The organism is Pseudomonas sp. B16(2017) (assembly GCF_002113205.1).
Taxonomy (GTDB): Bacteria; Pseudomonadota; Gammaproteobacteria; order Pseudomonadales; family Pseudomonadaceae; genus Aquipseudomonas; species Aquipseudomonas pharyngis.
In genome coordinates, this window is record NZ_NEKA01000015.1 from 112283 (window position 1) to 169953 (window position 57671).

The window sequence follows — 57671 nt, forward strand, 5'->3', positions numbered from 1 at the left end:
GAAGATGCCAACGGCGTCGACCTGACTCAGTTCAAGCGCTGGTACAGCCAGGCCGGCACACCGCGTCTGGCGGTGAGCGAGTCTTACGACGCCTCCGCGAAAACCTACAGCCTGACCTTCCGCCAGAGCTGCCCGGAAACCCCGGACAAGGTTGAAAAGCTGCCGTTCGTGATTCCGGTCGAACTGGGCCTGCTCGACAGCCAGGGCAACGAGATTGCCCTGCGTCTGGCCGGCGAAGACTCGGCTCAAGGCACCACCCGGGTGATTTCGGTGACCGAAGCCGAGCAGACCTTCACCTTCGTCGACATCGCCGAACAACCGCTGCCGTCCTTGCTGCGTGGCTTCTCGGCGCCGGTGAAACTGAGCTTCCCGTACAATCGCGATCAGCTGATGTTCCTGATGCAGCACGACACCGATGGGTTCAATCGTTGGGATGCCGGCCAGCAACTGTCGGTGCAGGTGCTGCAAGAGTTGATCGGCCAGCAGCAGAAGGGCGAAAGCCTGGTGCTCGACCCACGTCTGGTTTCCGCTTTGCGCACCGTGCTGTCGGACGAAACGCTGGATCAGGCGATGGTCGCGGAAATGCTCTCGCTGCCAAGTGAGGCGTACCTGACCGAAATCAGCGAAATCGCCGACGTCGACGCGATCCACACTGCCCGTGAATTCGCCCGTCAGCATCTGGCGGACAACCTGTTCGAGGCGCTGTGGCTGCGTTATCAGGCCAACCGCGACCTGTCGAAGCAAACCCCTTACGTGGCCGAAGCCGAGCATTTCGCCCGTCGCGCGTTGCAGAACATCGCGCTGTCGTACCTGATGCTCAGCGGCAAGCCGGAAGTGCTGGCGGCAACGCTGGAACAGTTCGACACCTGCGACAACATGACCGAACGCCTGACCGCGCTGGCGGTGCTGGTCAACTCGCCGTTCGACGAGCAGAAAGCCACCGCACTGGCCAGTTTCGCCGAGCACTTCAAGGACAATCCGCTGGTCATGGATCAGTGGTTCAGCGTGCAGGCCGGCAGCACATTGCCGGGCGGTCTGGAGCGTGTGAAGGCACTGATGCAGCACCCGGCGTTCAACATCAAGAACCCGAACAAGGTGCGCGCGCTGGTCGGTGCGTTCGCCGGGCAGAACCTGATCAACTTCCACGCGGCGGATGGCTCTGGTTATCGCTTCCTCGCCGATTTGGTGATTGAGCTGAACGGCTTCAACCCGCAAATCGCTTCGCGTCAATTGGCGCCGCTGACCCGCTGGCGCAAGTATGACGGCGCTCGTCAGGCGCTGATGAAGGCGGAACTGGAGCGGATTTTGGCTTCGGGGCAGCTGTCCAGTGATGTGTATGAGGTGGTTAGCAAAAGCCTTGCCTGACGCTGGTTCAGGGCAATAAAAAACGCCGCTCGATGAGCGGCGTTTTTTGTGGCTGGATGAAAAGCCCTTATTGGCGCAAATCAAACCGATCCAGATCCATCACCTTCGCCCACGCAGCAACGAAGTCGTTGACGAACTTTTCCTTCGCATCGGAGCTGGCATACACCTCGGCCAACGCCCGCAGTATCGCGTTGGAACCGAATACCAGATCGACCCGGGTCGCCGTCCATTTCACGCTGCCGGTTTTACGGTCGCGGCCTTCGAACTCGGTTTTCGACGTCGGTTTCCATTCCACACCCATGTCCAGCAGGTTGCGGAAGAAGTCGTTTGTGAGGGAGCCGGGTTTGTCGGTGAACACCCCGTGTTTCGTCTTGCCGACGTTGGTGTCCAGCACCCGCAGACCGCCGATCAGCACGGTCATTTCCGGGGCGGAAAGGGTCAGCAGTTGTGCCTTGTCGATCAGCAACGCTTCGGCCGGCACGCGATAGGTGTTGGCGGCGTAGTTGCGGAAGCCGTCGGTGTGCGGTTCGAGGAAGCCGAATGACTCGACATCGGTTTGCTCCTGAGTCGCATCGGTGCGCCCCGGATTGAACGGCACAGTCACCGTATGCCCGGCGTTTTGCGCCGCTTGCTCGACACCGGCGTTACCGGCCAGCACGATCAGGTCCGCCAGCGAGACTTGCTTGCCTGTCGCTCCAGTGTTGAACTCGTTTTGAATGCCCTCGAGGACTTTCAGCACCTTGTCCAGTTGCTCAGGCTGGTTGGCCTGCCAGAATTTCTGCGGTGCCAGACGCAGACGCCCGCCATTGGCGCCGCCGCGCTTGTCCGAACCCCGGAAGGTCGATGCGGCCGCCCAGGCGGTGGAAACCAGTTCCGAAACGGACAGCCCCGACGCCAGTATTTTGCCTTTCAGCGCCCTGATATCGCTGTCGTCCACCAGTGGATGCGTGGTCTCGGGAATCGGGTCTTGCCACAGCAGTTCTTCCTGCGGCAATTCCGGGCCGAGATAGCGTGACAGCGGGCCCATGTCGCGGTGAATCAGTTTGTACCAGGCGCGGGCGAAGGCATCGGCCAGTTGATCGGGATTGGCCAGGAAGCGCCGCGAAATCTTCTCGTAGGCCGGGTCGAAACGCAGGGCCAGGTCGGAGGTGAGCATGGTCGGGTCGATGCGTTTGTTCGGGTCGTGGGCGTGGGGAATGGTGCCGGCCCCGGCGCCGTTTTTCGGTTTCCACTGATGGGCGCCGGCGGGGCTCTTGGTCAGTTCCCACTCGAAGCCGAACAGGTTTTCCAGGTAGTTGTTGCTCCACTTGGTCGGGGTGGTGGTCCAGGTCACTTCCAGGCCGCTGGTAATGGTGTCGGCGCCCTTGCCGGTGCCGAAGCTGTTCTTCCAGCCCAGGCCTTGTTCTTCGAGGCCGGCGGCTTCCGGTTCCGGGCCAACGTTGTCGGCGGGGCCTGCGCCGTGGGTCTTGCCGAAGGCGTGACCACCGGCGATCAGGGCGACGGTTTCTTCGTCGTTCATGGCCATGCGGCCGAAGGTTTCGCGGATGTCCTTGGCCGAGGCCACCGGGTCGGGATTGCCTTCGGGGCCTTCCGGGTTCACGTAGATCAGGCCCATCTGCACCGCGGCCAGCGGGTTCTCGAGGTTGCGTTCGCCCTGATTGGTGCGGCTCTCTTCATTGCCGTGCTCGGCGGGTTCGGCCACCAGCGTGCCTTCGCCCGGCGGCTGCATGGATTCCGGATCCTTGCCGTAGCGGTTATCGCCGCCCAGCCATTTGTTTTCCGAGCCCCAGTACACGTCTTCGTCCGGTTCCCAGACATCCGCGCGGCCACCGGAGAAACCGAAGGTCTTGAAGCCCATCGATTCCAGCGCGACGTTGCCGGTGAGCACGATCAGGTCGGCCCAGGAAATGTTGCGGCCATACTTTTGCTTGATCGGCCACAGCAGGCGGCGGGCCTTGTCGAGGCTGACGTTGTCCGGCCAGCTGTTGAGCGGGGCGAAGCGTTGCTGGCCGGAGCCTGCGCCGCCACGGCCGTCAGCGGTGCGATAGGTGCCGGCGCTGTGCCAGGCCATGCGGATGAAGAGCGGGCCGTAGTGGCCGAAGTCCGCTGGCCACCACTCCTGGGAGTCGGTCATCAGCGCCGTCAGATCGCGTTTGAGGGCCTGGAAATCCAGGCTCTTGAAAGCCTTGGCATAGTCGAAGTCCTTGCCCATCGGATCGGATGCGGGCGAGTGCTGACTCAGGATTTTCAGGTTCAGTTGATTCGGCCACCAATCGCGGTTCGTCGTGCCACCGCCGGCGGCGTGATTGAACGGGCATTTCGATTCATTTGCCATGTTCGGGATCCTTATCAGGTCTTCTGCGGCCGGCTCGTGCCGACTTCGGACTAGTAAGGCTAGACCCGACTTGGCAAGTCAGCTAATAGGCCGACTATTGGTGCCTGATAGGCGCAGTCTCTTATGCGAAGTGCAGGAAACCTGCAGGGCAGGGCGCTGAAATGCCCGTGCTTGAGCGCTGGTTTGCATGTGTCTGGGCGAAACGGGATAGTCATTGGAAATGTTATTGTATAACATAAAAATGATTTCATCTGATCGGTGCCGGTAATACACCCTGTGTAGCGCTGGCATTGATCCTCAATTTTCTGCCTGACGGATTCCTGAAATGCCTTCCCGCTTCCACACCTTCCAACCCCGCCTGACGCTCATGGCCTCGGCGCTGCTGATCGCTTCGCCCGCATTCGCCGCCGACCCGCTGGAACTGCAACCGCAAGTCATCACCGGCAATCCGCTGGGCAGTCAGACCCTGGCCTCGCCCTCGACCGTGTTGAGCGGCGATGACCTGACGCTGCAGCAAAAGGGCAGCCTCGGCGAAACCCTGAACAAGCAGCCGGGCGTGTCGTCGTCCTACTTCGGCCCGGGTGCCAGTCGGCCGATCATTCGCGGGCAGGACGGCGATCGCATTCGCATCCTGCGCAACGGCGTCGGCGCGCTGGACGCCTCGTCGTTGTCCTACGATCACGCAGTGCCGCTGGACCCGGTCAATGTCGAGCGCATCGAAATCGTCCGTGGCCCGGCGGCCTTGCTGTACGGCGGCAGCGCCATCGGCGGGGTGGTCAACACCTTCGACAACCGCATCCCGACCGAAGCCATCGACGGCATCCACGGTGCCGGCGAGTTGCGCTATGGCGGCGCCGACACCACCCGCAGCAGCGCCGGCAAGCTTGAAGCCGGTAACGGCCAGTTCGCCTTGCACCTGGACGCCAGCGCCCGCGAGTTCAATGACCTGAAAATCCCCGGCTACGCCAAAACCGGCCGTGAACGGGCGAATGACGATGGCGATTCGAAAAAGCATCGGCTGGCCAACAGCAACGGTCGTCAGGACGGCGGTGCGGTGGGCGGGTCGTACACCTGGGATGACGGTTACGCGGGGCTGTCGTACAGCAATTACGATTCGAACTACGGCTCGCCGGCCGAAGACGATGTGCGCATCCGCATGGAGCAGGAGCACTACGCGTTCGCCTCGGAAATCCGCAACCTCGACGGCCCGTTCAGCTCGGTGAAACTCGACGCTGGCTACACCGATTACCAGCACCGGGAAATCGAGGGCGGCGAAGTCGGCACCACGTTCAAGAACAAGGGCTACGAGGCGCGGGTCGAGGCCCGGCATCAGCCACTGGGGCCGTTCAACGGGGTGATTGGCGCGCAAGTCAGTCGCAACGAATTCTCGGCGCTGGGCGAAGAAGCCTTCGTGCCGCACACCGATACCGATGCCGGTGCACTGTTCATTCTCGAAGAGCTGCAAGCCACGGATCGTCTGCTGTTCACCCTCGGCGGACGCCTCGAACACACCACGGTCGACCCGGATGGCAAAGGCAACGAGCGTTTCGCCAATGCCGATCGCTCCAGCAGTTTCACCGCCGGCAGCCTGTCATCCGGTGCGGTGTACACGCTGACGCCGATCTGGTCGGTCGCCGCCACGCTGGGCTACACCGAGCGTGCGCCGACGTTCTATGAGCTTTACGCCAATGGCGCCCACGTCGCCACCGGCACTTATGAAGTCGGGGACGCGGGACTGTCGAAAGAAAAAGCCGTCTCCAGCGACCTCGCCCTGCGTTTCGACAACGGTACGCACAAGGGCAGCGTCGGCGTGTTCTATAGCCATTTCTCCAACTACATTGGTCTGCTCGGGACCGGGCGCACGCTCAACGACGAAGGCGAGGAAGACGCCGATGGCATTCCTGAATACACCTACTCCGGCGTACGGGCGCGCTTCAGCGGTATCGAAGCGCAGGATCGCTGGACCCTTGGCGAAAACGCCTACGGCAAGTTTGCGCTGGAGCTGTCGGGCGACTACACCCGGGCCAAGAACCTCGACAATGGCCAGGACCTGCCGCGCATCGCGCCGCTGCGGTTGAACACCGGTCTGTTGTGGGAGCTGGATCGCTGGCAGGCGCGGATCGATGTGGAACACGCCAGTTCCCAGCACCGGGTGCCGGACAACGAAAGCAGCACCGACGGCTACACCACGCTGGGGGCGAATGTGGGTTATCACTTTGATGTTGGTCAGAGCAAGTGGCTGGCCTTCGTCAATGCCGAGAACCTGACCAACCAGACCGTGCGTTACGCCAGCTCAATCCTGCGGGATATTGCGCCGGCAGAAGGGCGCAGCATTCAGGTAGGGCTACGCACCACGTTCTGATCGGTCACATCGGACAGGCGCCAGCGTCGTTGCGACGCTGGCGTCGACCTCAACTCGATTGAGCGGTGTCTTCCTCCGGGATCTCGTCCAGCAGATCCTGTTGCCCCGGCAGTTCGGTGATCACGCTGAAATCACTGACTTCCACGGCGCCCAGCCCATACCCCAACAAGTGAAACGAGAACGCCTTGCGCGGTTGCGGGTTGTCGAAACTGAAATCCATCTCCAGCGGCTGATCCGCCGTGGCGACCATCTCGGTCGGCAGGCCCAGTTGCACGTCCTGTTCGAACTCCTTGGCCTTGAGCTGAATGTACGCTGCCTGCTGCGGATCGACCGAACGCACAGTCAGGCGCACGCGGGTGTGGGAGCCCTTGGGCATTTCCAGATACTGCGCGCCGATCAGGTTGTCGGCCCAGTCGTCCTTGATCTGCGCTTGCAGCGGGATGACGTTGGCGCTGCCGAACTGATAGCGCTGGTTGAGCGGAGTGCGCAGCAGCGACAGATCCAGGGCCGAGGCGCGGGCGGCGATGTCCCGGGCATTCTGGCTACTGGCATTGCCTTTGAATGTGGCGCTTTCGGCGATGAAACCTTGGCTTGCGTAATTGCGGCAACGGCGCGGCATGTCGCATTCGGTCAGCAGGCCGCGACCGTCGTGGTAACGCAGCTTGCCGTTGGTGAACGACATGATTTCGCGGCCCGAATCGTAATCGCGAAACAACGAGCGACCGCTGAGGGCGGAGGGCACCGGAAAGTCGAAGTAATCCAGAATCGACGCGCTCAGATCGACGTGACCATAGACCCCGGCGTTCAGGCGCGGCAGTTGCGCCTGTTCCGGCGCGAGGGTCAGGTTGAAGCCCCAGGACGACGCGAGGCGTACGCCGTCGATGCCGTGGGATTCGTCCGAGGTGATCACCACCAGCGTGTCTTTCAGCACGCCCTGGCGTTCGAGGCCGCTGAGAAACTGTTCCAGTGCATCGTCCAGATAACCGACGGCGGCCTGCTTGGGCGTGTCGTAGCGTTGCAGGTAATCCTCCGGCGCGGAGTAGGGCTGGTGGGTGCCGACGGTCAGCAGCGTGAGCATCCACGGCTGTTTCTGCTTCTTCAGTTCGCCGACGTATTTCAGTGCGCCTTCGAAAAACGCCTTGTCATCCTTGCCCCACGGGAATTCCAGGTAGTTGGCGTTGGTGAACCATTCCAGGCCATGGGTCGCATCGAACCCGATGTGCGGCATGATCTTGTCTTTGGCCATGAACCGCAGCCCTGCGCCTTGCAGGTAGTGCGTGGCAAAACCGTGCTGACGCAATTGGGCCGGCAGGCACGCCTGATTGCGCTCGTGCTGGGTCAGCATTTCCACGCCTTTGGGCGTGCCGTTGTCGAGTTTGTCGTAATCGCCGCAGAGCATGGCGTACAGACCGCGAATGGTCTGATGGGTGTGCAGCACGTAATCCGGGGTGTTCATGCCGCGCTCGGCCCAGCGGCTGAGGTTGGGCATCAGGTCTTCCTGATAATGGCTGCCGATGGCCTGGCGATTGGCGCCGATGTAGGCGCCGGGAATGCCTTCGAGGGCAACGATCAGCACATTGCGCGCCTGGCCCTTGGCCGGCAGCAACGGGTGACCGTTCAGATCGACATCGGTGAGCCCGGCCATCGGTGGGGGAGCGAATTGAGTATCGCCGTCCAGCCATTCTTCGGCCTGCATCTGCACGTCGGCGACCTGCGCGGCCAGCAACTGGTGCGGCAGATTGTACAGACGCCACGGATCGGCATCGCTCGGGTTCAGGTGTTGCGCGCCCCAGTATGCGGAGAACAGCAGTACCGGCGTCGCCCAGGCTGCGCGGGGCAGAGCGGGGGTGGTTGTTGCGCGTCGAGCCCAATGACTCAGCAACCACAAGGCCAGAGCCACCAGCAGCGCGACCGCCACACCGGGATGGGCGAAGCCGCCACCGGTGGAGTTTTCCACGAACTGCGGGTCGATCAGATAATGCAGGTCCGCCACGGTCGGCAGGCGGCCGACCGCGCTGACCAGTTCCGCGGTCGCCACCGCCAGCAATCCCCAGAACAGCAGCACCGGCAGCGCCAGCCACCAGGGGCGGCGGTGCAACACCACCACCAGCAGACTGCCGATGGCCAGATCCGACAGGTAACCGAACAGGCTCGACCAGCCGAGCGCCGCGCGAAGGCACACCGGCACGATCAGTACCAGAAAAACCAGAGAGAGAAGGCGGGCATCCAGGCACCGCAGCCGTTGAAAAAGAGCGCTCACAAAAAAAGACCTTCCAGCCATTAAACCGTCATAAAAGTGTGGGCGATGATACCAAGCGTCGGCAGTCTGATCGCCTTTTTAAACGGCTGGATGACCCGGTCCCGAAGATCGCTGTGATCCATCCGCAAGGGGCGGGACCTTGATCGGCGTACGTCCTGGCGGTTTTCCGACCTGAGCGAGGCGCCGGTTTTATTGTTTCAGGCTGTTTAACCGGCCTTTGATCCGTTCGTGCTGCATTTGCGAACCAGTGCGATTTACAATGCGCGACCCCTGATGGAGTCGGTCGTCGTGGATTTACTCACGCAACTTCATGCGCAGCTCAGCCGCTGGGTGATCGATCCGGTCACCGAGCGGTTCCTTGGCCTGTTCGATCTGAACGGTCGCCTAGGTGTGGTGTTTCTGCTCACATCCTACGGCGTGGCATACGGCCTTTATCGCCACCGAAAATCCCGGCACCTGACGCAAGCCCGATCCTTCTGGCAATTTGTCGGCGGCGGTCGTGTTCACGGGCATCGTTCGGCCTGGCTGGATTACCGTTATTACTTCATCAAGGCGATTCTTCGGGTGACGCTGGTGTTGCCCTTGGTCGGCCTGGTCGACCCGCATATTCTGCGTTCGGGCGACTACGCACAGTTTTTCACTCAGCTGTGGGGCGCGCGCGAGCAAGTGCCGGAACACCCGTTGATCGCGTTGTTCTACGGACTGGGTGTGTTCCTGTTCAGGGATTTTCTGCATTACTGGATTCACCGTGCCTTCCATTCCCGATATCTGTGGGAATTTCACAGGGTCCATCATTCGGCGCCGGTGCTGGTGCCGGCCACCGCCAGCCGCATTCACATTGTCGAATCGATCGTTGAGCGAATCGTCATCACCGCCGGCCTCGGCGCGTTTGCCGGGGCGGTCTGGTATGCCTGCGGCGGCGAGGTCAGCCGCTACACGCTGTTCGGCGTGACCTGGCTGGTGCTGATCATCAACAGCCTGGGCTCCAATCTGCGCCACAGCCATGTCTGGCTGTCGTTCGGGGCGGCAGTCGAGCATGTGCTCAGCAGCCCGGCCCAGCACCAGATTCATCACAGCGACGCACCGCGCCATTTCAACAAGAATTTCGCGATCAATCTGTCACTGTGGGACTGGCTGTTCGGCACGTTGTACGTAACCACTTCAAAGCCCGAAGACTTGCGCTTCGGCACGGGCGAGCAGGACCGCACGCGTTATCTGACGCTGTACAGCCTGATCGTTACGCCGTTCGTGGACATCGCGAAGCGCCTGTCCACGAACGCCGACGGGCTCAGAACCCGGTTCAACCAGCGTACGCCTTGAACGTCGGTATCAGCCTGTTCATCAGTTTTTCGAAGCTGGTTTTCCAGTGATATCAATATGCGATAACGGTATTTAAATTTCGTTTTTTATAGCGATAGAGTCCGGCCTCACAGATTTCCCGGTAAATCACTGCGAGGTTGTCATGGCCCTACCGTTCAAACGTTCTGCACTGACGCTGCTGGCGGCTTCGCTGGCTGGTGCGCTACTCGGCAACACTGCTCAAGCCGAAGGCAAGATCAGCATCGCCCAGCAATTCGGCATCGGTTATCTGATTCTGGATGTGGTGCGCGATCAGCAATTGATCGAGAAACACGGCAAGGCCCAGGGGCTGGACATCAAGGTCGACTGGAACAGCATTTCCGGCGCCACCGCCATGAATGAAGCGCTGCTCACCGGATCGCTGGACGTGGTCTCGGCGGGCGTGCCGCCGATGCTTACCGTGTGGGATCGCACCAAAGGCAAACAGAACGTCAAGGCCATCGCTTCGCTGGGCTCGATGCCCAACTACCTGTTGACCAATAACTCGAACGTCAAAACCCTCAAGGACTTCAGCGACAAGGATCGCATCGCCGTGCCGGCAGCGGGTGTGGGCTTCCAGTCACGCACGCTGCAGATCGAAACGGCCAAGGAATTCGGCAATGACCAGTACAAGAAATTCGACGACATCTCCGTCAGCCTGCCGCACCCGGATGCCACGGCTGCACTGATCGCTGGCGGCTCGGAAATCAACGCGCATTTCTCCAGCCCACCGTTCCAGTATCAGGCGCTGCAGAATCCCAACGTGCACAAAGTGCTGAGTTCCTACGACGTGCTCGGTGGCCAGGCCACGTTCAACGTGCTGTACACCACGGAAAAATTCCACGACGAAAACCCGAAAACCTACAAGGCGTTCTACGACGCCCTGGCCGAGGCCGAGAAGATCATCAAGGCCGACAAGCCTGCGGCGGCCCAAGCCTACATTCGTGTCGAGCAGTCGAAGTTGCCGCTGGCGCTGGTGGAGAAAATCGTCACCGATCCGGAAATCGATTTCACCGTGGTGCCGCAACGCACCTTTATCTATGCAGAGAAATTGCAGGAACTGGGTGTGCTGAAAAACAAGGCGGACAGCTGGAAGGATTATTTCTTTGAAGAGGCGCATGGTGGGGCGGGGAGTTGAACGGCCGTCATTTCTGAACAACCCGTACGTCCATTGCCCGAGTGAGCGACAAACCCGCGTCTATAGTGAGAGGGCTGTGTGAAACGGGTGGCGCACCTCAAGCTGCGACGGGAGGCGCCGAGTGAACAGTCTGCTGTTTTCCATTCAGGAGATCGCCATGAGTCAGATCGAAAAAGTGCTCTACACCGCGAAAACCCACACCACCGGCGGACGTGACGGCGCCTCGCGCAGTTCCGACGGGATCCTCGATGTAAAACTGTCGTCGCCCGGTTCCAGTGGCGGCGGGACCAATCCGGAACAATTGTTCGCCGCAGGCTGGTCGGCATGTTTCATCGGCGCGATGAAAGCGGTGGCGGGGCAGCAGAAAATCAGCCTGCCAGCGGACCTCGCGGTGGATGCCGAAGTGGACCTGGGTACCAACTCGGGAGGGTATCTGTTGCAGGCGCGACTGAATGTAAGCCTGCCGGGCATGGAGCGCGGCGCGGCGCAGCAGCTGGTGGATGCGGCGCATCAGGTGTGCCCGTACTCCAAGGCCACGCGCAACAATATCGAGGTCGAATTGAAACTGGTCTGATATCCAGATGCAAAAGGGGCGGCATGATCGTCGATCATGCCGCCCCTTTTGTTTTTTTGAAGGCGTAAATCTGTCAGTCAGCGATCAATGCATCTTGCTGTGATCGTGGCCTTCCATGGTCAGCGCCTTGACCGGCGCTTTCACTTCCACGGTTTCCTTTTCGCCCTTGGCGTTTTCGACGGTCAGGGTCAGCGGCACGCTGTCGCCTTCCTTCAGTTGAGCGGTCAGGCCCATCAGCATCACGTGGTAGCCATTCGGATCGAAGTTGACGGCTTTCCCCGCCGGCAGGTCGACCGACTTCACCGGGCCCATGCTCATCACGTCGTTCTTCATGCTCATCTCATGAATCTGCACGTCCTTGGCCGCCGGCGAAGCAACGCTGAGCAGCTTGCTGTCGCTGTCGGCGGTGACGCTCATGAACGCGCCGCTGGCCGACTGGTTCGGCACGGTCGCACGCACCCAGGCGTCGTCGACCCTGGTCTGCGCCGATACCTGGAACGCCAGGCCCAGCAGGGACAGGCCCAGTGCGGCACGTTTGATGTTGTTCAGAAAAGGGTTCATCAGCAGACCTCCATGACGGTAAGCAAATCTTCCGTGCACTCTTGTGCAGAAAGCGATTGAGACAGACCCACGCGCAACGTGCCCCGGGTGTCGTAGACATAGCTGGTGGCGGTGTGGGAAAGGGTATAGGTGTCGCCGGCCGGGACTTTTTCGTAGAACACGTCGAATTCCTTGGCGGTGGCCTTGGTTTCTTCGAGGGTGCCGTACAGCGCGACGAAGCTTGGATCGAAGGTCTTGACGTAGGCGTCGAGGATTTCCGGGGTGTCGCGTTCCGGGTCGAGGGTGATGAACACCACTTGCAGGATGTCGCCGTCCTTGCCCATCAGCTTCTTGATTTTCGCGGCGCGGGCCAGCGTCGTCGGGCAGATCGCCGGGCACTGGGTGAAACCGAAGAAGATCATCGGCATCAGGCCGCGAAAGCTCGACAGCGTCACGGTGTTGCCTTCGGTGTCCTTGAGCTTGAAGGTGCGTCCGAGGATCTTGTCGCTCAGATCCTTGCCGTACTTGTACGACAGTTCGCCGCGGGTGTCGCAGCCGGCGAGCAGGCCGAGACCGAGTACGCCCATTCCCGCAAGCACCTTGCGGCGAGTCAACAAAGCCGTCATTTCATACCGCCCTTTGGAGCCCGCCGGTCGGCAGGACAGGCGGGCGGGTTAACCGTAAAAGCGGCGCATGATACCAAAATGATCCGCTGCGCCGGTTTTCGATCGCCGGGCAATGTGGGATCTGGCGACAAAAGGTGTAAGAAAACATGACTCAAGGTGCTGGCGGTGGCGACTCGACCGGGCTCCAGCCGCCGCCCAGCGCGGTGTACAGATTCACTTGCGCCACCAGCTGCGCCAACCGATCGGTAATCAGCCCTTGCTGAGAACTGAACAACGAACGCTGGGCATCGAGGAACGTCAGGCTGCTGTCGACGCCGCTGCGATAGCGATGCTGCGCCATGTCGTAATAATCCTGGGTCGCCTGCACCAGATCGCGCTGAGCCTGGAGCTGTTGTTCGTAGGTCTGGCGCGCCGCGAGGCCGTCGGACACTTCCTGAAATGCCGTCTGAATGGTCTTTTCGTACTCGGCGACGCTGATGTCTTTTTGCAGCTTCGCGTAGTCCAGGCTGGCGCGCAGACTGCCGGCGTTGAAGATCGGCAGGTTGATCTGCGGCTGGAACGTCCAGGCCCCGGAGCCGCCCTTGAACAGCCCGGACAGGTCGCGGCTGGACGTCCCGGCATTGGCGGTCAGGCTGACACTCGGGAAAAACGCCGCCCGCGCCGCGCCGATGTTGGCATTGGCAGCGCGCAGCTTGTATTCGGCCTGGAGAATGTCCGGCCGACGTTGCAGCAGATCGGACGGCAACCCGGCCGGCACGGATGCCACCAGATCACTGTCCAGCGGACGCGCCGGCAGATGCTCGGGCACCGGCGCGCCCACCAGCAGCGTCAGGCTGTTCAAGTCCTGGGCGACCTGACGCTGATAACGAGCGAGGCTTGCGCGGGTGCTGTCGACGCTGGTCTGCGCCTGAATCTGGTCCAGCGCCGAGGACTTGCCGGCCTCGCGGTTGCGGGTGGTCAGGTGCAGGCTTCGTTCGTCGGCGGCCAGCGTCTCCCGGGCCAGCGCCAGCAACTCCTGATCGGCGCGCCAGGTCAGGTAAGCGTTGGCGACGTTGGCCACCAGACTCAATTGCGCACTGCGCCGGGCCTCTTCGGTGGACAGCCAGGTCAGCAATGCCTGCTCGCTGAGGCTGCGCACCCGGCCGAAGAAATCCAGTTCATAGGCGCTGATGCCCAGACTCACCGAGTAGGTCGAGGTGATCGCCGCTTGGGTGCGGGTCACGCGGGACGGCACCCGCTGACGCAGTTCGTTGGCGTTGGCCGACACCGCCGGCAGCAGATCGGCGCGCTGGATGCGGTATTGCGCCTGAAACGCCTCGACATTCAGCGCGGCCACCCGCAGATCGCGGTTGTTGACCAGCGCGCTTTCAATCAATTGCTGCAACGCCGGGTCATTAAACAGCGCACGCCAGTCCTCGGCGCGGGGTGTGACCGAGGACGGCGCAGCATACGCCGGACCTTGCGGATACTGCGCGGCACTCGGCGATGCCGGTCGCTGGTAATCGGGAATCAACGAACAACCGCCCAGCAGTATCACGGCGGACAGCAGGGAAATCGGCAATCTGAACATCAAACAGCCTCGTTCACGAATGAGGGCGGACGCCGGGCGCCCGGAATGAGAAAAATGCCGGATCAGGCCCCGGCCATCCATTTCGCCAGACCGTGTCGCCCGCTGACCCCAAGCTTGGCGGCCGCACGTTTGAGGTAGGTCTCGATCGAGCTGTTCTTGACCCGCAACTTTTCCGCCATCTGCGGCACGGTGCCGCCGGTCAGCAGGCCCAGGCAGACTTCTTTCTCGCGCACCGACAAGGTGATGTCGCCCAACGCCAGGCGTTCGTCGAACACCTGTTGCAACGGCGTCTGGGGGTGATCGGCTTGTGGCGCGCGGAGTTGACGGGCGGTGACTTGGCGACTGATGTGCGCGTGGCGCTCGATCAATGGCAACAAGGTGTCGGACAGGCGCTTGAGGAACGACAGTTCCGGCAGGGAAAACACCCGATGCGTGTGGGGGCGGTAAAACGAGATGACGCAACGGCGGTTGGACGTGCGCGATACCAGATTGCATTGGTGAACGCTGTGGTGCGGGTGTCGATGCTGGAGCGAGGCTTTCAATTGAATCAGTAGCGAGTCGTTCATCTCGATCATCTTTTGCAGCAGCGGGTGGTCGTCCGGGTGCTGCAACGGGGCCGGGGGCGGGAAGGTGTCCGGCAAACCGGCGCTGCCCAACGCCTTGATCTCGACCACGCTGGATTCCCGTTCGTCCAGGGTCCACTCACTGAGATCGACGCGATTGACCGGAACGAGGTTGTCGACCAGCTGGAACATGTTGGTGGCAAAACGCTCGTTGCCGGTGCTGGCGATCAGTTCACCCAGTTGCCAGTAAAAGTGCGGATTTTCCATGTTGCGAAGACTGCCGGTCAGATTCATATCCTTGTCATCCTTGATTTAGAGCCATTGCCGAATCGTCTGCCGTGCATGCACCCGTGAAACGCCCACCCAGTTGTTTCTCCTGAAAATCGATCTGGAACGGGATTTAAGCCTATGCATTTGTCCTACGTCTGTAGGGGAAAACAGGGACACAAAGTGCCACCATTTCCGAAAAAATGGCGTCACGTTTCTGTCAGATCAATGTGTAAGGACTCGTAGTTTGTGACTGTACGATCTAGTACGAACCCCGGATTCCGGGGTTCGGACCCCGGTGCCGCGCCATTGCGGGGCGCTAGCGGGTAGTCGAGTGTGGCGATTGTCCTACAGGATTTTCAGTCATTTCTTTCCGAACTTTTAGGGGATTAGCTGACTTCTCAGGCCCTGTTGGTTCGCACAACTGTACAAAGTGGGGAGTGTTGTCCGGGTTTTACGTGTCACGCGGGTTTCGGGGCCGATGCTTGAATACGCGCCAAATCACGTGAGATGGATCTTATGAACCAATTTGCTGCCGACGCGGCGGACGGTCTGTCCGCGATTTCCGAGGCCTTCCCGCTGACCGCTGCGCAGCGCGACATCTGGCTCGATCAATTGCGTCAGGGAAATTCGCCGATGTACAACATCGGTGGCTATGTCGAACTGACCGGGCCGCTGGATCCGGTGCTGATGCAGGCGGCGCTTGAAGGTCTCGTGGCCCGGCATGACGCGATGCGCACCAGCCTGCTGCCGGGGGCCGGCGAGGATGGGCTGCCGTTGCAGCGTTTTGCCCGTTCCATGCCGGTGCCGATGCCGGTGCACGATTTACGCAGCCAACCCGATCCATACGCCGCAGCGCGTCAACTGACGCAGGAAAACATCGAGCAACTGTTTACGCTGGATGGCGGGCCGTTGTTCCGGTTTCGTCTGCTCTGGCTCGATGACAACTGCCATTGGCTGTCACTCCAGGCCCACCACCTGATCGTCGATGGCTGGGGTTTCGGCGAGATGCTCAAATCCCTCGACGAGATCTACAACGCGCTGGCGCTCGGGCAATTGCCGCCCGATTCGGCGCCGTCCTATGTCGATTTCATCCGTGACGATGCGCGGTATTTTCAGTCCGACCGCTACGCCCGCGACCGGGCGTATTGGCTGGACAAATACCAGCATCGTCCCGAACCGCTGTTGCTGCCGCGCTATCAGGAACGCTTTGCCGGCGCTGCGGCACCGACGCGGATTTTCTCGCAGGTGTTTCCGGCTCGCTTGCACGAACGCATGAAACAGGTGGCCCGGGAGTACGGCGCATCGGCGTTTCATGTGCTGCTGGCAGCGATCCATGTGTATTTCAGCCGCAGCGCCCAGCGTGACGAATGGGTGGTGGGCGTGCCGCTGCTCAACCGCTCCGGCGCCCGGTTCAAATCGACCCTGGGGCTGTTCACCCAGGTCAGCGCGGTGCGCATGGGGTTTGGCCGCGAGTTGTCATTCAAGACGCTGGTCAAGGCGATTCACGACGAGTTGAAAAAAGACTTTCGCCATCAGCGTTTTCCCTTGAGCGAAATGAACCGTGCCCTCAGCTTGCTGCGCGAGGATCGCTCGCAGTTGTTCGAAGTGACCGTGTCCTATGAGCGCGATGCACATGAATACCGCTACGGCGAGGCGCAGGGACGGGTGGTCAAAGTGTCGAACCACGAAGAGGGCACGCCGTTGTCGGTGCACCTGCTGAGCAGCCGTGGTGACTACGAGGACAGTTTGTACATGGTGTACAACGAGGCCTGCTTTGACGCCGATGAAATCGCGGCGCTGAGCGGCCGCTTGCTGTGGGTGCTGGAGCAGGGGCTTGAAGACCCGGCGCTGATGGTGGGTGATTTCAGCCTGAGCCTGCCGGCCGAATCGGCGCTCTTGCAGCAGTGGAACGACACACGCGCGCAATACCCTCAAAACCTGACCATCCACCAGCGCATCGAAGCGCAAGTGGCGATACGCCCGGATGCGGTAGCGGTCGAACTTCAGGGACAGCGGCTGACCTATGCCGAGCTGAACCGACAGGCCAACGCCCTGGCCCATCATTTGATCGGGCTCGGCGTACGACCCGACGCCCGCGTGGCGCTGGTCGCGCGCCGAGGGCTGGACACGCTGGTCGCGCTGCTGGCGATTCTCAAGTCCGGCGCCGGTTATGTGCCGGTCGATCCGGCTCATCCTGCGGAACGGCTGAGCTATTTATTGCGCGACAGTGCTCCGGCCGTGGTCCTGACCCGGCACGATCTGCGCGAACGTTTGCCGGTGTTCGACGTGCCGGTGATTGAAATCGACACGCGCGGCTGGCCGATCAACGATCTCAACCCCGACGTTTCGGGTCTGACCACTGCACATCTGGCCTACGTGATCTACACCTCTGGCTCCACCGGCCAGCCCAAGGGCGTGATGGTCGAGCATCACACGTTATCGAATCTGGTCGACTGGCATTGCGCGGCCTTCGATCTGTGTGCCGGTCGCCACACTTCGAGCCTCGCGGGATTTGGGTTCGACGCCATGGCCTGGGAAGTCTGGCCCGCGCTGTGTGCCGGCGCGACCCTGCACCTGGCGCCATCCCGTGACGGCGGCGAAGACATCGACGCGCTGCTCGACTGGTGGCGCGCGCAGCCGCTGGACGTGAGTTTCCTGCCGACCCCGATTGCCGAGTACGCCTTCAGCCGCCACCTCGAACACCCGACCTTGCGCACACTGCTGATCGGCGGCGATCGCCTGCGCCAGTTCAATCGCCAGCAGACGTTCGCGGTGGTCAACAACTATGGCCCGACCGAAGCGACAGTGGTCGCCACCTCGGGCCGAATCGAACCGGGCCGGACGCTGCACATCGGCAAACCCGTGAGCAATGCCACGGCCTATCTGCTGGATGACCGACAACGCCCGGTGCCGATTGGCGTGGCCGGTGAACTGTACGTCGGAGGCGCCGGGGTGGCGCGGGGTTACTTCAACCGTCCGGAGCTGACCGCCGAACGCTTTCTCGACGATCCTTTCAGCCGCCAGCCCAACGCCCGGATGTACCGCACCGGCGACCTCGCACGCTGGCGCCCGGACGGCACCCTCGAGTACCTGGGCCGCAACGACGATCAGGTGAAAATCCGTGGCGTGCGCATCGAGCCCGGTGAAATCGAAGCCGCGTTGAGCAGCCACGAATCGGTGCGCGATGCGGTGGTGCAGGTGCGCGACGGGCAGTTGCTGGCCTGGTTCACCGAACGCCAGCCGCTGGATATCACACAGCTGCATGCTCACCTCAAGACCCGTCTGCCCAGCGCGATGCTGCCATCGGCCTATGTGCGTTTGACGGCGTTGCCGCTGACGGCCAACGGCAAGCTGGATCGCCAGGCGTTGCCGGCGCCGGGGCCGGAGGCGTTGATCCGCCGTGAATATGAACCCCCGCAAGGCGATGTCGAAATTCTCCTGGCGCAGATCTGGGCCGAGGTGCTGCAAGTCGAGCGGGTAGGGCGTCACGATCACTTCTTCGAGCTGGGCGGGCACTCGTTGCTGGCGGTCAACCTGATCGAACGCATGCGTCAGTTGGGGATGAGCAGCGATGTGCGCGTGCTGTTTGGCCAGCCGACCCTGGCGGCACTGGCCGCATCGGTGGGCACTGGTCGCGAGGTCGAAGTGCCGGCCAACCGCATTCCGCCAGGTTGCAAGCAGATCACCCCGGACCTGTTGCCGTTGGCAGAACTGGATCAGGCTACCCTCGACCGGATCATCGCCACGGTGCCGGGTGGGGCAGCCAACGTGCACGACATTTATCCGCTGGCGCCGTTGCAGGAAGGCATCCTTTATCACCACATCACCGCTGCCCAGGGTGATCCGTATCTGCTGCAGTCGCAGCTGGCGTTCGACAGCGTCGAGCGGGTCGAGGCCTATGCGGCGGCGCTGCGTCAGGTCATGGCGCGCCACGATATTCTGCGCACTGCGGTGGTCTGGGAAGGTTTGACCACTCCGGTGCAGGTGGTCTGGCGCGAAGCCGAGTTGCCGGTGCAGGAAATCACCCTCGATCCGGCCGAGGGCGATGTCCTCGCGCAACTGCATGAGCGCTTCGATGCCCGGCGGTATTGCATCGACGTCAGTCAGGCGCCGCTGATCCGGCTGATGTATGCGCGCGACCCGGCCCAGGGGCGGATCGTGGCGATTCTGTTGTTTCATCACCTGGCGCTGGATCACATCGCGCTGGAAGTCCTGCGTCATGAAATGCGCGCCAACCTGCTGGGGCTGGATAAACCGCTGCCGCCAGCGGTGCCGTATCGCAATTACGTGGCCCAGACCCGATTCGGTGTCAGCGAGCAGGAACACGAAGCGTTCTTCCGCGAGATGCTCGCCGATATCGACGAGCCGACTTTGCCGTTCGGCTTGCAGGACGTGCAGGGCGACGGTCGCGGCATCGATGAAGCCGTACGCACGCTTGCGCCGGAACTGGATCGGCGCTTGCGTCTTCAGGCGCGGCAGGCCGGCGTCAGCGTGGCCAGCCTGATTCACCTGGCCTGGGCCCAGGTGCTGGCGGCGACCTCGGGGCAGGAACACGTGGTGTTCGGCAGCGTTTTCATGGGCCGGATGCAGGGCGGCGAGGGCGCGGACCGGGCGCTGGGGGTGTTCATCAATACCTTGCCATTGCGGGTGGACATGGACCGGGGCGCGCGCGATGCGGTGCTGCTCACCCACGCCCGATTGACCGACTTGCTCGGGCACGAACATGCGTCGCTGGCGCTGGCTCAGCGTTGCAGCGGGGTTGCGTCACCGGCGCCGCTGTTCAGTGCGTTGCTCAACTATCGGCACACCGAACTTGAGGCGCAGGAATCGGCGTCGGACCCAGCCTGGCAAGGCATTCAGACCCTGGAGAACGAAGAGCGCACCAATTACCCGCTGACCCTGAGCGTCGATGATTTGGGCAGCGCCTTACAGATCACCACGCGGACCCTGATGAGCATCGGTGCTCAGCGTATCGGCGACTACGTGCGAACCGCGTTGCAGACGCTGGTGGATGCGCTGGAGCAAACCCCGCAACAGCCGCTGAATCGCTTGTCGATCCTGCCGACGGCGGAGCTTGAGCAACTGCTGGTCGAGTTCAATGCCAGCGAAGTCGATTGTCCGCTCGATCAGCCGCTTCAGGTGTTGTTCGAGCAACAAGTACAGCGCAGACCCGACGCCATCGCATTGCAGGCTGGCGAGCAACAACTGACCTATCGCCAGCTGAACGAACAGGCCAACCGTCTGGCGCATCATCTACGCGAGCACGGCGTGCAACCCGATTTGCGGGTGGCGATCTGTGTCGAACGCAGCCTGGATCTGGTGATCGGCTTGCTCGGTATTCTCAAAGCGGGCGGTGCGTATGTGCCACTGGACCCGGACTATCCGCTGGATCGCCTGCATTACATGTTGCAGGACAGCGCGCCGGTTGCGGTGCTGGTGCATGACGCCACCCGCAATCTGTTGGGCGATCCGGGTGTGCCGGTCATCGATTTCGACCGCTGCACCTGGCAGGGCGCATCGACTGAAAACCTGCAAATACCGGGTTTGAGCGCTTCAAACCTGGCCTACATGATCTACACCTCGGGCTCCACCGGCACGCCGAAAGGCGTGATGATCGAGCACCGAAGCGCCTGCAACATGGTGCACTGGGGCTCGCAGATCAGCCCGCCGACCGAGCACGGCGCGCTGCTGCAGAAGGCGCCGTTCAGCTTCGACAGTTCGGTGTGGGAGATTTTCTGGCCGCTGTGTTGCGGCCTGCGGCTGGTGCTGGCGCGTCCCGATGGCAATCGCGATTCGGCCTATGTGACCCAGGTGATTCGCGAACGGCAGATCACCGTGGTCAAGTTCGTGCCGGCGCTGCTGCAACAGTTCATCGAACAGGACGATGTCAGCCAGTGCACCAGCCTGACCGACGTGCTCAACGGTGGCGGTGAGCTGACCGCCGCACTGGCCCGGCGCGTCCGCGAGCGCCTGCCGTGGGTGCGTCTGCACAATGTCTATGGCCCGACCGAAACCACCGTCGACAGCACCGGCTGGACGCTGGAGCCGGGTCAACCGGTGCCGGAGGCCGTGGTGCCAATCGGCAAGGCTTTGAGTAACACTCGGCTCTACGTTTTGGACGCCCACGATCAACCGGTGCCATTCGGTGTCAGCGGCCACCTGCACATCGGCGGGGTCGGGGTCGCGCGGGGTTATCTGGGACTGCCGGACATGCAGGCCGAGCGCTTCATCGACAGCCCGTTCGTGGCCGGTGATCGCCTGTATCGCACTGGAGACCTGGTGCGCTACCGCGCGGACGGCAACCTCGAATTCCTCGGCCGCAACGACTTCCAGATCAAGCTGCGCGGCCTGCGTCTGGAACCGGGGGAAATCGAAGCACGGCTGATCGAGCATCCAGCGGTGCGTGAAGCGGTGGTGCTGGTGCGGGACGAGCGGCTGGTGGCGTATTTCACCGTGCGCGAAGGCTTTGCTGCACCAGCTATCGAAACCTTGCGTGCCCATGTGCTCGAGCGTTTGCCGGAGTACATGGCGCCGGGCGCCTACGTAAAACTCGACGCATTACCCCTGACCCCGAACGACAAGGTCGACCGCAAAGCCTTGCCGGCACCTGGGGCTGAGGCGGTGCTCAGTCGCCGCTACGAGGCGCCCGAGGGCGAAGTCGAAATCCGGCTGGCGCAGATCTGGGCCGAAGTGCTGCAACTGGAGCAGGTCGGGCGCAACGATCACTTCTTTGAGCTGGGTGGGCATTCGTTGCTGGCGGTCAGTCTGGTGGCGCGCATGCGTCAGGCCGGGCTACACGTCGATGCGCGAACGCTGTTCAGCCAGCCGACTCTGGCCGCGCTGGCGGCGCAAACCTCGGACCAGGCAAAACAGGTGGAAGTCCCACCAACCACCATACCGACGCTCAACCGCAAACGCCGGCTCTGAGCCGACACCGGCGTCGATTCGCGGTTCCCGCGGATCGACGCCATGACTGGCCGGTCACGGGTCTTGTCCCCGCTTCCCATGTCAGACACCCAGGCCCCGATGTTTTAGCTTTTCCAGGCTGCGCGCCGCCGTACGGACTCGCCGCTGCGCGCTCCTTTTTTCCGAATTTACAGCAGGTTACCCCCATGCAATTTCGCGAGCTGATGGCTGTTATTTCCACCCATGCGATCCGCCTTCAACAGGACGATGAAGACCTGGTCATTCTGGGCGATGACGACGCACTGGACGATGCGTTGTGGGACAGCCTCGCCAAACACAAGGCGCAGTTGCTGGAACTGGTGGCGAGCCACGGCGGCGACTGGTCGAGCCCGGCGTTGCGCATCACCCCGGACATGCTGCCGCTGGTGCAACTGGATCAGCCGGCTATCGACCGCATCGTCGCCACCGTGCCGGGCGGCGTGGCGAATGTGCAGGACATCTATCCGCTGGCGCCGCTGCAGGAGGGGCTGCTTTATCACCATCTCTCCGCGCCGGAGGGGGATCCCTATGTGTCGCAGGCGCGGTTCACGTTCGACAGTCGCGAACGGCTGGAGGCATTCACCGAAGCGTTGCGTCGGGTGATCGAGCGCCACGACATTTTGCGCACCTCCATCCTCTGGGAGCATCTGGACGAACCTGTGCAGGTGGTCTGGCGTGAAGCCCCGCTGGTCTGTGAGGAAGTCGATCTGAATGACCGTGAGGATGTACTCGCGCAATTGCTGGCACGCCACGACCCACAATATTTCCGCCTCGACCTGCAACAGGCCCCGTTGCTGCGGCTGGTGTTCGCCGAGGATCCGGTCAACGACCGGGTGGTCGCATTGTTGCTGTTCCATCACATGATCATGGATCACGTCGCGCTCGATGTGGTGCGCCGGGAAATTCAGGCCTACCTGTCCGGCCGCGATGCCGAAGTCGCGAGGGCGGTGCCGTTTCGCGACCACCTGGCGAGGGCACGTCTGGGGTCGGATGAGCAAGCGCATCAAGACTTTTTCCGCGAGATGCTCGGCGAAATCGACGAGCCGACACTGCCCGGTGGCTTGCACGATGTACAAGGTGACGGGCAGGGCATCGAGGAAGTCTCGTGCATGCTCGACAGCGATCTGAGCCAGCGCCTGCGTACCCACGCGCGACAATCGGGGGTGAGCGTGGCGAGCCTGATGCACCTGGCGATGGCGCGGGTGCTGGGTCAGCTGTGCGGGCGCTCGGCGGTGGTGTTCGGCACCGTTCTGCTGGGACGGATGAACGCGGCTGACGGTGTCGAACAGGCCTTGGGGATGTTCATCAATACCTTGCCTTTGCGGGTGGATGTCGGCGCGTCGAGCGTTCATGACGGCGTGCTGACGACGCACCGGCGCCTGACCGCGCTGCTCGCCCATGAGCAGGCGTCCCTGGCACTGGCCCAGCGTTGCAGCGCCGTGGCAGTCCCGACGCCGCTGTTCAGCGCCATGCTCAACTACCGCCACAGCAGCGTGGAGGAAGTTGCCGAGGTGATCGAGCTGTCACCGGGGGTGCACGTGTTGGGCGCCCGCGAGCGCACCAATTACCCGCTGACCGTCAACATCGATGACCTCGGTCAGGACTTGCGCATCACGGTGCTGGCCGATGTGACGCTTGGCGCCTCACGCATCGCCGGTTACCTGCGCACGGCACTGGACAGTCTCGTCGATGCGTTGCGGAACAACCCGCAAGCCGCATTGCACAGCCTCAACATCCTGCCGCCCGCCGAGCGTGAGCACTGGCTGTATGGCGTCAATTCACCGAGGGCGACGTTTCCCGACACGCCTTTGATCCATCAGCAGTTCGAAGCGCATGCGCACACCCGGCCCGAGGCGGTCGCGTTGCTGTTCGAGGGGCGTACTTACAGCTATGGAGCACTCAACCGACAGGCCAACCAGGTGGCCCATCGTTTGCTCGCCCTTGGCATCCGTCCGGATGACCGGGTAGCGATCTGCGTCGAGCGCGGCCCGCAAATGATCGCCGGCCTGCTCGGCGTGCTCAAGGCGGGTGCCGGATATGTGCCGATCGATCCGGCTTATCCGCTGGAGCGCATCACCTTCACCCTGCAAGACAGTGCGCCGGTGGCGGTGCTGATGCAGGCCGCGACTCTGGATCGGATTGCCGGGCTATCCGTGCAGCAGATCGATCTCGACGACCACGGATTGCACACCGAACCAGCGTTCAACCCGCAGATCCCGGACTTGAATCCGGCGCATCTGGCCTACGTGATCTACACCTCTGGCTCCACCGGGCTGCCCAAAGGCGTGATGGTCGAGCACCGCAACGTGGCACGCCTGTTTGGCGCGACCCACGATTGGTTCCGGTTCAACGGGCAAGACGTCTGGGCGTTGTTCCACTCGTTTGCCTTTGATTTCTCGGTCTGGGAAATCTGGGGCGCGCTGGCGTACGGCGGACAGTTGCTGGTGGTGCCGCAACACATCAGTCGCTCGCCGGACGAGTGTTACGCGTTGCTCTGCCGCTCGGGCGTCACCGTCCTCAACCAGACGCCAAGCGCGTTCCGGCAGTTGGTCGCCGCCCAGGGCCGCAGCCCGTTGCAGCATTCGCTGCGCGAAGTGATTTTTGGCGGTGAGGCGCTGGAGCCGGGATCGCTCAAGCCCTGGTATGCGCGGGTCGGCAACGCCGGCACCCGGCTGGTGAATATGTACGGCATCACCGAAACCACGGTGCATGTGACCTATCGCCCGCTGGTGGTGGCAGACGCGCAACTGACCGCCAGCAGCCCGATCGGCGTGCGCATTCCCGACCTGCAGCTGTACGTCCTCGATGCCCGGCGGGAACCCGTACCGGCCGGAGTGACCGGGGAGTTGTATGTGGGTGGCGCCGGGGTTGCCCGTGGGTATCTGAATCGTGAGGCGTTGACCGCCGAGCGCTTCATCGCCGACCCGTTCAGTGGGCATGCCGAAGCGCGTTTGTACAAGACCGGCGATCTGGCACGCTGGACGGTGGAGGGCGAACTCGAATACCTGGGACGCAACGACGATCAGGTGAAAATCCGTGGTTTCCGTATCGAACTTGGCGAGATCCAGGCACGTCTTGCCTCCTGCGACGGCGTGCGCGATGCGCTGGTGATCGCCCGCGAGGACAGCCCCGGCGACACGCGTCTGGTGGCCTACTGGCTGGCCGCCGAAGGTGTCGAACCGAGCGTTGCGCAATTGCGCGATCACCTGCTGGCATCGCTGGCCGAGCATATGGTGCCGGGCGCGTTCGTGCGCCTCGATGCCTTCCCGCTGACGGCCAACGGCAAACTCGATCGCCGGGCGTTGCCGCAGCCGGACAACGAAGCCTTCGCCCGGCGGGCATTTGAAGCACCGCTTGGCGAAATCGAAACCCGCATCGCTGTGATCTGGCAGACCTTGCTCGGACTGGACCGGGTGGGCAGACATGACAATTTCTTCGAGCTGGGCGGTCATTCGCTGCTGGCGGTGAAGCTGATCGAACGCATGCGTCAGCAAAACATGCAGTGCGACGTCCGCGTGCTGTTCGGCCAGCCGAGCGTGGCGGCACTCGCGGCGACGCTCGGTGGGGTCTCCACGGTCAGCGTGCCGGCCAATCGCATCGAATCCGGTTGCACCCGCATCACCCCGGACATGCTGCCGCTGGCCACGCTGGATCAAGCGGCCATCGACCGTATCGTCGAGACCGTCGAGGGCGGTATCGACAACGTGCAGGACATCTACGCCCTGGCACCGTTGCAGTCAGGAATCCTCTATCACCATCTGGCCATTGCCGACGGTGACCCCTACGTGTTGCAAGCGCAGTTCGCCTTCGACGGACTGGCGCAGATCAAGGCGTTCGTTCGCGCGTTGAACAGTGTCATCGCCCGGCACGACATCCTGCGTACCAGTGTGGTCAGGGAAAACCTCGACGAGCCGGTGCAAGTGGTGTGGCGTTCGGCGCCGCTGGCACTGGAGCGGGTGGATGCCGATCCGCAGGACGGTGATGTGTTGCAGCAAATGCAGGCGCGTTTCGATCCGCGACACTATCGCCTGGACTTGCAACGTGCGCCGTTGATGCGCTTTGCCTACACCGAGGACCCTTTGCAAAACCGCTGGGTCGGGATCCTGCTGTTGCACCATATCGTGCTCGATCACACCGCGCTTGAGGTGTTGGTGGCCGAGATGAGCGACGCACTTGACGGGCAAGTCGGCGTGCTGCCGCCGCCCGTGCAATACCGCAACTATGTTGCTCAGGCCCGTCTCGGTTCGAATGCCGAGGCCCATGAAGCATTCTTTCGCGAGATGCTCGGCGACATCGCTGAACCGACCCTGGCGTTCGGCCTGCGGGACGTACTTGGCGATGGCACAAATATCGTGGACAGCGAGCTGGCACTGGATGAGCGTCTTGCCGGGCGCCTGCGCAAACAGGCCCGCACGCTGGGCATCAGCGTTGCGAGTCTGGTGCATCAGGCCTGGGGCCAGGTACTTGCCCAGGTCTGCGGGCGCGAGGAAGTGGTATTCGGCACGGTGTTGCTGGGGCGCATGCAGGGGGGAGAGGGCGCCGATCGTTCGTTGGGCATGTTCATCAACACCCTGCCGCTGCGGGTCCATGTCGGGGCAACGACGGTGGAGGCGGGTGTCAGGGCGACCCACGAGCGTCTGGCGCAACTGCTGGTGCATGAGCAAGCGCCGCTGATGCTCGCTCAACGTTGCAGTGGCGTGACGGGTTCGCAACCGCTGTTCAATACCTTGCTCAACTATCGCCACAGCGCGCAACAGACGGCGACGCCGGGCTGGGAAGGCATCCGGATTCTCGATTCTCGTGAGCGCAGCAACTATCCGCTGGTGGTCAGCGTCGACGACCTTGGACAGGGCTTCCGGCTTTCTGTCCAGGCAGTGCCCGAAGTGGATGGCGCGCGGGTCTGCGATTACCTGCAAACGGCATTGCACAATTTGCTGAGCGCGCTGGAACAGGATCGCCATGCGCCATTGAATCAGGTGTCGATTCTGTCGGCGGCCGAACGCCAGCGCGTGCTGGTCGGTTTCAATGTCACCGGTCGCGACTTTGCCCACGGCCATGTTGTGCACCGATTGTTTGAAGCGCGAGCGGCGACCCAACCCGACGCTGTGGCAGTGGTGCAGGGCGGGCAAAGCCTGAGCTACGACGGCTTGAATCGCCGCGCCAACCGCCTGGCCCATCACCTGATCGGCCTCGGTGTGCAACCGGACGACCGCGTCGCGCTCTGTGTGCAGCGGGGTCCGCAGATGCTGATCGGGCTGCTGGCGATCCTCAAGGCTGGCGCCGGTTATGTCCCGGTCGATCCGGCACATCCGGCAGAACGGATCACTTATCTGTTGCAGGACAGCGATCCGGTGGCGGTGCTGGCACAGACGGCCACTCGCGACCTGCTGGGTGCCGTGCCGGTGATCAATCTTGACAGCGACGCCTGGCAGCATCTGCCGGACAGCAATCCACAGTTGCCGGACCTGACCCCCGAGCATCTGGCCTACGTGATCTACACCTCGGGCTCCACCGGCCAGCCAAAAGGCGTGATGGTCGAACACGCGACCCTGGAAAACCTTGTGCACTGGCACGCCGAAGCCTTCGACCTGCACGCCGGCAGCCACACCGCCAGCGTGGCCGGGTTCGGTTTCGATGCGATGGCCTGGGAAGTCTGGCCGGCGCTGTGCGTCGGCGCGACCTTGCACCTGCCGCCGGAAACGGTGAGCAACGAGCATCTGGACGAACTGCTCGACTGGTGGCGGGCGCAGCCGTTGCAGGTCAGCTTCCTGCCAACTCCAGTGGCCGAATATGCCTTCAGTCGCGGGCTGCAACACCCGACCTTGCGTACCTTGCTGATCGGCGGCGACAAGCTGCGGCAGTTCAACCGCGAACAGACTTTCGCGGTCATCAACAACTACGGCCCGACCGAAGCCACGGTGGTCGCCACCTCGGGTCCTGTCGAAGTCGGGCAAACGCTGCACATCGGTCGGCCGATGGCCAACGCCAGGGTTTACATTCTGGATGACCAGCAACGTCCGCTGCCGGTGGGCGTCACCGGCGAGTTGTACGTCGCCGGCGCCGGTGTCGCACGGGGTTACTTGAACCGTCCCGATCTGACCGCCGAACGCTTCCTGAATGATCCGTTCAACGAAGGGCGCATGTACCGCACCGGCGACCTTGCGCGCTGGCTGGCGGACGGCAATGTCGAGTACCTGGGCCGCAACGACGATCAGGTCAAACTGCGCGGCGTACGGGTTGAACTGGGGGAAATCGAAGCGGCGCTGGCCAGCCATCCGGCGGTGCAGGACGCGGTGGCGCTGGTGCGCGACGGCCAGTTGCTGGTGTGGTTCACCGAGCATGCGCCGACCGATATCGAAGCCCTGCGCAATCATCTGCAAACCCGTTTGCCGCAAGCCCTGATCCCGGCGGCTTACGTGCGCCTCGATGCCTTGCCGCTGACCGCCAACGGCAAACTCGACCGCAAGACCTTGCCGGAGCCGGATCAGAACGCCTGGCTCAGCCGCGAATACGAAGCCCCGCAAGGCCCGGTGGAAACCGCGCTGGCGCAGATCTGGGCCGACGTGTTGAAACTGGAGCAGGTCGGACGTCACGACAACTTCTTCGAACTGGGTGGTCACTCGTTGCTTGCCGTCAGCCTGATCGAACGCCTGCGCCAGATCGGCCTGAACACCGACGTGCGCGTGCTGTTCAGCCAGCCGACCCTGGCAGCCCTGGCGGCTGCGGTGGGCAGCGGTCGCGAAATCGAAGTGCCGGCCAATCGCATTTCTGCCGACTGCGCCCACATCACCCCGGAGCTGCTGAGCCTGACCGAACTGGATCAGGCCAGCATCGATGGGATCGTGGCCAGCGTGCCGGGTGGCGCCGCCAACGTGCAGGACATTTATCCGCTGGCGCCGTTGCAGGAGGGCATTCTTTATCACCATTTGAGCGCGGAGCAGGGCGACCCGTACCTGCTGCAATCATGTCTGGCCTTTGCCAGCGTCGAGCGCTTGCACGCTTTTGCCAACGCCTTGCAAAAGGTGATTGCGCGTCACGACATCCTGCGCACCAGTCTGGTGTGGGAAGGATTGCCGAGCCCGCAGCAAGTGGTATGGCGAGAGGCCGAGCTGGCGGTGCAATCGGTCGATTTGAGTCCGCTGGATGGCGATATCCTCCATCAGTTGCGCGCACGGTTCGATGCCCGGGATTATCGCCTCGACCTCGGTCAGGCACCGCTGATCCGTCTGGTATATGCCGAAGATCCGCTGCGTGACCGGGTGGCAGGTGTGCTGTTGTTCCATCACGTCGTGCTGGATCACACCGCACTGGAGGTGGTTCGCCGGGAAATGCAGTTGTATCTGCCGGGGCAGGTTGAGTCTTTGCCGCCCGCCGCCCCCTACCGCAACTACGTCCATCAGGCCCGCCAAGGCATCAGCGAGGACGAACACGAAACCTTCTTTCGCGAAATGCTCGGCGACATCGACGAACCGACCCTGCCATTCGACTTGCAGGACGTACAGGGCGACGGCCGCAACATCGAGGAGCACTCGCTGGCGCTGCCGGTGGAATTGAATCGGCACCTGCGCCGCCAGGCGCGGCAATACGGGGTCAGCGTCGCGAGCCTGTTTCATCTCGCCTGGGCGCGGGTGCTGGCGGCGACTTCCGGACGCCGGGACGTGGTGTTCGGTACCGTGCTGCTGGGGCGCATGCAAGGCGGCGAGGGCGCGGATCGGGCTTTGGGGATGTTCATCAACACCTTGCCGCTGCGCGTGGAGGTTGACGGGCAGAGTGTGAGCGAAGCGGTTCGCACGGTTCATGAGCGGCTGGCGGCTTTACTGGGACACGAACATGCGTCGCTGGCACTGGCTCAGCGTTGCAGCGCCGTGGCCGCGCCTTTGCCGCTGTTCAGCGCGGTACTCAACTATCGACACAGCGGCCACGACGTTGCGCGAGAGCCTGTGGATCCGGTCTGGCAAGGCATCGAATTCCTGGCCCAGGACGGGCGCACGAATTATCCGTTGACCTTGAGCATCAACGACCGGGGCGATGGCTTCAATCTGTCGGTGCTGACCCCGGATCATGTGGGGGCGCAGCGGGTCTGCGAGCTGATGCACACCGCTCTCACGGAGCTGGCGACAGCGTTGGCTGACAACCCCGGACAGGCCTTTGAACGTCTCAACGTCCTGTCAGCGGCGGCGCGCGAGCCGCTGCTTGGCGACTTCAATGCGAGCTCCGCCGTTTACCCGTCAGCGCAAGGTGTTCATCGTCTGTTCGAAGCGCAGGTTGCGCGCACGCCGGAGGCCGTGGCGGTTCAGGCGGGCACGCAGCGCCTGACGTTCAGGCAATTGAACCAGCGCGCCAATCGCCTGGCCCATCATCTGCGGGGGCTGGGGGTCACTACCGAGACACGAGTGGCGATCTGTCTCAAACGCAGCCCGGACATGCTGGTCGGCTTGCTGGCGATCCTCAAGGCCGGCGCCGCTTATGTACCGGTCGACCCGGCTTATCCGCCCGAGCGAATCGCTTACATGCTGGCCGACAGTGCGCCGAGGGTGGTACTGGTTCGCGATGTAGCTTTGCCGAATCAGGCTGGCATACCGGTGATTGATCTTGCCCATGAGACCTGGCAAGACCTGTCGGTTGCTGATCCGCAGGTTGCCGAGTTTACGCCGGACGACCTGGCCTACGTGATCTACACATCAGGCTCCACCGGCCAGCCGAAAGGCGTGATGGTCGAACACGCGACCCTGGAAAACCTTGTGCACTGGCACGCCGAAGCCTTCGACCTGCACGCCGGCAGTCACACCGCCAGCGTGGCCGGGTTCGGCTTCGATGCGATGGCCTGGGAAGTCTGGCCGGCGCTGTGCGTCGGCGCGACCCTGCACCTGCCGCCGGAAACGGTGAGCAATGAGCACCTGGACGAACTGCTCGACTGGTGGCGGGCGCAGCCGTTGCAGGTCAGCTTCCTGCCGACGCCGGTGGCCGAATATGCCTTCAGCCGCGAACTGCAACATCCGACCCTGCGCACCTTGCTGATCGGCGGCGACAAGCTGCGTCAGTTCAATCGTGAGCAGAGCTTTGCGGTGATCAACAACTATGGCCCGACCGAAGCCACGGTGGTCGCGACGTCCGGCCGGGTCGAAGTCGGCCAGCCGCTGCACATCGGCCGGCCGATGGCCAACGCTCGCATCTATCTGCTCGATGCCCAGCAACGCCCGGTGCCAGTAGGTGTGACGGGGGAGTTATACGTCGCCGGCGCCGGTGTCGCACGGGGCTACCTGAACCGTCCCGATCTGACCGCCGAGCGCTTCCTGAATGATCCGTTCAACGAAGGGCGCATGTACCGCACCGGCGACCTCGCACGCTGGTTGGCGGACGGCAATATCGAATACCTGGGCCGCAACGACGATCAGGTCAAACTGCGCGGCGTGCGGGTCGAACTGGGGGAAATCGAAGCGGCGCTGGCCAGTCATCCGGCGGTGCAGGACGCAGTGGCGCTGGTGCGCGACGGGCAATTGCTGGTGTGGTTCACCGAGCGAGCCCCGACCGATATCGAAGCCCTGCGCAATCATCTGCAAACGCGTCTACCGCAAGCGCTGATCCCGGCGGCTTACGTGCGCCTCGACGCCTTGCCGCTGACCGCCAACGGCAAACTCGACCGCAAGGCCTTGCCGGAGCCGGATCAGAACGCCTGGCTCAGCCGCGAATACGAAGCCCCGCAAGGCCCGGTGGAAACCGCGCTGGCGCAGATCTGGGCTGACGTTTTGAAACTGGAGCAGGTCGGACGCCACGACAACTTCTTCGAACTGGGTGGCCACTCGTTGCTGGCCGTAAGTCTGATCGAACGCCTGCGCCAGATCGGCCTCAACACCGACGTGCGCGTGCTGTTCAGCCAGCCGACCCTGGCCGCCCTGGCGGCTGCGGTGGGCAGCGGTCGCGAGATCGAAGTGCCGGCCAACCGCATTCCGGCTGATTGCACCCACATCACCCCGGAGCTGCTGAGCCTGACCGAACTGGATCAGGCCAGCATCGATGGGATCGTGGCCAGCGTGCCGGGTGGCGCCGCCAACGTGCAGGACATTTATCCGCTGGCGCCGTTGCAGGAAGGCATCCTTTATCACCATTTGAGCGCGGAGCAGGGCGACCCGTACCTGCTGCAATCGCGGCTGACCTTCGACAGCCTCGAGCGTGTGGAAGCGTTCGCGGCAGCGCTGCGTCAGGTGATTGCGCGCCACGACATCCTGCGCACGGCGGTGATCTGGCAGAAGCTGGCCGAGCCGATGCAAGTGGTCTGGCGTCACGCAGACTTGCCGGTGCAGGAGATGGTGCTCGATCCGGCGGATGGCGACATCCTTGAGCAGTTGCACGAGCGTTTCGATGCCCGGCACTACCGCCTCGACATCAGTCAGGCACCGTTGCTGCGTCTGGTGTATGCCCGTGATCCGGCCCACGACCGGGTGGTTGCGATGTTGCTCTTCCACCATGTCGTGCTCGATCACACCGCGCTGGACGTGGTGCAGCAAGAAATGCTCGCCTGCCTGCAAGGGCATGAAGCTTCGTTGGGCGCGGCCGTGCCTTACCGTAACTACGTGGCACAGGCGCGGCTGGGTGTCAGCGAGCAGGAGCACGAGGCGTTCTTCCGCGACATGCTCGGCGACATCGACGAGCCGACCCTGCCGTTCGGCTTGCAGGATGTGCAAGGTAACGGTAGTGGCATTGAGGAAACACAACAGACCCTGAACGCAGACACCGGCCAGCGTCTACGCAGCCTCGCGCGGCAACTGGGCATCAGCGTGGCCAGCCTGTTCCACCTTGCGTGGACGCAGGTGCTGGCCGCGACATCCGGGCAGGAGCGGGTGGTGTTCGGCACGGTGCTGATGGGCCGGATGCAGGGCGGCGACGGGGCCGATCGGGCGCTGGGGATGTTCATCAACACCTTGCCGCTGCGGGTCGATCTGGGGGCAACCCCGGTGCGCGAAGGGGCTCGGGCGACGCATGCGCGGCTCAGTGCGCTGCTCGGTCATGAACACGCTTCGCTGGCACTGGCCCAGCGTTGCAGCGGTGTGGCCGCGCCGTCACCGCTGTTCAGTTCGATGCTCAACTACCGGCATAGCGCCGACGCGGCGCAACAGCAAAAGTTGCGTCAGGCCTGGCAAGGCATCGAGACCCTGAGCAGCGAAGAACGCACCAACTATCCGCTGAATCTGGGGGTCGATGATCTGGGCAGCGGGTTCGTGCTCACCGCCATGACCCCGGCGAGCATCGGCTCGCAGCGGATCTGCGACTACATGCAGACCGCGCTGGAGCAACTGGCGGATGCTCTGGAGCAGGCTCCGGATCAGCCGCTGAACCGCTTGCCGATCCTTGACGGCGCAGAACGTCAGCGGGTGCTTTACGACCTTAACGTCACCGGCACCGCCGACGATCTGGAGCAAACCGTTCACGCCATGTTCGAGGCGCAAGTGCAACGCACGCCGCAAGCCATCGCGTTGCAGGCCGGTGAGCAGCGGCTGACCTACGCCGAACTCAACGCACAGGCCAATCGCCTGGCCCATTACCTGCGTGAGCTGGGCGTGGGGCCGGATTCGCGGGTGGCAATCTGCGTCGAGCGCGGGCTGGGGCTGATCGTCGGACTGCTCGGCATTCTCAAGGCGGGTGGTGCCTATGTGCCGCTGGACCCGGCGTACCCGGCGGAACGTCTGGATTACATGCTCAAGGACAGCGCGCCGGTAGCGGTGCTGGTGCATGGGGCGACTCGCGCCTTGCTCGACGAGAGCACTGCGCGGGTGATCGATCTGGATCAGGCGCAATGGACATCCAACCCGGAGGACAACCCGCAAGTACCGGGCCTGAGCGCTTCGAACCTGGCTTACGTGATCTACACCTCCGGTTCGACCGGTGCGCCGAAAGGCGTGATGGTCGAGCATCGCGGCGTCGGCAATTTGCTGCACTGGAGTTCGCAGCTGTGTCCCGTCGTGACGGACGGCGCCCTGTTGCAGAAGACCCCGTTCAGTTTCGACGCCTCGGTCTGGGAGCTGTTCTGGCCGTTGAGTGCCGGGTTGCGTCTGGTGCTGGCGCGTCCCGACGGACACCGTGAACCGGCGTATCTGGCGCGGGTGATTCGCGAACAGCGGATCAGCGTGATCCAGTTCGTGCCGGTGCTGTTGCAACAGTTCCTCGAGCAGGACGATGTCAGCCAGTGCAGCAGCCTTACCGACGTGTTCTGTGGCGGCGGCGACCTGACGCCGGCGCTGGCTCGCCGCGTGCGCGAGCGTTTGCCGCAAGTGCGCTTGCATAACGTTTACGGCCCGACCGAAGCCACGGTCGACAGCACGGCGTGGACGCTGGAACCGTCGATGCCGGTGCCGGACAGCGCGTTGCCGATCGGACGGCCGATCAACAACACCCGTCTATATGTCCTCGATGCCGCTCAGCGGCCGGTGCCGATGGGCGTGATCGGTCAGTTGTTCATTGGTGGTGCCGGGGTTGCGCGGGGTTATCTGGGCCTGCCGCAATTGATGGCCGAACGGTTTATCCCGAGCCCGTTTGTGGCCGGCGACCGGTTGTACGCCACGGGCGACCTTGTGCGCTACCGCGCCGATGGCCAGCTCGAATTCATCGGGCGCAACGACTTCCAGGTCAAGCTGCGTGGCCTGCGTCTGGAACCGGGTGAGATCGAAGCGCAACTGCTCAGCCATCCAGCGCTGCGCGAAGCCGTGGTGCTGGTGCGTGAGGAGCGTCTGGTGGCGTACTTCACCCGGCACGCCGAAGTCGGGCAACCGGGGATCGAGGCGTTGCGCGAACACTTGCTGGCACGCTTGCCCGATTACATGGTGCCGTCGGCATTCGTCGCGCTCGACAGCCTGCCGCTGAGCCCCAACGGCAAGGTCGATCGCAAGGCGCTGCCCGCACCGGATTCGGCTGCAGTCAGCATTCGCGAATACGAAGCGCCGGTCGGCGAGATGGAAGTCCTCCTTGCGCGCCTGTGGTGCGAATTGCTCAAGGTCGAGCGCGTCGGACGGCAAGACCATTTCTTTGAGCTGGGTGGGCATTCGTTGCTGGCGGTCAGTCTGATCGGGCGCCTGCAACAGGCAGGTATCGAAGCCGATGTCCGGACGTTGTTCGAGCAACCGACTCTGGCTGGTTACGCAGCTATCACGGAAAGAATGGAGATCGTCCTGTGAGCCTGAATGAACTGTTGGCGACGCTGAAGACAAAAGACATCCAGTTGGCAATCACGGACGGACAATTACGGGTCAATGGCAACAAGCAGGCCCTGAGTGAACCGAGCTTGCTGGCCGCATTGCGCGAGCACAAGCCGGCATTGATCGAGCTGATCGAGGCGGGCGGTTACTCGCCCGCACGGGAAGGGCAGGTTGCAGTGCCGGTCAATGGCATTTCACCGGGCACAACACGGGTCACCCCGGCGATGCTGACAATGGTTGACCTGAACCAGGACACCCTCGATCAAATTGTCGCGCAGATCCCTGGCGGCGGCGCCAATGTCCAGGACATCTATCCGCTGACGCCGTTGCAGGAGGGCATCCTCTACCACCACGCGAGCGCTGCACAGGGTGATCCGTATGTGATGCAGGCGAAATTCGCGTTCAGCGGGCCCGAGCGGTTTGAGGCATTCGTTCAGGCCCTGCAGACTGTCATCGAGCGCCACGACATTCTGCGCACCGCCATCGTCTGGGAAGGACTGGACACGCCGGTGCAAGTGGTCCTTCGAAGTGTCGAGTTGCCTTTGGAGAACGTGCAGCTTGATGCGGCTGAGGGCGATGTTTTGGAGCAGTTGCATGCGCGATTCGACGCCCGGCATTTTCGTCTCGACGTGACACGTGCGCCGCTATTGCAGCTGGCCCATGCCTGGGATGCAGAGTCCGGGCGTATCGTCGCGATATTGCTGTTTCACCACATGGCGATGGATCACTCGGCGCTCGCGGTGGTCAGCGAGGAAATGCAGGCGTGCCTGTCAGGACAGAGCACCAGACTGGGAGCGCCCGTACCGTTTCGCAATTATGTCGCCCAGGCGCGGCTGGGCATCAGCGAGTCCGAGCACGAGGCGTTTTTCCGCGAGATGCTCGGTGACATCGACGAGCCGACGTTGCCGTTTGGCCTGCAAGGCGTGCATGGCGACGGCAGCGACATCGAAGAGTGCGGTGTGCCACTTGACCCGTTGCTGGGGCAGCGCCTGCGAGCCAGTGCCCGGTCGCTCGGGGTGAGTGTCGCGAGTCTGTTCCATCTCGGCTGGGGGCAGGTCCTGAATGCACTCACCGGCAAGTCCGCCGTTGTGTTCGGTACCGTGCTGATGGGGCGGATGCAAGGGGCGGAGTCGACCGACCGCGCGCTGGGCATTTTCATCAACACCTTGCCGCTCCGGGTCGAGGTCAGCGCGCTGGCAGCGAGTGAGGCAGTGAAGGCCACCCAGGCACGTCTGACGAGCCTGATGCGCCATGAGCACGCCCCGCTGGTGCTGGCCCAGCGCTGCAGTGGGGTGGTCGGGTCATCGCCTCTGTTCAGTTCGCTGCTCAACTACCGGCACAGCACCTCGAGTGCCAATGCCAGTGCCGAAGCGCTCTCGGCCTGGGAGGGGATCAGCGTCCTGCATGCGGAGGAACGCACCAATTACCCGCTGACCTTGAGCATCGATGACTTTGGCGATCACTTCAGCCTGACGCTGCTGGCCAGTCGTGAAGTCGAGGCGCAGCGCATCTGCGGCTATATGTTGTGTGCCATGGAAAACCTGTTGCAGGCGCTGGAGCACGCGGCGGATACGCCGCTGAGTCAACTGTCGGTGTTGCCCGCCCCGGAGCGCGAACAGCTGTTGACGGGGTTCAACGCCAGCGATGTCGAATACGTTCGCGGACAGACAATTCATCAACGCTTCGAGGCGCAGGTCGTCGCGCGACCGCAAGCGCTGGCGGCGGTGCATCTGGACAAGCAACTGACGTTCCACGAACTGAACCGCCAGGCCAACCTTCTGGCGCATCGCTTGATCGATCTGGGTGTGCAGCCGGATGACCGGGTAGCCATCGTCGCCCGGCGAGGGCTGGATACCCTGGCCGGATTGCTCGCAGTCCTCAAGGCAGGCGCCGGGTATGTGCCGATCGACCCCGCGCATCCGGCCGAACGCTTGAATTATCTGCTGAGCGATTGCGAGCCAGTGGCGATTCTGACCTCGAGTGACCTGCTCGCACGGCTGCCGGGACAGGAGCTGCCGGTACTCGATCTTGATCCGCGCACCTGGCGCTCAGGCAATGACGCAAACCCGGTGGTATCAGGTCTGTCCGAGGCGAACCTGGCTTACGTGATCTACACCTCCGGCTCCACCGGTTTGCCCAAGGGCGTGATGGTCGAACACCAGACACTGGCCAATCTGGTCGACTGGCACTGCAACGCGTTTGACCTGTGTGCCGGCCGCCATACGTCGAGTCTGGCCGGGTTCGGCTTCGACGCGATGGCATGGGAAGTCTGGCCAGCTCTGTGCGTCGGCGCGACCCTGCACCTGGCGCCTGCGCAGGACGGCGGTGGAGACGTCGACGGGCTGCTGGCCTGGTGGTGCGCGCAACCGCTGGACGTGAGTTTCCTGCCGACGCCCGTCGCCGAATACGCCTTCAGCCGGCATCTCGAGCACCCGACATTGCGTACCCTGCTGATCGGCGGCGACCGCTTGCGTCAGTTTTCGCGCAATCAGCATTTCGATGTGATCAACAACTATGGCCCGACCGAAGCCACCGTAGTCGCTACGTCTGGACGGATCGAGGCGGGGGAGGCGCTGCACATCGGCAAACCGGTGAGCAATACCTCGGTGTACCTGCTCGACGAGCAACAGCGTCCGGTGCCGATCGGGGTGTCCGGCGAGCTGTATATCGGTGGCCGAGGCGTGGCGCGTGGTTACTTGAACCGTGCGCAACTGACCGCCGAACGCTTTCTGCCGGACCCGTTCAGTGAACGCCCGAATGCGCGTCTGTATCGCACCGGCGACCTTGCCCGCTGGCGCCGGGACGGGACGATCGAATACCTGGGGCGCAACGATGACCAAGTGAAAATTCGCGGCATGCGTATAGAACTGGGGGAAATCGAAAGCCGTCTGCACCAGCTTCCCGGCATTCAGGAAGCGGTGCTGCTGGCCCGTGAAGACGAGCCCGGACAACCACGGCTGGTCGCCTATTTCACCGAGCAGGCGCAGGTGCAGCCACTGGCTGTGGCGCAACTGCGCGAGCATCTGCTGGGCCAGTTGCCCGAGTACATGGTGCCGGTCGCGTTCGTCAGACTCGACAGCCTGCCGCTGACCGCCAATGGCAAACTGGATCGCAAGGCCTTGCCGTTGCCGGAGCGCACGGCGCTGCTCACTCGCGAGTACGAGGCACCGCAAGGCGAGCTCGAATGCACGCTGGCGCAGATCTGGGCCGAGGTTCTGCAGGTCGAACGGATAGGGCGTCAGGATCATTTCTTTGAGTTGGGCGGCCATTCGTTGCTGGCCATGCGCATGGTCGCGCAAGTGCGTCAACGGCTGGGTGTGGAGCTTGCGCTCGGCGAGTTGTTCGCCAATGCCGAGCTGGCGTCGGTGGCGCAGTCGCTTGCCCAGGCCGGACGCTCGACGCAGCCGCCGATCCTGCCGGTGCCACGGGAAGGCGCATTGCCGCTGTCGTTTTCCCAGCAGCGCTTCTGGTTTCTGGCGCAGATGGAAGGTGCCAACACCGCTTACAACATTCCGATCGGTCTGCGTCTGCGCGGTGTGCTCGACGCCGATGCGCTACAGCGGGCACTGGCCCGGATTGTCGCCCGCCACGAAAGCCTGCGCAGCCGTTTCACGCCGTACAACGGCGAAGCCCAGGTGCTGATTACTCCGCCCGACGGCGGTGTGCTGCTGCGGGTCGAGGACCTGCGCCAGCACCCGCAGGCCGATGAAGCCTTGCAGGCGCTGATTCAGGGGGAGGCTTCCGGCCCGTTCGACTTGCAGGATGATCCGTTGATTCGCGGACGGCTGGTGCGTATGGCCGACGATCACCATGTGTTGCTGATCACCTTGCATCACATCATCTCCGACGGTTGGTCGATGGAGGTGCTGACCCGCGAGCTGATGGCGTTGTATCAGGCTTTCAGTCAGGGGTTGGCGGACCCTTTGCCGCCGCTGGCGTTGCAATACACCGACTATGCCGTCTGGCAGCGACGCTGGCTGAGCGGGGAGGTTTTGCAGCGCCAGAGCGAATATTGGCAACGCACGCTGGCCGATGCGCCAGCCTTGCTGACGTTGCCTGCCGACCGACCGCGACCACCGCAACAGGATTACGCCGGCAGCAGCGTCGAAGTGTGCCTGGACGAGCGCTTGAGCGCCGGGCTCAAAGCCTTGAGCCAGCGCCATGGCGTGACGCTGTACATGACGATGCTGAGCGCGTGGGCGATGCTGCTCGGTCGTTTGGCCGGGCAATCGGACGTGGTGGTCGGCTCGCCGGTGGCCAACCGTTTCCGGGCCGAAATCGACGGACTGATCGGGTTGTTCGTCAATACCCTGGCGTTACGCATTGATACTTCCGGTGAGTTGAGCACCGAAGCGCTGCTGGCGCGGGTCAAGGCGCTGACCCTGCAAGCCCAGGCCCATCAGGACCTGCCCTTCGAGCAAGTGGTGGAAATCGCCCGACCGGCCCGCAGCCTGGCCCACAGCCCGCTGTTCCAGACCATGTTCAACTGGCGCAACAGCGACGGGCCGGTATTGGCGCTGGGGGATCTGACCCTGGAAGCGGTGGCGGAGCCGAGTCACTTCGCCAAGTTCGACCTGACCCTGACCCTGGGTGAATCGCCGAACGGGATAAATGGCTGGATGGAGTACGCCACAGCGCTCTTCGATGAGGCGACGGCACGGCGTTATGCCGGTTATTTCCAGCGCCTGTTGCAGGCCATGGTCAACAATGACCAGGCAGTGCTGGAACACGCGCAGATAATCGAGGATCAGGAACGCACGCAGTTGCTCGACGAATTCAACGCCACCGCACGGGATTGTCCGCAAGTGCTTACCGTGCACCGGGTCTTCGAGATGCAGGCCGCCGAGCATCCGCAAGCCGTTGCCGCGGTGCACGGGACGCAGGTGTTGAGTTACGCAGAACTGAACCGCAGCGCCAACGGCCTGGCGCATCATCTCATCGCTCAAGGTGTGCAGCCTGGCGATCATGTGGCGATTCTGTTGCCACGCTCGCTGGAACTGTTGATCGCGCAGTTGGCGATCATCAAGTGTGCGGCGGCCTATGTGCCGCTGGACATCAACGCACCCGCCGAGCGTCAGGCATTCATGGTGCAGGATTGTCAGGCGGTCGCGCTGTTGACCGGCAGCGATCAGGCCATCGAGTACCCGGTGCGACGAATGGATCTGGATACCCTGGCGCTTGCCGGGAGCCCTTCGCACAACCCGGATCTGCCTCAGTCCTCGGAGGCGCTGGCGTACATCATGTACACCTCGGGCTCCACGGGCACGCCGAAGGGGGTCATGGTGCCGCATCGCGGCATTACCCGCCTTGTGATCGATTGCGGCTACGCCGATTTCAACCCGAGGGACCGGGTGGCATTCGCTTCGAACCCGGCGTTCGACGCGAGCACCATGGATATCTGGGGCGCCTTGCTCAACGGTGGCCAGGTGGCCGTGATCGATCATGGGATTTTGCTCGACCCACAGGCATTCGGCCGGGAGCTGAGCCGGTGCGGGGCCACGATCCTCTTCGTCACCACCGCGTTGTTCAATCAGTACGTGCAATTGATTCCCGAAGCGCTCAAAAGGCTGCGCATCCTGCTGTGCGGTGGGGAGCGTGGCGATCCGGCAGCGTTTCGAAAGCTGCTCGCCGAAGCACCGGACCTGCGCCTGGTGCATTGTTATGGCCCGACCGAAACCACGACGTACGCCACCACCTTCGAAGTGCGTGAGGTGGCGCCGGAAGCGGATAGCGTTTCGATTGGCGGCCCCATCGGCAATACCCGCGTGTATGTGCTGGATAACCGGCAACAACCGGTGCCGTTCGGCGTCACCGGTGAGTTGTACATCGGTGGTCAGGGGGTTGCGCTGGGCTATCTGAATCGGCCTCAACTGAGTGCCGAGAAATTCCTCCGGGATCCGTTCAGCGACAACCCGCAAGCCTTGATGTATCGCACGGGCGACCTGGTCCGCTGGCAGGCGCCGGGGCGACTGGAATGTATCGGCCGCAATGATGACCAGGTGAAGATTCGCGGCTTCCGCATTGAGCTCGGAGAAATCGAAAACCGCCTCTTGAGCTGTCCGGGGGTCAAGGAAGCGGTGGTCCTGGCCCGACGCGACGGACAGGAGCCAACGCGGCTGGTGGCCTATTACACGGCGCATGATCCTGCATTGCAGAGCGCTACTCTGCGCGCACTGCTGCAAGCCAGGTTACCGGAGTACATGGTGCCGAGCGCCTGGGTGGCGATGGCGAGCCTGCCGCTGAACAACAACGGCAAGGTCGATCGCAAAGCCTTGCCGGCGCCGACACACCAAGCGCTGGTCATGCGTGACTATGAAGCGCCGGCCAATCCTCTTGAGGAATCACTGGCCGGGCTCTGGGCGCAAGTGTTGCAAGTCGGCCGGGTAGGCCGCCATGACAACTTCTTCGAACTGGGCGGGCATTCGCTGCTGGCGGTGCGGCTCGTCGATCTGATGCAGAAGGCCAACAGGCCGATTTCGTTGGCCGAGCTGTTCCAGCATCCAACTGTCGAGTCTGCTGCCACGCTGTTGTGCCAGCGCGATGACGCTGTGCAACACCATGACGGTGTGGTCGTGGTGCGAGCAAGCGAGCGGGGCACGCCGTTGTTCCTGGTGCATGAGTTCAGTGGTCGGGACCTGTATTTCCCGGCGCTGGGCCTGCATATCGGCGGCGAGTTCCCGATTTACGGCTTGCCGGGTATCGATCCCGGTATGGCGCAACTGCGCACCATGGAGTGCCTGGCAACCCGGCTGGTCGAGGTGATCCGCGCCAGACAACCCCACGGCCCCTATCGGCTTGCCGGCTGGTCGTTCGGTGGCGTGCTGGCTTATGAAATCGCGGCGCAACTGCTCGGGATGGACGAGTCAGTGGCGTTCGTCGGGCTGATCGACTCCTACGTGCCACGTCTGGCCGATCCGGATAAGGCGCTGTGGAACGATGCACATGTACACAAGCGCCAATTGCTTCTGCATTGCACGGCGCATTGGGCCGGACGCGAGACGCAGGGGCAGCAGGCACTGGCGCGTTTGGCCGTGTTGCAGACCGAACTTGAGCAGTGGGCGTTCGCCGATTTGTTCAACCATTGTCACGAACAGCAGTTGCTCAGACCCGAGCTGGCGGCTGTCTCGTCGGCGGATGCCTGGCATTACCTCGACCGGGAAGTGGCCCACGGGCATGCGTTGGCGCATTACCGGATCAACCCGATCGGCCTGCCGTTGCATCTGCTGCGTGCCACGGAGCGTTCGGCGCAAATGTCACGACTCAGCGCCACGCGCGGTTGGGCTGAAGAATTGCCAGGTGCCGAGTTGCACTGCATCGACGTACCGGGCGATCACCAGAGCATGATGAAAGCACCGCACGTTCAGGCTCTGGGGCAGGCCCTGACTAAGGCGCTGGAAACGGCAACTGCGCCCGCGCCAACGGCGTATCAGCCGATCCTGACCATCCAGACCGGTCACACCGGACATGCACCGATTTTCTGCGTGCCGGGTGCCGGCGACAGTGTTACCGGGTTCCTCCACCTGACCGAGGCGCTGGGGCCGGAGTGGCCGATTCATGGGCTGCAATCCCGAGGCCTCGACGGCGCGACGGTGCCGCACAGCCGGGTCGAAAGCGCCGCCACGTTCTACCTGCGGGCGCTTGAGCAGTTGTATCCGCAAGGGCCGGTGCATTTGATCGGGCATTCGTTCGGTGGTTGGGTGGCTTACGCCATCGCGGCGCAGTTGCAGGCGGCGGGGCGCGAAGTGGCATCCCTGACGCTGATCGACAGTGAATCGCCGGGCGGCAACAGTGTGGTGGGCAAGCCTTACACCACGACGGCGGCGTTGTTGCGGCTGATCGAGTCGCTGCAACTGTCCAGCGGCAAGTCCCTGGGCATCGATGCGCTGACCTTCGCCGAAGCCGACGACAGCACGCAAATGCGCTTGCTGCACGAGGGGATGGTGCGCGCGGGTGTGCTGTCGGAACGCGCGTCACTCGATGCGATGCAGGGCCCGGTGCGCACGTTCGCCACCGCACTGCGTACGGTCTATCGGCCGGCGCTGGCCTACACCGGTCCGGTGCGTCTGGCGCTGGTGGACGACCCGACGCTGGACGCCTCGGGCAACCAGCGCGAACAGGCGGCGATGCTCGAAGGCTGGCAGCGTGAGGCCAGGGATCTGGCGGTGTGGTACGGCCCGGGCAACCACTTCACGATCCTCAAGGCGCCCAACGTCTTCAGTCTTGCGGCGTGGTGGCATGACGGGCTGACGGTGGCGGCGGGGCAAGTGTTGTCCTGATTGAAGTTTTTATCCTGGAACCCGGCCGCTGGCCGGGCTCAACCCTGAACGGAATTGTGGTCATTTATGGAACAGTCGAAGGTGCGCAAAGTCGGTCTGGGAATCGCGTTGACGCTGGTGGCCGGGTTGGTGTTCTACACGGTGCAGGCGCCGGCCGAGGCACCGCAATACCTGACCGCCACGGTCGAACGCGCTGACATTGAAAACGCAGTGCTGGCCACCGGTTTGCTGGAGGGCATCAAGCAGGTGGACGTCGGCGCCCAGGTTTCGGGGCAGTTGAAGTCGCTGAAGGTCAAGGTCGGCGACAAGGTCAAGAAGGGCCAGTGGCTGGCGGAAATCGATCCGTTGGTGCTGCAGAACACCCTGCGTCAGGCACAGGTCGATGAGGAGAATCTGCAAGCCCAGCGCCGGGCGACTCAGGCTCAACTGCGCCAGACCAAGGCCATCTACGAGCGCTATCAGAACCTGCAGGAGGACGCCTCGATCTCGCGGCAGGATTTCGAAACCGCGCAATCGAACTACGAGGTGCAGCAGGCCAATCTGTTGTCGCTGGATGCACAGATCAAGAGCGCACACATCCAGATCGACACCGCCAAGGTCAATCTGGCCTACACGCGGATCGTCGCGCCCATCGACGGCGATGTGGTGGGCATCGTGACCCAGGAAGGCCAGACCGTGATCGCCAACCAGCTGGCACCGATCCTGCTCAAACTGGCGGACCTGGACACCATGACCGTAAAGGCTCAGGTGTCGGAGGCCGATGTCATTCACATTGCACCGGGGCAGGAGGTGTACTTCACCATTCTTGGTGAGGACAAACGTTATTACGGCAAACTGCGCGGCACTGAGCCTGCGCCGCAGAACTTCCTCGAAACCCCGCCCGCCGGCACGCCGAAGCAGAACACTGCGGTGTTCTATAACGCGCTGTTCGAGGTGCCGAACCCCGATCACCGTTTGCGTATTTCTATGACCGCTCAGGTGCGGGTGGTGCTCGACACCGCCAAATCGGTGCTGACGATTCCGGTCGCCGCGCTGGGCCCACGTAACAGCGATGGCAGCTTCCCGGTGCGGGTGCTGGACGCCAAGGGCCAGGCGCAGTCGCGCAATGTGCAGACCGGGATCAACAACAACGTCAAGGTGCAGGTCAACGAAGGCCTGGCCGAAGGCGACCGGGTAGTGATCGGTGATCCGGTGACGAAAGTGGCAGGGGCATGAGCATGAGCGAACCTCTGCTGCAACTGACCGGCATCAGCCGCAGCTTCACGGCTGGCGATCGCGAATTCCTCGCGCTGAAGAACATCAACCTGACGATCAATGCCGGGGAAATGGTCGCGATCATCGGCGCCTCGGGCTCCGGCAAATCGACCCTGATGAACATCCTCGGCTGCCTCGATTACGCCACAGCCGGCAGCTACAGGATCAACGGCCGGGAAACCCGCGATCTGGACAGCCAGGCGCTGGCCGAACTGCGTCGCGACTATTTCGGCTTCATCTTCCAGCGCTACCACTTGCTGCCGCACTTGAGTGCGATGCACAACGTCGAGATGCCGGCAATCTACGCCGGCACGCCGGAACCACAACGCCATGCGCGAGCTCGTGAATTGTTGGCGCGCCTTGGGCTGGAGGGGCACCTGACCCATCGCCCGAGCCAACTCTCGGGCGGTCAGCAGCAGCGGGTCAGTATCGCTCGGGCGCTGATGAACGGCGGCGAAGTGATCCTCGCGGACGAGCCGACCGGCGCCCTCGACACCACCAGCGGCAAGGAGGTGATGCGCATCCTGCTGGAGCTGCACGCGGCCGGGCACACGGTGATTCTGGTGACCCATGACCCCAAGGTCGCGGCCAATGCCGAGCGCATCATTGAGGTCAGTGACGGCGAAATCCTTAGCGACCGCCGCAACGAGCGCGACAGCACGGCATTGAGCAATGAGGACGCGGTCCCCAAATCCACGGGGGCGCGGCGTCTGGTGGCCAGCCTTGGTTTGTTCAAGGAGGCCTTCAACATGGCCTGGGTCGCACTGATCTCGCATCGCATGCGCACCCTGCTGACCATGCTTGGGATCGTCATCGGCATCACCTCGGTGGTGTCGATTTCGGCCATCGGCGAAGGGGCCAAGCGCTATGTGCTCAAGGACATTCAGGCCATCGGCAGCAACACCATCGATATCTATTCCGGCACCAGTTTCGGCGACAGCCGTTCGGCGGCCATCGAAACCCTGGTGCCGGCGGATGTGACGGCGCTCAACCAGCTGTATTACGTCGACAGCGCCACGCCGGTGGTCGGGCGCAATCTGTTGCTGCGCTATCGCAACATCGATCTCGATGCGCAGGTCAACGGCGTCAGCGATCTGTACTTCCAGGTGCGCGGAATCAAGATGGAGTCGGGCATTGCGTTCAGCGAAAACGATGCCCGACGCCAGGCTCAGGTGGTGGTGATCGATCACAACACCCGCCAACGGTTATTCGGCGAGGGAGTCGATCCGCTGGGGCAGGTGATCCTGATCGGCAACCTGCCGTGCACCGTGATCGGTGTGGCGGCAGAAAAGAAGAACATCTTCTCGTCGAGCAAGTCGCTCAACGTCTGGGTGCCTTACGAAACCGCAGCCGGCCGGCTGTTGGGCCAGCGCTACCTGGACAGCATCAGCGTGCGGATCAAGGACGGCCAACCGAGCAAGGTCGTGGAAGACAACGTCAACAAACTGATGCTGCAGCGCCACGGCACCAAGGACTTCTTCACCAATAACCTCGACAGTGTGATGCAGACCGTGCAGAAAACCAGCCGCTCTCTGGCGCTGTTGCTGTCGCTGATTGCGGTGATTTCGCTGGTGGTCGGCGGCATCGGGGTGATGAACATCATGCTGGTGTCGGTCACCGAACGGACCCGCGAGATCGGTATCCGAATGGCGGTCGGGGCGCGGCAGTCGGACATTCGTCAGCAGTTTCTGGTGGAGGCGGTGATGGTCTGTCTGCTGGGCGGGGCGATTGGAATCTCGTTGAGTTATGCCATCGGCCACCTGTTTTCGCTGTTCATCAAGGAATGGGAAATGGTGTTCTCGCTGACCTCGGTGCTCACGGCGGTGATCTGCTCGACGCTGATCGGCATCGTTTTCGGCTTCGTGCCGGCGCGCAATGCATCGCGGCTCGACCCGATCGAGGCCTTGGCGCGGGACTGAGGGGCCGGACATGAAAAAAAACCGCCGTCCCTGGCAGGACAGCGGTTTTTTTACAGGCGCGTGATCGATCAGGCCGCGTTGGACGGGTCGCAGGCGGCCGGGCAGTCCTCAGGCGAATACATCCAGCGCATCAGCGAATGGCGGCCGCTGATTCCCAGTTTGATGGCGGCGCGCTTGAGGTAGCTCTCGACGGTATTGACCTTCAGTTGCAACTGCTCGGCCAGTTCAGGCGCGGTGCGCCCGGCCAGCAGACCGACGCACACTTCCAGTTCACGGTTGGACAGGCTCAGGCCCAGTTGCTGCACGCGCTCGCAAAAACGCAGGCGCAGGGTCTCCAGGCCTTGAAGCGAGGCTTCGGTCGCTGCGGCTTGCACTTCGGGATCCGCACTCGCCGGTTGCAGCGCGTGGATGTGCTTTTCCACCATCGGCAGCAACACCGGGGAGATGTCCTGCAACAGACTGCGCTCTCGCGCGGAGAAGCGCTTCGACGGGCCGCAGCGGTACACGGAAATCACATAACGGTAACCGTCCTTGCGCCGGGTCAGGTGCAACTGCGAAGCATCGGTGACCGTGGAGGGTTCGGGGGCGGGCACGTCACTGTTGCCGGGATCGGTGCTCAGTTCGGAATACACCGTCTCGGCCGTCAGTGCCGCCTCTTTGGGGCATTCCGGCTCGGTGCGCGGTTGCGTACGTGCGACCGGCTCCACGCGCATCTGCCGGATATGCGTGGCGTCCACGGCCAGTTGGGTGAGGATCAGGTCGTGCAGCATTCGCGGAAAATGCCGGCTGCCGGTGCTGGCGATGACTTTGCCGATGTGAGGGAACAGGTGTGAGTTCATGTGTTTCATCCATGAGTAGCAATGGGGGAATTGCGCTTTCCCGAGCCTCCGGCGGATGTCCTTGGCCGGCGACCACAAATCGGGAAATTTGGATCCTATCCTAGTACAACGGTTGAGCGACCGTTTAATGAAGGGGTTATTAGCTCATAACCAACATTCAGTGGCCGCCACCCGGTCGGCTTCCATTCGTCGAATGCGTAGAACGACGCAGAAGCAGCACGGCTCTACCGGGTGTCATCTTAGCGAGACATTCGAAATGTACGATCAGCGCAAGAAAGAGTCACTGTCGGCATGGCGCAAGCTGGCGACACAATCGCAAGAGCCGTTCGATCCGCAGGACCAATATGACGACTTGCTCAAGGGGGCCGACGACATGCTGGAACAGGGGCTCATCAGCAACGCCGAATGGCGTCAGTTGGTGCGCGATGCGGGCAACGTGTTTACCCGCAATGAGGCGGGGGCAAGCGGATGAAGCGCAAACCAGGTGCCGGCCGACGAGTCAAAGACGCCCCGTGGCCTGCAAGAGACGCGCGAACGCCGTCTTGTCGATGGGCCGGCTCATGAAATATCCCTGCACTTCGTTGCATTGATCCTTGCCGAGAATGGCCAGTTGCTCTTCGGTCTCGACGCCTTCGGCCGTGACGTTCAGGCCCATGGCCTTGCCCAGCCCGATGATGGCTTGCACCACCGCACGATCATTGCTGCCGGTGCTGATGGACGCGATGAAGCGCTTGTCGATCTTGATGCCATCGAACGGATAGGCACGCAAGTAGCCCAGCGAGGAGTAGCCGGTGCCGAAATCATCCATGTTCAACCGCACGCCCAGTTCTTTGAGTGCGTTCATGGTCGTCAGCGCACCGTCGGTGTCGTTGAGCATGACGTTTTCGGTGATCTCCAGTTCCAGGCGACTGGCTGGAAAACGGGTTTCGACCAGCACTTCGCGCACGTCCTGGACGACGTCGCTCAGTGCAAACTGGGCAGGGGAGAGGTTCACCGACAAGAGGATTTCTTCAGGCCATGTCAGGGCGGTCTGGCAGGCTTCGCGCAGTACCCAGCGACCGAGGGGGACGATCAGGTCCGTCTGCTCCGCCAAGGGAATGAACAGATCGGGACCGAGCAGCCCTTTCGTCGGATGCTGCCAGCGCACCAGGGCTTCAACCGAAACGATTTCCTTGCCGTCCACCTTGTAACGCGGCTGATAGTGCAGCACCAGCTCGTTGTCTTTCAGCGCCTTGCGCAAGTCGTCTTCCAGTTGCCGGCGCGTCTGGATCTGGTCGCTCATGTGCGCTTCGAAATAGCACCAGGTGTTCTTGCCTTCCGACTTGGCCTGGTAGAGCGCGATGTCGGCGCAGCGAATCAGCTCTGCGGCTTCGAAGCCGTGGCGCCGGCTCAGGGTGATGCCGATGCTGGCACCGATGTGCAACGGATGATGCTCGAACATCACCGGCTCATGCAGACTGCCGATCAGGCGTGTGCAGAACCTGTCGATTTCCTGATGCGAGTCCATGCCACTGAGTACGACGACGAACTCGTCGCCTCCGAGCCGCGCAACAATGTCGTGATCCCGTGTGCATTCGCGCAGGCGTCTGGCGACTTCCTGCAGGACCGCATCACCGGCCGGATGGCCCAGTGAGTCATTGATCGGCTTGAAGTTGTCCAGATCGATCATCAGCAGTGACAGGGGCGCGGCATGCTCCTTGAGTTGCAGGGCTTCTTCCAGGTAGCGCGCCAGCTTGTTGCGGTTGGGCAACCCCGTCAGCGCGTCGTGCATGGACAGGTGCTGGATCTGTGCATGGGCGGCGACTTCATCGGTGATGTCGCTGGCGGTGCCGCGATAACCGACGATGCAATGGTTTTCGACGATCGGCCGGGCGGACAGCCGGCAATAGCGTTGTTGCCCTGTTTCATCGCGATAGGTACAGCGCAGGTCACTGGCGTTGACCTCTTCGTTCAGTTTCTTGAGCCACAGCTCCAGCGGCGTGGTATCGCAAAACAGTAACTGCATGATGTCCTGTCCCAGCCACTGCTCACGTGGATAGCCGGTCACGGTACTGAAGCGCGCCGAGAGATACGTGAGAGACAGATGCCGGTCGATTTCCCAGATCCAGTCGGAGGCCGCTTCAGCCACGGCGCGAAAACGCTCCTCGCTGGCCTCGAGGGCCTGATTGGCCGCTTGCATTGCCTGGTGTGAGGTCTGCATTGCTTCCAGGCTGTTGTCCACGTACTTCGACGAACGCAAGGCATGCCGGAAAAAGTAACCGGTCAACAGCATGAGGATGAGCAAAATGCTCCCAAGCGTGGGTAGCAATGACCACAACAACCGTTGCCCCGGCCGCTCCAGGTCAGCGACCAGGCTGTAACCGGTACTGTCCAGCGGCACTCTGGGCTGGCCTGCTTCGATGGTTTCATCCAGGGCAAGGGTCAGGTTGTTCAGGCCGAAGCCGCTGCCGATCTTTCGCAGTTTGGCTGGCGTCAGCTTGTCGACGAATACCAGCACAGAGGTGTTACGGGGTTCTTCGGTGGGGCGCTCGTCATTGGGAATGATGGCCGCCGCCGTCACCAGCGCCGGCCAGTCTTCAAACAACGAATAGGTATTGACCGGCCTGGTGAGGTCGCTTTGCAGTTGTACCTGGTCGACCAGCGCAGTGGCGGACGCCTGGAGAAAACTGGAGATATTTGCTTCGATCAACTGGCCGCGCACCACCGCATATTTGGTCTGTTCCCGGTTCAGGACAAATACGCCGTCATAGCCATCGCTGGTGAACAGGGTTTTGCCCAGGTTCTGTTCAACGTAGGCCCAGTCTGTGTCGACCTGACCGCTCAGATGCTCATAGGCCGTCGTCCAGTAGGCGTAACTGGTGATGTAGTTTTTTGATGCGAGGATGCGGTTTTCCAGTGCTCGGGTCGTATAGAACAGGTTGTCGTTCACATCGTCATCATCGAGCCGCGCCGCAATACTTAACAGGGCACCGACTGCCGTGATGACTCCGGCAACGAACAGCGCGCCTACGGCAAACGCCAGACGCCGGGTGGCGGTACGTTGCGGCGAGGGGAGCGGGGCCGCATGAGTTGAATAGTCCATTCGCTCATCCTTGATCCGTTATTACGGCATCTAGAACACGTGGATCGACGCAATGTTCAGTCTTGTCTGCGCCACCGCTTGAAGGTTAGCAGGCACCTCGGACTTTCATCGGCAATGCGCGTCCACCAGTTCGATCCAGTGCCTGACGGGCGTGCGGCCGGCGCCGTCGAGGTGTATCTGGCAGCCGATGTTGGCGGTGGCGATGATCTCGGGATGACCACTCTCCAGTGCAGCGAGTTTGTTGTCGCGCAGTGACCTGGCCAGCGCCGGTTGGGTGATCGAGTAAGTACCCGCCGAGCCGCAGCACAGATGAGCGTCGGGGACGGCAGTCAGGTCGAAGCCCAGTCGTGTCAGCACCGACTCCACCGCACCGCCGAGTTTCTGTGCGTGTTGCAAGGTGCAGGGACAATGGAAAGCCACACGTTGATTGGCGTGGATGCCGAAGGATTCGAGCGGCTCTTCGCGCAGCACCTCAACCAGATCTTTTGCCAGCGCGCTGACGGCTTTGGCCTTTTCGGCATAAGTTGGATCGGCGCGAAGCAAATGCCCGTAATCCTTGATGAACGCACCGCAACCGCTGGCGGTCTGCACGATCACCTCGGCACCCTGTTCGATGGCCGGCCACCACGCATCAATGTTGTGGCGGGCGCGCTCAAGGCCGGTGATCTGGGCGTCGAGGTGATAGTCCACCGCGCCGCAACAGCCAGCCTCGCGAGCAGGAATCACGCTGATGCCCAGACGATCCAGTACCCGCGCCGCTGCGGCATTGGTATTGGGTGACAAACCTGGCTGCACGCAACCCTCGAGCATCAGCACGTGCCGCGCATGACGGATGGCGGGTCGTGGAGCAGGCAGCGCCACGTTGCGTGGCAGTTTGTCTTGCAGGGTATGGGGCAATAGCGCCCGAAACATCTGGCCGGCGTTGATCAGCCCTTTGAACAACCGTGGATCGGGCACGACGCGTCGAAGTCCTTCACGCAACAGACGCTGCCCGAGCGGCCGCGGGACGGCGGCGTCCACCACCGCCCGGCCGATGTCGAGCAGGTTGTGATAGTCCACGCCGGAAGGGCAGGTGGTTTCACAGTTGCGACACGACAGGCAACGATCCAGATGCTGCTGGGTTTTTGCCGTGACTTCGTTGCCTTCGAGCACTTGCTTGATCAAGTAGATGCGTCCGCGCGGGCCGTCCAGTTCATCGCCGAGCAATTGATAAGTCGGGCAGGTCGCGTTGCAGAATCCGCAATGAACGCACGTGCGCAGGATGCTTTCGGCCTCTTCGGCGCGGGGCAGTTGCCGGGATTGCGGGCTGAGGGTGGTCTGCATGGCTCAAAGCTCCGCGTACAGACGCCCGGGATTGAAAATGCCCCGGGGGTCGAGTTGTCGTTTGAGTTGGCGGTGATAGTGCAGCAGGGCGGGCGCCAGTGGCTGGAACGGCTCGTCGATCAGGCCGTGGCTGTAACAGGTTGCATGCCCGCCGACTTCGTCGACCACTTTGCGAATGACCGCAGCTTCGGCCGTCGATTTGAGCCAGCGTTGCGCGCCGCCCCAGTCGAGCCACTGCTGGCCGGGCAGGTTCAGCGGCGGCGTGTTCAGCGGCACGGACAGGCGCCAGAGCGGTTGGTCTTCGTCGAAGAAGCCCAGGCGTTGTTCGTTGAGATCGGCCCAGAACGAACTGTTGAGCGGCTCGCCGCCAAGACGATCATGGGCGGTCGCCACCGAACCTTCGCCACCCTCAAGACGCAAATGCAGTTGCCGGCCATCGTGACACGCGGCGCTGATCGGCAACGGTTGCTGGCCCCATTCGGCCAGACGCAGCAACGCCTGTTCGCTGGGCATTTCCAGACTGAGGCTCAGGCACGCTCGCGGTTTGGGCAGCACCTTGAGCGAGACTTCGGTGATCACCCCAAGCGATCCGTAACTGCCGGCCATCAGGCGCGACAGGTCATAACCGGCGACGTTTTTCATGACTTCGCCACCGAAGCGCAGGTGTTTGCCATGACCGGTGATGATTCGCGTGCCCAGCACGAAATCGCGCACCGATCCCGACCAGGGCCGACGCGGCCCGGACAGGCCACTGGCGACCATGCCGCCGACCGTGGCATCGTCGGCGAAGGCCGGTGGTTCGCACGCCAGCATCTGTTGCGAAGCGTCCAGCACGGCCAGCAGTTCCACTAGTGGAGTGCCGCAGCGTGCGGTGATCACCAGTTCGGTCGGGTCGTAGCTGACGATGCCGCGATGGGCGCGAGTGTCGAGAATCTCGCCACCGACGATGCGCCCGAGAAACGCCTTGCTGTTGGCGCCCTGGATGCGCAGCGGGGTAGCGTTTTCCAGTGCCCGATTGACCTGTTCGAGCAGCGCGGCGCTGTCATCGAAATCCATCGCGTCGCCCATCAGAACCGCTCCAGTTCGGGGAAGGGCAGTTGCCCGTGGTGTACGTGCAGGGCGCCGAATTCGGCGCAGCGGTGCAGGGTCGGAATGTTTTTGCCGGGGTTGAGCAGGCCGCCGGGATCGAACGCGGCTTTGACGGCGTGGAACAGGGTCAGCTCATCGCTGTTGAACTGCGCGCACATCTGGTTGATTTTTTCCCGGCCCACGCCGTGTTCACCGGTGATGCTGCCGCCGACCTTGACGCACAGTTCGAGGATCTTGCCGCCCAGCGTTTCAGCGCGCTCCAGCTCGCCGGACTGGTTGGCGTCGAACAGAATCAGTGGATGCATGTTGCCGTCGCCGGCATGGAATACGTTGGCGACTCGCAGGCCGTATTCGGCTGAAAGCTGTGCAATCGCATGCAATACGCCAGGCAACTCGCGGCGCGGGATGGTGCCATCCATGCAGTAATAGTCTGGCGATAATCGGCCCACGGCGGGGAAGGCGTTTTTGCGTCCGGCCCAGAATCGCACGCGTTCGGCTTCGTCCCGGGCCTGACGCAGTTCGGTGGCGCCGGCGTGCTCGAGCACTTGCCGGACCCGCGCGCAGTCATCGTGAACATCGGCTTCAACGCCATCGAGTTCGCAGAGCAGAATCGCCTCGGCATCCACCGGATAACCGGCGTGGATGAAGTCTTCGGCGGCGCGGATTGCCAGATTGTCCATCATCTCCAGGCCACCGGGAATGATGCCGGCCGCGATGATATCCGCCACGGCGCGGCCAGCCTTTTCCACGGAGTCGAACGCCGCCAGCAGCACTTTGGCCGTCTGCGGTTTGGGCAAGAGTTTGACCGTGACTTCGGTGATGACCCCGAGCAGGCCTTCGGAACCGGTGAACAGCGCCAACAGGTCGAAACCGGGGGAATCCAGTGCGTCCGAACCCAGCGTCAGGCGTTCGCCATCGACGGTGAGGATCTCGACCTTGAGCAGGTTGTGCACGGTCAAGCCGTACTTGAGGCAATGCACACCACCGGCATTTTCCGCCACGTTGCCGCCGATCGAGCAGGCAATTTGCGAGGAAGGATCAGGTGCGTAATACAGCCCGAACGGCGCGGCGGCCTGGGAAATCGCCAGGTTGCGCACGCCGGGTTGAACCCGCGCAGTGCGGGCCTTTGGGTCGATCTGCAGGATGTTGTTGAAGCGCGCCATCACCAGCAGCACGCCTTTTTCCAGCGGCAATGCACCGCCGGACAAACCGGTCCCCGCGCCCCGGGCCACCACCGGCACCCGTCGTTCATGGCAGATCTGCAACACGCCCTGAACTTCATCGATGTGCCGTGGCAGTACCACCAGCAATGGCGTGGTGCGGTAGGCCGAAAGGCCATCGCACTCGTACGGTTTCAGTTCCTCGCGCTGATGCAGCACGTCCAGGTCTGGCCATTGGTGCTGCAGGGCTTGCAGAAGCGCGACTTTGTCGACGTCGGGCAAGGCGCCGTCGACCTGTTCGTCGTAGAGAATGTTCATGCGGGTGGACGACCCTCCGTTGTTGTTCGAGGTCGGGTGTCGTACTTTCATCGCTGGGCCGCTGACACCTGGAAATAAAGCGTAGCGGTCCGTGGGGCGGTGGGAGCGATTTATCAGACACAACGCCTGATGCCGGAGGCTACAGGCGCTGTATCGGATAAGGCCAATGTCAATCCAGGTCGCTCGCCTGATGTCGCTCCGGGACCTGGCTCGCTTCATCGCCCCACGTCCGGTTGACGCGCTGGCCGCGAATCACCGCAGGTCGTTCGGCAATCTCTTGCGCCCAGCGCTGCACGTGGGTGTATTCATGGGCGTTCAGAAACTCGGCGGCGGAGTACACATTGTTGCGCACCAGTTGTCCGTACCACGGCCAGACCGCGATGTCGGCGATGGTGTAGTCGTTGCCGGCAAGGTAAGGGCTTTCGCTCAGGCGGCGATCGAGTACATCCAGCTGACGCTTGGCTTCCATGGTGAATCGATTGATCGGGTACTCGAGTTTTTCCGGCGCGTACGCATAGAAATGCCCGAAGCCACCGCCCAGATACGGCGCAGCACCCATTTGCCAGAACAGCCAGTTCAGGGTTTCGGTGCGACCCGCCGGATCGGAGGGCAGGAAGGCGCCGAATTTCTCCGCCAGATACAACAGGATCGAGCCGGATTCGAACACGCGAATGCCCGGCTCCACGCTGCGGTCCAATAAAGCCGGAATTTTCGAGTTGGGGTTGATCTCGACAAATCCGCTGGAGAACTGGTCTCCTTCGTTGATGCGGATCAGCCAGGCATCGTATTCAGCGTCGGTGCAGCCGAGCGCCAGTAATTCTTCGAGCAGAATGGTCACCTTTACGCCATTGGGCGTGGCCAGCGAGTAGAGCTGCAGCGGGTGCTTGCCGATCGGCAGCGTTTTTTCATGCGTCGGCCCGGCAATCGGGCGATTGATATTGGCGAATTGGCCGCCGGAAGGCGCGCTGTGTTTCCAGACCTTGGGTGGCACGTAAGACGTATTGCTCATGAAACGGACCTCATCGGTTAATGGCCGGAATGTTGTGAGCCCGAATGGGAACCGCGGGCTCATGACGAACAGCACACCACACAACGGCGTTTGAATGCCACCGGCGGGCGGATGAAAATTCGCGGGAATCGAGCGTGATATCAACCCAAAGAAAAGCCCGGCAGATGCCGGGCTTTCTGGGTTTCGGGAGCATCACGCCGCCACGTTGCCGGCCATCATTTCCTTTTTGTAGCTGGCTTTCATCGCTTCCATTTGTTCGCCCAGTTCATCGAGCTTCGCTTTACCGAGGAGTTTTTTTGCCTGCGGAAACATCTCGGTTTCTTCCTCTTCGATGTGATGCTCCAGAAGCTCCTTGACCACTTTGACCCGACCAGCGAACTCGGGCGTCCCCGGATCAGTCAGTTTGAGGTCTGGCAGCACCAGCGAATCCACTGTGCGGTGCTCTTCCTTGGCTTCGAAGTACATGATGTCCTGTTCCTTGGTGCCGGCTTCCTTGAAGGCCGGATAAAGGATTTCCTCTTCGAGTCGGGTGTGGATCGAGATCTCCATTTCCAGTTTGCCCAGTAGCTCGACACGTTTTTTCAGGGCCCGGTCCGTCGATTCGCTGAGTTGGCTCAGGATCCCTTTGACTTTCTCGTGGTCGGCTTTCAGAAGGTCGATCGCGTTCATGTTGGTTGCCTCTGCTATTCAGGGTTAGAACACAGTCCGATGTCTCTCGGCGCCGTGGATTCCCGAAGAACAACGCATTTGCCATGCCAGTCGCGCGTCTCGGCCAAAGGCGTCTGGATCAGGGGTTGTGCGATAGCAGGGCTGAGGGGGTTCGTGCAGCCTGCATGAACGACGTGCAATCGGCATTGCAGAACACGACCCGAAGGGTTGCTGGGACGGCTTTCCGGATCAGAAGACAGAAGGCACGAAAGCGATCACGACGCATGTTGTTTGCCGGCGCTGGCGCTGTGGCAAGTACTTTTGCGCAATTGTGCCGGACTCACGCCAAGTCGTTGTTTGAAGGCGCTTGCCAGGTGCGCCTGGGAATTGAATCCACAGGCCAGGGCGACCTGCGACAAGGCCGTTTTCCCGTCGCATATCATCGCCCGAGCCTTGGCCAGGCGCCGGTCGATCAAATAGCTATGGGGGCTTTTGCCCGTGGCTTGTTTGAAGGCGCGAGTGAAATAGCCTTCGGACAATTCGAGCAGGTGTGCCATCGACAGTACATCGAGCGGGCCATTGAGACCTGCGTCAATGAACTCATCCAGCCTTCGCATTCGGCTGTCGGTGATCGAGCCGCGGTGCACTGGCACGTCCTGAACTGCGGCGCGCTCAGCCAGCGCAAGCGCCCAGGTTTCCCAGTCATCGTCCCATTTGGGCTGCAACAGCGCGCTGCGCATTCGCTGGGCGAGGAGAATGGCCTGCGGGTCGATGCGGTTGTTGAATGGCCGATCTCCGGCCAACGCATCCCCTTTGGTGCGGATGACCCGCAGGTATTCACCGCCCATGGGGGACTCGGACAACACATCACAGCCGACCGGGACAAACGCCAGGCCATTGGGCATCGCGTCGAAGGGACGTACCCGGTCAGTACCGATGGCATGCAGGCCGCGTTGGCTGTCGAAGGCAAAGCCAATCGCTGACTGGGTCGCCACGTAGCGTGCCGAGTAGGCTGCGCCGGGCAGCAATTCGATCGTCCACGAACCTGCCTCGATGCGACGGACCGGTTCTGCAATGGTTGGAGTGTTCTGACGGTTTCGATGACTCATGAGCGTCATAGTAGTGAAGGGATGGCATAAAAGTCAGGTTCGTTTTTTGAAAGCCGACGCGACGCCTGCGTGCCTAGACTGGGGCAAAGCCAAGGAGACGCTCATGCATACAATCACGCGCGATGACCTCGAACACGCTGCCCGCCAGGTTTACCAGGTGATGCCAGCTACCGCCCAGTATTGCTGGCCTCTGCTGGCCGAGCGATTGGGATGCACCGTTTGGGTCAAGCACGAAAACCACACGCCGACCGGTGCCTTCAAGGTGCGCGGTGGCATTACCTTCATGAACTGGCTGCGCCGTGAGCACCCGAGCGTCAAAGGCATCGTTTCTGCGACGCGTGGCAATCATGGCCAAAGTCTTGCGCTGGCAGCCAGTGCCGTGGGGCTGAGGGCACTGATCGTTGTGCCAAAGGGCAACTCAATGGAAAAGAACAACGCCATGCGCGGGTTCGGCGGTGAGGTGGTCGAGTACGGGCGTGACTTCGATGAAGCTCGCGAAGAGGCTGCTCGCCTGGCGCAGGAACATGACTTGTACCTGGTGCCGCCATTTCATGCCGAACTGGTCAAGGGCG

Annotated in this window: 26 protein-coding genes (2 of these 26 running past the window's edge); 12 read left to right on the forward strand and 14 right to left on the reverse strand. The window is 62.5% G+C overall.

The window, feature by feature from the left end; all coding sequences use genetic code 11:
- Window positions 1-1365: the 3' portion of an aminopeptidase N gene (pepN, locus tag CAG25_RS23150; protein WP_085613078.1), read on the forward strand. Its footprint begins 1293 nt before the window's first position; 1365 of the gene's 2658 nt are visible here — the last part of the coding sequence; its start codon lies off the left edge, out of view; it ends in the stop codon at window positions 1363-1365.
- A 67-nt stretch (window positions 1366-1432) separates the two neighbouring features.
- On the opposite strand, the gene katG is transcribed toward pepN, so the two are convergent.
- Window positions 1433-3700 (reverse strand): catalase/peroxidase HPI, encoded by a 2268-nt coding sequence (gene katG, locus CAG25_RS23155; RefSeq protein ID WP_085613079.1) that lies wholly within the window; start codon window positions 3698-3700, stop codon window positions 1433-1435.
- Window positions 3701-4025: 325 nt separating this feature from the next.
- Between katG and CAG25_RS23160 the strand changes: the two genes are divergently transcribed.
- Window positions 4026-6062 (forward strand): TonB-dependent receptor, encoded by a 2037-nt coding sequence (locus CAG25_RS23160; protein ID WP_085613080.1) that lies wholly within the window; start codon window positions 4026-4028, stop codon window positions 6060-6062.
- Between the two features lie 49 nt (window positions 6063-6111).
- Here the strand turns inward: CAG25_RS23160 and CAG25_RS23165 are convergent, their stop codons facing one another.
- Window positions 6112-8322, reverse strand: a complete 2211-nt coding sequence (locus tag CAG25_RS23165) for an LTA synthase family protein (RefSeq protein WP_085613081.1) — start codon at window positions 8320-8322, stop codon at window positions 6112-6114.
- A 273-nt stretch (window positions 8323-8595) separates the two neighbouring features.
- Between CAG25_RS23165 and CAG25_RS23170 the strand changes: the two genes are divergently transcribed.
- The 3 genes from CAG25_RS23170 to CAG25_RS23180 all read left to right on the forward strand — a co-directional run bounded on the left by CAG25_RS23170 (window position 8596) and on the right by CAG25_RS23180 (window position 11372).
- Window positions 8596-9642 carry a sterol desaturase family protein gene (locus CAG25_RS23170; RefSeq protein ID WP_371857742.1) on the forward strand — a complete coding sequence of 349 codons (1047 nt, stop codon included), beginning with the start codon at window positions 8596-8598 and terminating at the stop codon, window positions 9640-9642.
- A 142-nt stretch (window positions 9643-9784) separates the two neighbouring features.
- The gene (locus CAG25_RS23175) at window positions 9785-10798 is read left to right on the forward strand and encodes an ABC transporter substrate-binding protein (RefSeq protein WP_085613082.1); all 1014 of its coding nucleotides are present in this window, start codon (window positions 9785-9787) and stop codon (window positions 10796-10798) included.
- A gap of 157 nt (window positions 10799-10955) precedes the next feature.
- Window positions 10956-11372, forward strand: coding sequence for an organic hydroperoxide resistance protein (locus tag CAG25_RS23180; protein ID WP_007956881.1), 417 nt, complete (start codon window positions 10956-10958; stop codon window positions 11370-11372).
- An 84-nt stretch (window positions 11373-11456) separates the two neighbouring features.
- Here the strand turns inward: CAG25_RS23180 and CAG25_RS23185 are convergent, their stop codons facing one another.
- From CAG25_RS23185 to CAG25_RS23200, 4 genes are all read right to left on the reverse strand, one after another.
- Window positions 11457-11933 (reverse strand): copper chaperone PCu(A)C, encoded by a 477-nt coding sequence (locus CAG25_RS23185; protein WP_085613083.1) that lies wholly within the window; start codon window positions 11931-11933, stop codon window positions 11457-11459.
- Window positions 11933-12538 (reverse strand): SCO family protein, encoded by a 606-nt coding sequence (locus CAG25_RS23190; protein WP_039770777.1) that lies wholly within the window; start codon window positions 12536-12538, stop codon window positions 11933-11935. Before CAG25_RS23190 ends, CAG25_RS23185 begins: the two co-directional genes overlap by 1 nt.
- A gap of 151 nt (window positions 12539-12689) precedes the next feature.
- Entirely contained in the window at window positions 12690-14108 is a 1419-nt protein-coding gene (adeC, locus tag CAG25_RS23195; RefSeq protein ID WP_085613084.1) for an AdeC/AdeK/OprM family multidrug efflux complex outer membrane factor, read from the reverse strand.
- Window positions 14109-14170: 62 nt separating this feature from the next.
- Complete coding sequence (locus CAG25_RS23200) at window positions 14171-14965, reverse strand: helix-turn-helix transcriptional regulator (protein ID WP_085613085.1); 795 nt, start codon at window positions 14963-14965, stop codon at window positions 14171-14173.
- A 492-nt stretch (window positions 14966-15457) separates the two neighbouring features.
- On the opposite strand from CAG25_RS23200, the gene CAG25_RS23205 reads away from it, so the two are divergent.
- The 5 genes from CAG25_RS23205 (at window position 15458) to CAG25_RS23225 (ending at window position 46522) form a co-directional block, all read left to right on the forward strand.
- Window positions 15458-21868 (forward strand): non-ribosomal peptide synthetase, encoded by a 6411-nt coding sequence (locus CAG25_RS23205; protein WP_085613086.1) that lies wholly within the window; start codon window positions 15458-15460, stop codon window positions 21866-21868.
- Window positions 21869-22053: 185 nt separating this feature from the next.
- Window positions 22054-35052, forward strand: a complete 12999-nt coding sequence (locus tag CAG25_RS23210) for a non-ribosomal peptide synthetase (protein ID WP_085613087.1) — start codon at window positions 22054-22056, stop codon at window positions 35050-35052.
- A complete protein-coding gene (locus CAG25_RS23215) occupies window positions 35049-43349 on the forward strand; it encodes a non-ribosomal peptide synthetase (RefSeq protein WP_085613088.1) in 8301 nt (2766 codons plus the stop codon). Before CAG25_RS23210 ends, CAG25_RS23215 begins: the two co-directional genes overlap by 4 nt.
- Before the next feature lie 66 nt (window positions 43350-43415).
- Window positions 43416-44564 carry a macrolide transporter subunit MacA gene (gene macA / locus CAG25_RS23220; RefSeq protein ID WP_074687877.1) on the forward strand — a complete coding sequence of 383 codons (1149 nt, stop codon included), beginning with the start codon at window positions 43416-43418 and terminating at the stop codon, window positions 44562-44564.
- Between the two features lie 2 nt (window positions 44565-44566).
- Window positions 44567-46522 (forward strand): MacB family efflux pump subunit, encoded by a 1956-nt coding sequence (locus tag CAG25_RS23225; RefSeq protein ID WP_085613089.1) that lies wholly within the window; start codon window positions 44567-44569, stop codon window positions 46520-46522.
- Between the two features lie 68 nt (window positions 46523-46590).
- Here CAG25_RS23225 and CAG25_RS23230 read toward each other — a convergent pair whose 3' ends face one another.
- Entirely contained in the window at window positions 46591-47361 is a 771-nt protein-coding gene (locus CAG25_RS23230; RefSeq protein ID WP_085613090.1) for a helix-turn-helix transcriptional regulator, read from the reverse strand.
- Window positions 47362-47617: 256 nt separating this feature from the next.
- Between CAG25_RS23230 and CAG25_RS23235 the strand changes: the two genes are divergently transcribed.
- Window positions 47618-47833 (forward strand): hypothetical protein, encoded by a 216-nt coding sequence (locus CAG25_RS23235; RefSeq protein ID WP_064595557.1) that lies wholly within the window; start codon window positions 47618-47620, stop codon window positions 47831-47833.
- Between the two features lie 27 nt (window positions 47834-47860).
- Here the strand turns inward: CAG25_RS23235 and CAG25_RS23240 are convergent, their stop codons facing one another.
- The 7 genes from CAG25_RS23240 to CAG25_RS23270 form a co-directional block, all read right to left on the reverse strand.
- On the reverse strand, window positions 47861-50443 hold the full coding sequence (locus CAG25_RS23240; protein ID WP_085613091.1) for an EAL domain-containing protein: 2583 nt from the start codon (window positions 50441-50443) through the stop codon (window positions 47861-47863).
- Window positions 50444-50548: 105 nt separating this feature from the next.
- A complete protein-coding gene (gene glcF / locus CAG25_RS23245; RefSeq protein WP_085613092.1) occupies window positions 50549-51766 on the reverse strand; it encodes a glycolate oxidase subunit GlcF in 1218 nt (405 codons plus the stop codon).
- A gap of 3 nt (window positions 51767-51769) precedes the next feature.
- Entirely contained in the window at window positions 51770-52834 is a 1065-nt protein-coding gene (gene glcE / locus CAG25_RS23250) for a glycolate oxidase subunit GlcE (RefSeq protein ID WP_085613093.1), read from the reverse strand.
- A complete protein-coding gene (gene glcD, locus CAG25_RS23255; RefSeq protein ID WP_085613094.1) occupies window positions 52834-54333 on the reverse strand; it encodes a glycolate oxidase subunit GlcD in 1500 nt (499 codons plus the stop codon). The genes glcE and glcD overlap by 1 nt, the downstream gene beginning before the upstream one ends.
- Window positions 54334-54502: 169 nt before the next feature.
- On the reverse strand, window positions 54503-55342 hold the full coding sequence (gene yghU, locus CAG25_RS23260; protein WP_085613095.1) for a glutathione-dependent disulfide-bond oxidoreductase: 840 nt from the start codon (window positions 55340-55342) through the stop codon (window positions 54503-54505).
- 192 nt (window positions 55343-55534) lie between these two features.
- Window positions 55535-56011: a hemerythrin domain-containing protein gene (locus tag CAG25_RS23265; protein WP_039770748.1), complete on the reverse strand. Its 477-nt coding sequence runs from the start codon at window positions 56009-56011 to the stop codon at window positions 55535-55537.
- 254 nt (window positions 56012-56265) lie between these two features.
- Window positions 56266-57108: an AraC family transcriptional regulator gene (locus tag CAG25_RS23270; RefSeq protein ID WP_085613096.1), complete on the reverse strand. Its 843-nt coding sequence runs from the start codon at window positions 57106-57108 to the stop codon at window positions 56266-56268.
- 94 nt (window positions 57109-57202) lie between these two features.
- Between CAG25_RS23270 and CAG25_RS23275 the strand changes: the two genes are divergently transcribed.
- A protein-coding gene (locus tag CAG25_RS23275) for a threonine dehydratase (RefSeq protein ID WP_085613097.1) crosses the window boundary here: on the forward strand, window positions 57203-57671 show its 5' portion. The gene runs 488 nt beyond the window's last position; the window shows 469 of its 957 coding nt (coding positions 1-469); it begins with the start codon at window positions 57203-57205; its stop codon lies off the right edge, out of view.

Bases quoted from the DNA above. Each gene is read 5' to 3' on its own strand.
- katG (WP_085613079.1), bottom strand. From the start codon at position 3,700: ATGGCAAATGAATCGAAATGCCCGTTCAATCACGCCGCCGGCGGTGGC.
- CAG25_RS23160 (WP_085613080.1), top strand. From the start codon at position 4,026: ATGCCTTCCCGCTTCCACACCTTCCAACCCCGCCTGACGCTCATGGCC.
- CAG25_RS23170 (WP_371857742.1), top strand. From the start codon at position 8,596: ATGGAGTCGGTCGTCGTGGATTTACTCACGCAACTTCATGCGCAGCTC.
- CAG25_RS23175 (WP_085613082.1), top strand. From the start codon at position 9,785: ATGGCCCTACCGTTCAAACGTTCTGCACTGACGCTGCTGGCGGCTTCG.
- CAG25_RS23180 (WP_007956881.1), top strand. From the start codon at position 10,956: ATGAGTCAGATCGAAAAAGTGCTCTACACCGCGAAAACCCACACCACC.
- CAG25_RS23185 (WP_085613083.1), bottom strand. From the start codon at position 11,933: ATGAACCCTTTTCTGAACAACATCAAACGTGCCGCACTGGGCCTGTCC.
- CAG25_RS23190 (WP_039770777.1), bottom strand. From the start codon at position 12,538: ATGACGGCTTTGTTGACTCGCCGCAAGGTGCTTGCGGGAATGGGCGTA.
- adeC (WP_085613084.1), bottom strand. From the start codon at position 14,108: ATGTTCAGATTGCCGATTTCCCTGCTGTCCGCCGTGATACTGCTGGGC.
- CAG25_RS23200 (WP_085613085.1), bottom strand. From the start codon at position 14,965: ATGAATCTGACCGGCAGTCTTCGCAACATGGAAAATCCGCACTTTTAC.
- CAG25_RS23205 (WP_085613086.1), top strand. From the start codon at position 15,458: ATGAACCAATTTGCTGCCGACGCGGCGGACGGTCTGTCCGCGATTTCC.
- CAG25_RS23210 (WP_085613087.1), top strand. From the start codon at position 22,054: ATGCAATTTCGCGAGCTGATGGCTGTTATTTCCACCCATGCGATCCGC.
- macA (WP_074687877.1), top strand. From the start codon at position 43,416: ATGGAACAGTCGAAGGTGCGCAAAGTCGGTCTGGGAATCGCGTTGACG.
- CAG25_RS23225 (WP_085613089.1), top strand. From the start codon at position 44,567: ATGAGCGAACCTCTGCTGCAACTGACCGGCATCAGCCGCAGCTTCACG.
- CAG25_RS23230 (WP_085613090.1), bottom strand. From the start codon at position 47,361: ATGAACTCACACCTGTTCCCTCACATCGGCAAAGTCATCGCCAGCACC.
- CAG25_RS23235 (WP_064595557.1), top strand. From the start codon at position 47,618: ATGTACGATCAGCGCAAGAAAGAGTCACTGTCGGCATGGCGCAAGCTG.
- CAG25_RS23240 (WP_085613091.1), bottom strand. From the start codon at position 50,443: ATGGACTATTCAACTCATGCGGCCCCGCTCCCCTCGCCGCAACGTACC.
- glcF (WP_085613092.1), bottom strand. From the start codon at position 51,766: ATGCAGACCACCCTCAGCCCGCAATCCCGGCAACTGCCCCGCGCCGAA.
- glcE (WP_085613093.1), bottom strand. From the start codon at position 52,834: ATGGGCGACGCGATGGATTTCGATGACAGCGCCGCGCTGCTCGAACAG.
- glcD (WP_085613094.1), bottom strand. From the start codon at position 54,333: ATGAACATTCTCTACGACGAACAGGTCGACGGCGCCTTGCCCGACGTC.
- yghU (WP_085613095.1), bottom strand. From the start codon at position 55,342: ATGAGCAATACGTCTTACGTGCCACCCAAGGTCTGGAAACACAGCGCG.
- CAG25_RS23265 (WP_039770748.1), bottom strand. From the start codon at position 56,011: ATGAACGCGATCGACCTTCTGAAAGCCGACCACGAGAAAGTCAAAGGG.
- CAG25_RS23270 (WP_085613096.1), bottom strand. From the start codon at position 57,108: ATGACGCTCATGAGTCATCGAAACCGTCAGAACACTCCAACCATTGCA.